The 48,559-nt window shown below is 61.4% G+C and carries 42 protein-coding genes and 2 tRNA genes; 25 read left to right on the top strand and 19 right to left on the bottom strand.

All coding sequences use genetic code 11. The features are described from left to right. Positions 1-92: 92 nt before the first annotated feature. From JaAD80_RS06710 to dkgB, 10 genes are all read right to left on the bottom strand, one after another. Complete coding sequence (locus JaAD80_RS06710) at positions 93-1,268, bottom strand: GGDEF domain-containing protein (protein ID WP_102293496.1); 1,176 nt, start codon at positions 1,266-1,268, stop codon at positions 93-95. 87 nt (positions 1,269-1,355) lie between these two features. After that, positions 1,356-2,531, bottom strand: a complete 1,176-nt coding sequence (locus JaAD80_RS06715; RefSeq protein WP_258002843.1) for a GGDEF domain-containing protein — start codon at positions 2,529-2,531, stop codon at positions 1,356-1,358. Positions 2,532-2,696: 165 nt separating this feature from the next. After that, entirely contained in the window at positions 2,697-4,577 is a 1,881-nt protein-coding gene (locus tag JaAD80_RS06720) for a M61 family metallopeptidase (protein ID WP_258002844.1), read from the bottom strand. A 30-nt stretch (positions 4,578-4,607) separates the two neighbouring features. After that, positions 4,608-5,213: an NTP transferase domain-containing protein gene (locus JaAD80_RS06725; RefSeq protein WP_102293463.1), complete on the bottom strand. Its 606-nt coding sequence runs from the start codon at positions 5,211-5,213 to the stop codon at positions 4,608-4,610. Between the two features lie 13 nt (positions 5,214-5,226). Further along, positions 5,227-7,500, bottom strand: a complete 2,274-nt coding sequence (locus JaAD80_RS06730) for a xanthine dehydrogenase family protein molybdopterin-binding subunit (protein WP_102293464.1) — start codon at positions 7,498-7,500, stop codon at positions 5,227-5,229. Positions 7,501-7,510: 10 nt separating this feature from the next. Then, on the bottom strand, positions 7,511-7,969 hold the full coding sequence (locus JaAD80_RS06735) for a (2Fe-2S)-binding protein (RefSeq protein WP_102293465.1): 459 nt from the start codon (positions 7,967-7,969) through the stop codon (positions 7,511-7,513). 132 nt (positions 7,970-8,101) lie between these two features. Then, positions 8,102-8,824, bottom strand: coding sequence for a DsbC family protein (locus tag JaAD80_RS06740; protein WP_102293466.1), 723 nt, complete (start codon positions 8,822-8,824; stop codon positions 8,102-8,104). A gap of 152 nt (positions 8,825-8,976) precedes the next feature. After that, positions 8,977-10,179 (bottom strand): FAD-dependent monooxygenase, encoded by a 1,203-nt coding sequence (locus JaAD80_RS06745; RefSeq protein ID WP_258002845.1) that lies wholly within the window; start codon positions 10,177-10,179, stop codon positions 8,977-8,979. Between the two features lie 103 nt (positions 10,180-10,282). Then, the gene (locus tag JaAD80_RS06750) at positions 10,283-11,212 is read right to left on the bottom strand and encodes a TIGR03571 family LLM class oxidoreductase (protein WP_102293498.1); all 930 of its coding nucleotides are present in this window, start codon (positions 11,210-11,212) and stop codon (positions 10,283-10,285) included. A gap of 10 nt (positions 11,213-11,222) precedes the next feature. Next, positions 11,223-12,047: a 2,5-didehydrogluconate reductase DkgB gene (gene dkgB, locus JaAD80_RS06755; RefSeq protein ID WP_102293468.1), complete on the bottom strand. Its 825-nt coding sequence runs from the start codon at positions 12,045-12,047 to the stop codon at positions 11,223-11,225. A gap of 186 nt (positions 12,048-12,233) precedes the next feature. Here dkgB and JaAD80_RS06760 point away from each other — a divergent pair. From JaAD80_RS06760 to JaAD80_RS06770, 3 genes are all read left to right on the top strand, one after another. Next, a tRNA-Phe gene (locus tag JaAD80_RS06760) sits at positions 12,234-12,309 on the top strand. Positions 12,310-12,515: 206 nt separating this feature from the next. After that, complete coding sequence (locus JaAD80_RS06765) at positions 12,516-13,214, top strand: hypothetical protein (protein WP_146012278.1); 699 nt, start codon at positions 12,516-12,518, stop codon at positions 13,212-13,214. Positions 13,215-13,239: 25 nt separating this feature from the next. Then, complete coding sequence (locus tag JaAD80_RS06770; RefSeq protein ID WP_102293470.1) at positions 13,240-13,488, top strand: hypothetical protein; 249 nt, start codon at positions 13,240-13,242, stop codon at positions 13,486-13,488. Between the two features lie 76 nt (positions 13,489-13,564). Here JaAD80_RS06770 and JaAD80_RS06775 read toward each other — a convergent pair whose 3' ends face one another. Beyond that, positions 13,565-14,104: a DUF2058 domain-containing protein gene (locus JaAD80_RS06775; RefSeq protein ID WP_102293471.1), complete on the bottom strand. Its 540-nt coding sequence runs from the start codon at positions 14,102-14,104 to the stop codon at positions 13,565-13,567. 263 nt (positions 14,105-14,367) lie between these two features. Here JaAD80_RS06775 and JaAD80_RS06780 point away from each other — a divergent pair, with 263 nt between their 5' ends. From JaAD80_RS06780 to JaAD80_RS06790, 3 genes are all read left to right on the top strand, one after another. After that, positions 14,368-14,673 (top strand): PsiF family protein, encoded by a 306-nt coding sequence (locus tag JaAD80_RS06780; RefSeq protein ID WP_102293472.1) that lies wholly within the window; start codon positions 14,368-14,370, stop codon positions 14,671-14,673. 193 nt (positions 14,674-14,866) lie between these two features. Beyond that, positions 14,867-17,173 (top strand): bifunctional diguanylate cyclase/phosphodiesterase, encoded by a 2,307-nt coding sequence (locus tag JaAD80_RS06785; protein WP_102293473.1) that lies wholly within the window; start codon positions 14,867-14,869, stop codon positions 17,171-17,173. Between the two features lie 93 nt (positions 17,174-17,266). Beyond that, positions 17,267-19,669, top strand: a complete 2,403-nt coding sequence (locus tag JaAD80_RS06790) for a S9 family peptidase (protein ID WP_219726789.1) — start codon at positions 17,267-17,269, stop codon at positions 19,667-19,669. Positions 19,670-19,844: 175 nt separating this feature from the next. On the opposite strand, the gene JaAD80_RS06795 is transcribed toward JaAD80_RS06790, so the two are convergent. Further along, positions 19,845-20,840, bottom strand: a complete 996-nt coding sequence (locus JaAD80_RS06795) for a cytochrome-c peroxidase (RefSeq protein ID WP_102293474.1) — start codon at positions 20,838-20,840, stop codon at positions 19,845-19,847. Positions 20,841-21,047: 207 nt separating this feature from the next. Between JaAD80_RS06795 and JaAD80_RS06800 the strand changes: the two genes are divergently transcribed. After that, positions 21,048-21,476, top strand: a complete 429-nt coding sequence (locus JaAD80_RS06800) for a hypothetical protein (RefSeq protein WP_102293475.1) — start codon at positions 21,048-21,050, stop codon at positions 21,474-21,476. A gap of 41 nt (positions 21,477-21,517) precedes the next feature. On the opposite strand, the gene JaAD80_RS06805 is transcribed toward JaAD80_RS06800, so the two are convergent. Next, positions 21,518-22,288 carry a hypothetical protein gene (locus JaAD80_RS06805; RefSeq protein ID WP_258002846.1) on the bottom strand — a complete coding sequence of 257 codons (771 nt, stop codon included), beginning with the start codon at positions 22,286-22,288 and terminating at the stop codon, positions 21,518-21,520. 116 nt (positions 22,289-22,404) lie between these two features. On the opposite strand from JaAD80_RS06805, the gene JaAD80_RS06810 reads away from it, so the two are divergent. From JaAD80_RS06810 to gdhA, 14 genes are all read left to right on the top strand, one after another. Beyond that, positions 22,405-22,480: transfer RNA gene (locus tag JaAD80_RS06810), tRNA-Phe, on the top strand. 224 nt (positions 22,481-22,704) lie between these two features. Continuing rightward, positions 22,705-22,998 (top strand): hypothetical protein, encoded by a 294-nt coding sequence (locus tag JaAD80_RS06815; RefSeq protein WP_102293477.1) that lies wholly within the window; start codon positions 22,705-22,707, stop codon positions 22,996-22,998. Positions 22,999-23,164: 166 nt separating this feature from the next. Beyond that, a complete protein-coding gene (locus tag JaAD80_RS06820; RefSeq protein ID WP_102293500.1) occupies positions 23,165-24,190 on the top strand; it encodes a glycosyltransferase in 1,026 nt (341 codons plus the stop codon). Next, positions 24,187-25,329 (top strand): FAD-dependent oxidoreductase, encoded by a 1,143-nt coding sequence (locus JaAD80_RS06825; RefSeq protein WP_102293478.1) that lies wholly within the window; start codon positions 24,187-24,189, stop codon positions 25,327-25,329. Before JaAD80_RS06820 ends, JaAD80_RS06825 begins: the two co-directional genes overlap by 4 nt. A gap of 2 nt (positions 25,330-25,331) precedes the next feature. After that, positions 25,332-26,126, top strand: coding sequence for an NAD(P)-dependent oxidoreductase (locus tag JaAD80_RS06830; protein ID WP_102293479.1), 795 nt, complete (start codon positions 25,332-25,334; stop codon positions 26,124-26,126). Then, complete coding sequence (locus JaAD80_RS06835; protein WP_102293480.1) at positions 26,123-26,956, top strand: sugar phosphate isomerase/epimerase; 834 nt, start codon at positions 26,123-26,125, stop codon at positions 26,954-26,956. The genes JaAD80_RS06830 and JaAD80_RS06835 overlap by 4 nt, the downstream gene beginning before the upstream one ends. After that, a complete protein-coding gene (locus JaAD80_RS06840; RefSeq protein WP_102293481.1) occupies positions 26,953-27,309 on the top strand; it encodes a multidrug efflux SMR transporter in 357 nt (118 codons plus the stop codon). The genes JaAD80_RS06835 and JaAD80_RS06840 overlap by 4 nt, the downstream gene beginning before the upstream one ends. A gap of 61 nt (positions 27,310-27,370) precedes the next feature. Beyond that, positions 27,371-28,144, top strand: coding sequence for a glycosyltransferase family 2 protein (locus JaAD80_RS06845; protein WP_102293482.1), 774 nt, complete (start codon positions 27,371-27,373; stop codon positions 28,142-28,144). 2 nt (positions 28,145-28,146) lie between these two features. Further along, a complete protein-coding gene (locus tag JaAD80_RS30155; protein ID WP_146012280.1) occupies positions 28,147-29,901 on the top strand; it encodes a hypothetical protein in 1,755 nt (584 codons plus the stop codon). A 557-nt stretch (positions 29,902-30,458) separates the two neighbouring features. Continuing rightward, positions 30,459-32,909 carry an acyl-CoA dehydrogenase gene (locus JaAD80_RS06850; protein ID WP_146012281.1) on the top strand — a complete coding sequence of 817 codons (2,451 nt, stop codon included), beginning with the start codon at positions 30,459-30,461 and terminating at the stop codon, positions 32,907-32,909. 192 nt (positions 32,910-33,101) lie between these two features. After that, positions 33,102-33,608: a TetR family transcriptional regulator gene (locus JaAD80_RS06860; RefSeq protein ID WP_146012282.1), complete on the top strand. Its 507-nt coding sequence runs from the start codon at positions 33,102-33,104 to the stop codon at positions 33,606-33,608. Positions 33,609-33,697: 89 nt separating this feature from the next. Next, on the top strand, positions 33,698-35,059 hold the full coding sequence (yegQ, locus tag JaAD80_RS06865; protein WP_102293484.1) for a tRNA 5-hydroxyuridine modification protein YegQ: 1,362 nt from the start codon (positions 33,698-33,700) through the stop codon (positions 35,057-35,059). A gap of 182 nt (positions 35,060-35,241) precedes the next feature. Continuing rightward, positions 35,242-36,489: a DUF819 domain-containing protein gene (locus JaAD80_RS06870; RefSeq protein ID WP_102293485.1), complete on the top strand. Its 1,248-nt coding sequence runs from the start codon at positions 35,242-35,244 to the stop codon at positions 36,487-36,489. A gap of 383 nt (positions 36,490-36,872) precedes the next feature. Continuing rightward, positions 36,873-38,216 (top strand): NADP-specific glutamate dehydrogenase, encoded by a 1,344-nt coding sequence (gene gdhA / locus JaAD80_RS06875; protein ID WP_102293486.1) that lies wholly within the window; start codon positions 36,873-36,875, stop codon positions 38,214-38,216. A 122-nt stretch (positions 38,217-38,338) separates the two neighbouring features. On the opposite strand, the gene JaAD80_RS06880 is transcribed toward gdhA, so the two are convergent. Next, entirely contained in the window at positions 38,339-38,896 is a 558-nt protein-coding gene (locus JaAD80_RS06880; RefSeq protein ID WP_102293487.1) for a flavin reductase family protein, read from the bottom strand. 176 nt (positions 38,897-39,072) lie between these two features. On the opposite strand from JaAD80_RS06880, the gene JaAD80_RS06885 reads away from it, so the two are divergent. After that, positions 39,073-39,711, top strand: a complete 639-nt coding sequence (locus JaAD80_RS06885) for a head GIN domain-containing protein (RefSeq protein WP_102293488.1) — start codon at positions 39,073-39,075, stop codon at positions 39,709-39,711. A 51-nt stretch (positions 39,712-39,762) separates the two neighbouring features. After that, the gene (locus tag JaAD80_RS06890) at positions 39,763-40,569 is read left to right on the top strand and encodes an enoyl-CoA hydratase (RefSeq protein WP_102293489.1); all 807 of its coding nucleotides are present in this window, start codon (positions 39,763-39,765) and stop codon (positions 40,567-40,569) included. A 135-nt stretch (positions 40,570-40,704) separates the two neighbouring features. Here the strand turns inward: JaAD80_RS06890 and JaAD80_RS06895 are convergent, their stop codons facing one another. The 5 genes from JaAD80_RS06895 to JaAD80_RS06915 form a co-directional block, all read right to left on the bottom strand. Beyond that, a complete protein-coding gene (locus JaAD80_RS06895; protein ID WP_102293490.1) occupies positions 40,705-41,442 on the bottom strand; it encodes an AIM24 family protein in 738 nt (245 codons plus the stop codon). 3 nt (positions 41,443-41,445) lie between these two features. Then, positions 41,446-42,087: an AIM24 family protein gene (locus tag JaAD80_RS06900; RefSeq protein ID WP_102293491.1), complete on the bottom strand. Its 642-nt coding sequence runs from the start codon at positions 42,085-42,087 to the stop codon at positions 41,446-41,448. Positions 42,088-42,096: 9 nt separating this feature from the next. Beyond that, a complete protein-coding gene (locus JaAD80_RS06905) occupies positions 42,097-42,714 on the bottom strand; it encodes an AIM24 family protein (protein ID WP_219726790.1) in 618 nt (205 codons plus the stop codon). 159 nt (positions 42,715-42,873) lie between these two features. Beyond that, a complete protein-coding gene (locus JaAD80_RS06910) occupies positions 42,874-46,035 on the bottom strand; it encodes a S8 family peptidase (protein WP_102293493.1) in 3,162 nt (1,053 codons plus the stop codon). 1 nt (position 46,036) lies between these two features. After that, the gene (locus tag JaAD80_RS06915) at positions 46,037-46,861 is read right to left on the bottom strand and encodes an NF038120 family PEP-CTERM protein (protein ID WP_102293494.1); all 825 of its coding nucleotides are present in this window, start codon (positions 46,859-46,861) and stop codon (positions 46,037-46,039) included. A gap of 427 nt (positions 46,862-47,288) precedes the next feature. Between JaAD80_RS06915 and JaAD80_RS06920 the strand changes: the two genes are divergently transcribed. Then, on the top strand, positions 47,289-48,200 hold the full coding sequence (locus JaAD80_RS06920) for a histidine kinase (protein ID WP_102293495.1): 912 nt from the start codon (positions 47,289-47,291) through the stop codon (positions 48,198-48,200). Then, positions 48,197-48,559, top strand: a 363-nt coding sequence (locus tag JaAD80_RS06925; RefSeq protein ID WP_146012283.1) for a response regulator transcription factor, incomplete at its 3' end; no start/stop codon positions are given. The genes JaAD80_RS06920 and JaAD80_RS06925, both read left to right, overlap by 4 nt.

Here is a 48,559-nt window from a genome sequence, read left to right on the forward strand (position 1 = left end):
CGCCGTGCGGCGCGTGCCGGCGCCCTTCCCGCCCGCGGCGCAGTTGATGCACAGCCGCGGCAAGACGCTGGACTTCTCTGAGACCTTCCTGTTCAACGACCAGTATCGCTTCCAGCTGCGGACATTGTCCGGACCACAGTAACGCTGAGCACATCACACTCGATGCGGTCGCGGCCATTTTCCTTGGCCAGGTACAGGGCCGCATCGGCACGCGACAACAACTGGTCCAGCTCCTCCAGCACCGATGCCTGGCACGCCACGCCGATACTCACCGTACACGGCGGCAGCCCATGGCCGTTCGGCTCATGCAGCAGGGTGCGGATGCGCTCGGCCACGCCCAGCGCGTTGTGCGGCGCCATGTCCGGCATCAGCACGACGAATTCCTCGCCGCCGAAGCGGGCCACGCAATCGGTGTCGCGCAGCGCGCCGCCGATGATGCGCGCCACGTGCGCCAGTACCTTGTCGCCCATCGCGTGGCCATAACGGTCATTGATCGACTTGAAAAAATCGAGGTCGATGCTGAGCAAGGTCAAAGGCTGGCCCTTGCGGCGCAGATTCGCCTTTTCGCGTTCGTACACATCGCCGAAGCCGCGCCGGTTCAGCACCTGCGTCAGGGGATCGTGCGTGGAGCGGCGCTCGAGTATCGTCTGCAGGCGCCGCGTGGCCACCGTCATGAAGCCCACCGTCAGCAGCAACGCCATGAAATTGGCCACCGCCAGATAAATACTGGCTTGCGTGCCGGCCACCGTCAAGTCCACGCTGGCGCCGCCATGCCACAAGGCCATGCCGCCGCGCAGCAGCACCACGCAAGCCTGCAGCAGCATCAGCGCGCCAAAGAAGAAACTGGAAAAATGGCGCTCGCCGTGCGCAAACACCAGCTGCGCCTGGCGCGCATAGAAAAAAAACACGATGAAGGAAAAAACCGCCACGCGGCGTGAAAAATCGGGCGTCACCAGCAGCCACCAGGCGATGCCCGCCACGCCGAGACCGCAGGCCAGCGCATAGCAGCGCAGGCTGGGGCCCTGCCCATAGAATTTTTCCGTGCCCAGCATCGACAGGCCGATGCCCAGCATCAGGACCGTGTTCGCCCCCAGCAGCGCCACCGCATCGGGCCAGCTATCGCGCATATTGAACAGGAAGGATGCCAGCACCAGCAGCAGCAGGCCCGCCGACCAGTGGCCCAGTCCATGCACCTCGCGCCGGAAACTGCGGTAGACGGAAAACATGACGATGCTCATGGCCCCGCACATCAGGGTAGTCATCAACATGATGGTGCGGGGATCGAGGGTTTCCACTGGCGGAGGCGGCCTAAAAAATCATTACAGCAATTTTAGTTCAGTTATGGAAAATTTAGTTCAGTTAAGGCAAATATGCTGCGGCGCTTGCGGCGAAAGCAATGCGGGCGTGGCGACCTCGACACGGTTGCGTCCCAGCTGCTTGGCGCGGTACAGCGCCCTGTCCGAGCGCTGCAGCATGCTGTCGAGCGATTCGTCCTCCGCCGCCTGGCAGGCGATGCCGATGCTCAGCGTGTAGTGCGGCAAGCTTGCGTCCGGACGCGGCTGGCGCAGCGCCGCCTGGATGCGCTGCGCCAGCAGTTCGGCGCGTGCCTGCTGCGACTCGGGCAGCAGGACGACAAACTCCTCGCCGCCGAAACGCGCCACGGCATCGCTGTCGCGCAAGACGCCGCGGATCACGCTTGCCACGTCGACCAGTACGCGGTCGCCCATGGCATGGCCGTGCCGGTCATTGATGGCCTTGAAAAAATCCAGGTCGATGCTCATCACGGCCAAGGGCTGGCGCGCGCTATGCCGGGCGTGGAAGTCGGCAAAGCCGCGCCGGTTCAGCAGCGCTGTCAGCGGATCGCGGTTGGAGCGCTGCTCGAGCAAGGTCTGCAGGCGGCGCGTGGCCACCGTGATGAAGCCGACGGGCAGCAGCAAGGTCATGAAGGCGAGCAGCGCCAAGTACAGATTGTAATGGGGGCCGCCATGCATCATGTCGCTGCCGGCGCCGCCCAGCAAGGCGTTCACGCCACGGTGCAGCATCGCCAGCGCCTGCACCAGCATCAGCAGGCCAAAAAAACAGGTCGTGGCGTGGCGCTCGCCATGCCGCACGATGACGATAAATTGCGTCAGGTTCAGCGCCAGCATGAGAAAGGAAAACATGGCCACGCGCATGGCGAAGTCGGGCCACAGGTACAGCCAGCACAGCATCACCAGCAACCCAAGCAGCCATGCCCCGTGAAACAGGTGCCAGCTGGGCCGCACGCCATAGAACCGCTGCGTGCCCACCATCAGCAAGCCGACGCCCCACAGGAACATGGAATTGGCCAGTGGCAGCAAGACTTCAGGAATGACGATGCCGCGCAAGCCAAACAGGCCGCTGGCCAGCACCAGGCCCGCCATGCCGATGCCCCATTCGCGCAAGCCTTCCACGTTGCGCGGGAAACTGCGCTGCGCGGCAAACATGACCACGCACATGGCAACCGTCATCAGGGTTGACATCAGGATGATGGAAACAGGATCTAGGTTCACGGCAGAATCGGTACACGGGACAGTGGAGTGGCGCCGCACATGCTTGCCAGCGCCAGGGTTCGTGCGAGAGTGTAGCGTGAAAAACAGGCGGAGAATCGCCGGCAGGGAAAACTTGTGCATGGCACAAGCAGTCCCGCCGGCGGTATTGCTGGCGGTTCTACGCGCTTATTGCGCGCTAGGACGCTTCGGCCCCGTGGCCTTCTTGGGCGCCGGCAGCAGTGCCAGGCTGATGCCGGGAGCGCGGTCGCCCTGCAGTTCGGCCGTGAAGGTCATCAGCTCGTCGCGGCGGAAGGCGTGCACCGCCACCTTGGCGCCGACGGCGTAACGGCCCAGCAAGGTGTCGAGGTTGCTGCCCGTCACGCGCAAGCCATCGATGGCCACCAGCACGTCGCCTGCCGACAGGCCGGCCAGGTGGGCGGCGCCGCCCTGGTGCACCTGCGCCAGCTTGGCATCGTTGCCGTCGCGGCCCAGGTTGACGTCCAGGCTCGGTTTTTGCGCCTTGCGCACATCGCTGTATTTGACGCCGAACGGCGCCAGCAGGCGCGCCAGCGGCACATCATCCGTGCCGCGGATATAGCGCTCGAAGAAGGGCTTCATGCGCGTGCCGGCAATCTCGTCGAACAGGTCTTCGACTTCGGCCGGCGTCACGCCGCGCGCTTTGCCCTTGTAGAAATCGCGGCCATAGCGCTGCCACAAGGCCTGCATCACATCGTCCAGCGATTTTTCGCCGTTCGTCTTGCTGCGCAGGGTCAGGTCGAAGGCCAGCGCGATCAGCGAACCCTTGGTGTAGTAGCTGACGATGGCGTTCGGCGCGTTTTCATCCTGGCGGTAGTACTTGCCCCAGGCGTCGAAGCTGGAATCGGCCACGCTCTGCTTGGTGCGGCCGCTGCCGCGCAAGACGCTGTTGACAGTCTTGCCCAGCAGCTTGAAGTAGGCGTCCTCGTCGATCAGGCCCGCGCGCACCAGCATCAGGTCATCGTAGTAGCTGGTGAAGCCTTCGAATAGCCACAGCAGCGGCGAATAGCTTTCCGCCTGCAGGTTGTAGGGCGCGAAGGCGGCCGGCTTGATGCGCTTGACGTTCCACGTATGGAAGTACTCGTGGCTGCACAGGCCGAGGAATTTCAGGTAGCCGTCGCCGATTTCCGTGCTGGTGGAAGCCGTCGTCGGCAGATCGGCGCGCGCGCAGATCAATGCCGTCGAAGCGCGGTGTTCGAGGCCGCCGTAACCGTCGCCGACGGCCATGGTCATGAACACATAGCGGTCCATCGGCGCCTTTTTTGTCTTCGGCTCGAAGAAGGCGATCTGCGTTTCGCAGATGGCTTTCAGGTCGCGACACAGGCGCTCCAGGTCCAGGTTCGGCACCTTGCCCGTGACGACGATATCGTGCGGCACGCCGTGCGCGGTGAAGGTGGCCAGCGCGAAGTCGCCCATTTCCACCGGGTGGTCGATCAGCTCATCGTAATTGGCTGCCTGGTAGCTGCCGAAGCCATAGCGTTTGGCTTTCAGTTCCGGCAAGGTGGTGGCCACTTTCCAGTTCTTGCAGGCCGCATCCTTCGGCTGCACGATATTGACTTCATGTGCGTCAGCCTCCTGGCCCAGCACGCGCAGGAACACGCTGGTGCCGTTGAAGAAGCCGTGGTTCTGGTCCAGGTGGGCGGCGCGCACGGACAGGTCCCAGGCATACACCTCGTATTCCACCGTCAGGGGTCCCTGGCAGGGCGCGGCCTGCCACGAATGCTTGTCCAGCTTGGCCAATGCCACGGCCTTGCCTTCGGCTTCGGCGCGGATGCTGACGATGTTGCGCGAGAATTCGCGGATCATGTAGCTGCCCGGGATCCAGGCCGGCAGGGCAAACACCTGGCCAATGGCGGCCGGCGCCTTGACGGTCAGCGTCACCTTGAACATGTGGCCCGCCAGATCAAGAGCGGCGATGCTGTAGAGGATGCCGGCGGCCGGTGCGGCTTTCGCCTTGGTTTTCGCAACGGCTTTGCTTGTGGCATTGCCGGAGACTTTTGCGGTGATTTTTTTAATCGGTGCTTTCTTCATGTTTTCCTCGTGTCTGGCATGGATGTTCTACTATCGCCCGGGCGCGCCATGCACCGGCGACAAATCGTCAGGTGTATCAATATCGCGCAAGATGCCGCCGTCGTCCACTCTCACTTCGCATACGGCATGGCTGTTGACGATGCTGCGCGCGCCCTGGTCGCCGTCGAGCGCCAGCAGCAGCGGCAAGTGGAAGGCGCTGAACGCGACAGGATTGCCGCGCCGGCCCTGGAACACGGGCACGGCGATGTGCGCGCCATCGTCTATGGCTTGCGACAAGGCGGCGATTGTAGCCGTTTCCACACTCGGCATGTCGCCCAGAGCGATCAGCCAGCCCGGCGCGCCGCGCACATGCGCGATGGCGCAGGTCAGCGAGGCGGCCATGCCCGTGTCGGCGTCGTGGCAGACGCGCACCTCGCAGCCCAGCGCGCCGAGCGCACGCGCCACCTGCGTGTCGTCGGCGCGCACCACGGCCAGCACGCGCGGCAGGGCCGCCAGCATGTTCGTCGCTGCCGCCACCACCACCGGCAAGCCGGCGTGCGGACCTTCCTTCAAGGGCTGCAGTAATTTGTTCTGCACGCCGGAAGGGTCGAACCTGCGTCCCCTTCCGGCTGCCAGCAAGATGCCGACCGTACTCACAACACCACTGCCGTCATGCGGCGGCCAGGTCGAACGGCAGCTTGCGCAGGCGCTTGCCCGTCAGGGCGAACAGCGCGTTGGCGAAGGCGGGCGCCAATGGCGGCACGCCCGGTTCGCCCATGCCCGTCGGCGCGTCGCCCGACGGCACCAGGTGCACCTCGATCACCGGCATGTCGGGCATGCGCGGCACCGGGTAGTCGCCAAAGTTCTGCTGCTCCACCACGCCATCCTTGAGCGTGATGGCGGCACCCGGAATCGTCATGCCCAGCGCCATCAGCGCGGCGCCCTGCACTTGCGCCTCGATCGTCAGCGGATTGACGGCCAGGTTGCAATGCACGCCGGCCCACACCTGGTGCAGCTTGGGCGCGCCTTCCACCACCGATGCCGTCACCACATAGGCGACCACGGAATTGAACGACTCGTGCATGGCCACGCCCCAGGCCTGCCCCTTTGGCAGCTTCTTCTTCCCATAGCCGGACTTGGCCACGGCCAGATCCAGCGCGGCGATGTGGCGCGTGTGCTTGGCGTCGATCAGCTGCTTGCGGTAGGCAACGGGGTCCATTTTCGCCACGTGCGCCGCCTCGTCGATCAGGGTTTCCATGACAAAGGCCGTGTGCGTCGAGCCGACGGAGCGCCACCACAGCACGGGCACGTTCGCCTTGGCCGTGTGCACGGACAGCTTCATCGGCAAGGTGTACGGCTCGCCCATGCCTTCGACCATGGTGCCATCGACGCCATTTTTCACCATGAAGGCTTCGAATGGCGTACCGGCCATGATGGACTGGCCGACGATCATGTGGTCCCATGCCACGATCTTGCCCTTGGCGTCGAGGCCGATCTGCGCGCGGTGCACATGCGACGGCCGGTAGTAGCCGCCCTTGATGTCATCCTCGCGGCTCCACATCAGTTTCAAGGGGCCGCTCTTGCCCGCCGCCCGGTATGCCTTGGCGACGTTGACGGCTTCGACCACGTAGTCGGACGACGGCACGGCGCGCCGGCCAAAGCCGCCGCCCGCCATCATCGTGTGCAGGGTCACCTGTTCCGGTTTCAGGCCGGAGGTGGCGGCAATCGCCGCCTGGTCGCCCGTCTGGAATTGCGAACCCACCCACATCGTGCATTTGTCGACCTGCAGGTCGATGACGCAGTTGAGCGGCTCCATCGGCGCGTGCGCCAGGTAAGGGAACTCGTAGACGGCGTCGATTTTCTTCGGCGCCTTGGCCAGCGCGGCGACATCGAATGGGCGCGCCACCGTGCCCGGCGTTTTCGCCAGCGCCTTGAAGGCGGCCAGCTGCTTGTCGCTGCTGACCTTTTCCACGGCGCTGCTATCCCACTCGATCACCAGCGCGTCGCGGCCCTGCTTGGCGGGCCAGTAGCCAGTGGCGATCACTGCCACGCCGCTGCCGCCACGGTCGGTCTTCACTTCCAGCACGTCGAGCACGCCAGGAATGGCCTTGGCCTTGCTGGCGTCGAATTTCGCCACCTTGGCGCCAAACACGGGCGGGCGCGCCACCATCGCTACCTTGGCGCCAGGTGGCTTGAAGTCGATGCTGAACTGCTGCTTGCCGGTGGATTTGGCGGCCGCGTCCAGGCGCTTCACGGGCTTGCCGATGATGGAAAAGTCGCGCGGGTCTTTCAGCTTGACCGTGGCGGGCACGCTCTGGCGCATGGCCGCGTCGGCAAACTCGCCATACGTCGCCTTTTGTCCGCCAGGGCCATACAGCACGCCCTTGGCGGCGCGCACCTGGTCGGGATTCACCTTCCATTGCGCGGCGGCGGCGCCCACCAGCATGGCGCGCGCCTTGGCGCCGATTTCGCGGTACTGCGTAAACGAATGGGCGATGCTGCCCGAACCGCCCGTCATCTGCATGCCGTAGGCGGCATCCTTGTATTGCTCGCCGGCCGGCGCCAGGGCGCCATGCACCAGGCTCCAGTCGGCGTCGAGTTCCTCGGCGATCAGCATGGGCAAGCTGGTTTGCACGCCCTGGCCAAATTCCAGCCGGTTCACCTGCACCGTCACCGTGTTATCGGGCGCGATATGCAAGAAGGCGTTCGGCGCGTACACGGGCTTGGCGGGAGCGGCATCGGCCGCCTGCGCCAGCTTGCCTGCGCCGGGCAGGAAAAAGCCCAGCATCAAGCCACCGCCAGCCACCGCGCCGGCTTTCATGAAACCGCGCCGCGACACGCCATCGGCCGCGCCAACGACAGCCACCGGCGCCGATGCCAGCGCCGCGCCCAGGGTCACGCCGCCATGCTGCAATGCTTCCTGATTCAACCATTCGATACGCATGTCGCTCTCCTCAGGCCAGGGTCTTGGCCGCGTCCTTGATGGCCGCGCGGATCCGTTGATAGGTGCCGCAGCGGCAGATGTTGCCGCTCATGGCGCCATCGATGTCGGCATCGCTGGGCGACTTGTTGGTGCGCAGCAGGGCCGTCGCGCTCATCACCTGGCCGCTTTGACAGTAGCCGCATTGCGGCACGTCGTGGCGTACCCAGGCCGCCTGCACGGCCTTGCCCACCTGGTCGTTTTCCATCGCTTCGATGGTGGTGATCTTTTGCGCGCCGACGGAAGAAATCGGCGTGATGCAGGAGCGGATCGGCTGGCCGTCCAGGTGCACCGTGCAGGCGCCGCACAGGGCCGCGCCGCAGCCGAACTTGGTACCCGTCATGTCCAGGTTATCGCGCAGTGCCCACAGGATGGGCGTGGATGGATCGGCGTCGACTTGCGTGTCGCGTCCGTTGATATTCAAGGTAATCATCTGCTGCTTCCCCTTTTTTGGATTGTTATGGCGTCTATGAACAACACTTGATGATACGACAGCGGAAAAAAAAGCAAAAAAAAGCGCGCCTTGCGAGGGCGCGCCGTCCAGCCTTCCTGGCGACAGCCCGGATTACTTAATGGTCGAGAATTTCTGTTCCAGCGTTTTCGCATCGACTGCGCCCGGAATGCGGCTGCCGTCGGCAAAGAAGATGGCTGGCGTGCCGGAGACGCGCAATTGCTGGCCCAATGCGAGGATTTTCTCATGCGGGTTGGCGCAATTGGCCGGCGAGGCGGCTGGCACTTTACCGTTCAGCATCCAGTCGTCCCAGGCCTTGTTGCGGTCTGGCGAGCACCAGATATTGCGCGACTTGGCGATCGAATCGGGCGACAGGATGTTGTACATGAAGGTGTAGACGGTGACGTTGTCGATTTCCTTCAAGGCGTTCTGGCGGAAGCGCTTGCAATAGCCGCAGTTCGGATCTTCGAACACGGCGATCACGCGCTTGCCATTGCCCTTGACGGTTTTCATGGCCGAATCGAGCGGCAGGTCGGAGAACTTGATGCGGTTGACTTCATCCAGGCGCACCTTGGTGAGATCTTGCGAGGTCTTGGCGTCGAAGACGTGGCCAACGAACAGATACTGCGCATTCTTGTCCGTGTACAGGATGTCGCCACCCGTGCGCACTTCGAACAGGCCGCCGTACGGGGTCTCCTTGACCGAGTCCACCTTGGCGCCTTCGCCCAGGCGCGGCTCGATCAGCTTCTTGATATTCGCTTCCGTCGGCGTTTCCGCGCCGGCGCACGACATCATCAGGCCCGAGGCCAGTACCAATGCGATTCTGCTCATTTTCATCACTATCACTTCTCCACTTGTAACGCCCGGCGAAACTGGCAGGGGGCCCGGCGCCGTTATCTCTTTAACAAAACGATCGCCGCAGACGAGCTGCGCGACCTTGAATTTTCACTGCTACCATTATCCGGCGATATCTTAAGATTCGCTGATATTTACGGATGTCCCAATGCGTGCGCAATCATTTTCCGCTTCAGGGCCGGTAATTTATCCAGCAAGTTTAATCCCAAATTGCGAACTACGCGCAGCGGCTCCAGATCGGCGCCGAATAACCGCGCCAGGCCATCGGTGGCCAGCTGCATCAGCAGCACGTCTTCCTTGCGCGCACGCGCATAGCGGGCCAGCACGCGCTCGTCACCGATGCCGCGGTGCGCTTCGCGTTCGCTGATGGTCTTGACCAGCTGCGCCACGTCGGCAAAACCCAGGTTCATGCCGTGGCCGGCCATCGGATGCACCACGTGCGCGGCGTCGCCCACCAGGGCCACGCGCGGCGCCACCATGGCGTGCGGGCGCATCAGGGTCAGCGGAAACGCGCGCACCAGTTCCGGCTGCAAAGGCGTGAGCTTGCCCAGTTTGTCCTCGCAGAAGACTGCCAGGCGCGCGGCCAGGGCGTCGACCGGTTCGGCCATCAAGGTATCGGCCAGCGCATCGGGCGCCGACCAGACCAGCGAGACGCGGTCCCCTGGCAGCGGCAGCAGGGCGACGATGCCTTCGCTGCCCGTGAACCACTGGTGCGCCGCGCCATGGTGCGACTTTGCGCAGGCGAAGTTGCTGACCACGCCGCGCTGGCCATATGAGCGGTAATCGAGGCCGATATCGCACTGGCCCCGCACCCACGACTGGGCGCCGTCCGCGCCCACGACCAGCGCGCAGGTGATGCTGTCGCCACTGTCGAGATGCACGATGGTGGAATCATTCGTCCATTCCAGGCGGCTGGCGCGGCCCTGCACCACGTTGACGTTCTGCGCGAATTTCAGCGCGGCGTCCAGCGCCTGGCCCAGGTTGCGGTCTTCGACGATCCACGCCAGGGTGCCCACGTGGGCGCCATAGGCGTCGAAACCGAGTCCGCCGGCCTGCGCGCCGTCGCCGTTGACCAGCATGGCATCAACGGGCGCCACCCTGTCCGCCTCCAGCGCGCCCCACACCTTCAGGGACGACAGCAGCTGGTGCGCCGTGTGATTGAGCGCATACACGCGCACATCCCAGCTTGGCTCGGCCGGCTTGGCGGCCAAAGCGGCGGCCGGCGGGCTGGCCGGGCATAACAGGGTGACGCTTTGTCCTGCCTGGGCAAACGCCAGCGCCGTGGTTTTCGCGATGGCGCCATTGCCGACGATGCAAACGTCGCTGTGGCTATGCATGAAGCGCCGCATGGTAGGGGGAGTGGGACTGTTCATGCGGCCATTATAGCGTTTGCCCCGCCCTTTTCAGATAGTCCGGAAGTACAGGACAGGCTGCACCAGCTCAAGCTTCCGCATGAAACACGGGCAGCACATATTGCGCGATCTCCTGCAGCGCCTCGGCCAGCGGGCGGCGGTTCTGCCGCAGCTGCAAGCCGATATGCCGCACGCCGGCCGCGCGCATGGCGTGCAGCTCGGCGATCAGGCCATCGCGCCCCGTGCGCCCGCCGAAACGGAAACGCTGCAGCGGCATGGTCGGGTCCTCGTCCAGGTCCAGGTGAATGAAGCTGACGTAGGGCTTGTCGTCCCCGGCCACGGCGCGCCATTGCGCCGAGCGCCGCGCATGGTCGTCCGGCGTGCCCGGGTAGGCAAGCCAGCCATCCATCTGCGCGCCGATCCACGCGGGCGACTGCTGCGCCAGCCCCGCCACCAGCAGCGGCAACGGTGCGGCGGGCTTCGGCAGCAAACGGATGCCCGATGGCAGGCGGTTCTCGCCCCAGTCACGCAGCATGGCCACCTGCTCGCGGAAGGCGGCGCCGCGCTGGTCGAAATCGCGGCCAAACACGGGATACTCGACGGGCCGGTCGCCGCTGGCCACGCCCAATAGCAAACGTTCGCCGCTCAACTGCTGCACGCTGGCCGCCGCCTTTAACGTCAGCACGGGTTCGCGCAGCGGCAGCACCACGGCGGCCGTGCCCAGCAAGATGTTCTCGGTGATGCCGGCCAGGTAGCCCAGGTAAGTAAATACCTCGAAGACCTGGGCCGCATCGCCGAACGAGGGGTCGTACAAAGGCACGTCGCGCAGCCACAGCGCGCGGAAACCCAGGCGGTCGGCCAGCTTGGCCAGCACCGCGTGCTGTTTCAGGTCAGGCTCGCCCGGCAGGCGGCCGGACGCCGCATTCGCCTGGCGCCCCATGGACGACCAGTCATTATCGAGCGGCAGTTCCAGGCCGATGCTGAAACCGCCCTGCCCCAGCTTGTGCATCGCCGTCATGGTCTGCATCTCAATCCCACTGCGGCGCCAGGCCGTCCGGATTTGCCAGGCGCTCGCCGCGTTCCAGGGTCGCCATCTGCGCCATCTCGTCCGGCGACAGGGTGATGCGCTGGAAATGCAGGTTCGCCTCCAGATTGGCGCGCTTGGTCGACGACGGGATCACGGCAAAGCCCTGCTGCAGCGACCAGCTCAGGGCCACCCGCGCCGGCGTCACGCCGTGCCGGGCCGCGATGGCAGCGATCACGGGATCGGCCATCACCTTGCCATATGCGAGCGGCATGTAGGCCGTGATGTGGATGCCCTGGCTGCGCGCGAAGTCAATCACCTTGCGGTTTTGCAGGAAGGGGTGGATCTCGACCTGCTGCGTGGCGATTACCGATGCGCCCACGGTATCGATGGCTTGCCGCAGCTGCGCGTTGGTGAAATTCGACACGCCGATGGCCCTGGTCAGCCCCTGTGCCTTGGCCTGCGCCAGCGCCGTCATGTATTCGGCGACGGGAATGGCGTCATTCGGCGACGGCCAGTGGATCAGGGTCAGGTCCAGCTGCTCCAGTTGCAGCCTGTGCAGGCTGTCTTTTAAACTGGGGATCAGTTTGTCGCGCTGCAGGTTCTCGATCCAGATCTTGGTGGTGACGAACAGTTCTTCGCGCGGCACGGTGCTGGCGGCGATCGCCTGGCCCACTTCGGCTTCGTTGCCGTAGATTTGCGCCGTATCGATATGGCGGTAGCCGACGTCCAGGCCCGTGGTGACGGAATCGATGACGACCTGGCCCTGCAGGCGGAAAGTGCCCAGGCCAATTTCAGGGATGGCGGTGTGTCGGGTGCTGGCGTTCATGCGGTTATCCTCTCAAGTCAGTAACGATGACCACACTATGCGCCCATCTTTTGTTGAGAAAAATACCGCTCATCTCAAATCATATTTGCGCCACAGGCAAATAAATAGCTGCCGCCGCAAGAAATCCGGGGAAAATGGCAGCCAGCTCTTGCATTCGCGTTTTGGTCTGCTATAATTCGCCACCTTGGCCTGGTAGCTCAGTCGGTAGAGCAGAGGATTGAAAATCCTTGTGTCGGTGGTTCGATTCCGCCCCGGGCCACCAAGAATTCGTTTCACATTCAAAAACGCCACCTTCGGGTGGCGTTTTTGTTTGTGGCGCCGTCACATTCGATAGCGCCGTCACATCCCCTCCCAGCGCATCATCCGGCACCATTGCACAAGGCGCCGGCATTCCTGCCACAGGATTTTCCCCACGGGAAACATGTTAAGATTAATTAAAGATTAACGCCCGTATCAAGGAAGATGACCGTGAAACAATGTTTATTTCTGGCCGTTGCCAGTGCCCTTGCCAGTACCGCGATGGCGCAGCCTGCGCAAGTCGCAGCACCGGTAACAACGTCTTCAAGCACCACGCAGCAGGAACCCCGGCGCGCAATCCCACTCAGGCCATGGGAAAAAAGGCTGGCAGCGTCGACGTTTACCATGCAGATGCTGGCAAGCGGCCGCATTGATCCCGACTACCCTGGCTTGCCGCTTGGCCTCGCCGTGACAGCAATACAAAAATTCGTGGCCGACAAAAAGGGGGAATTCGAATCGACGGCTGATTATCAGCGTAGAAAGACCGCTGCCCTGGATGAAAAAATCATCGGCAACTCAAGCTTGAATGACTGGTTTGCCTTGGTGACCCCGGTCAAAAACAACGGACAATCTTCCAATGCCATCAGCTACGAATTCAATGCGAATACGGGAAAAGTAAAGCTCTTTGTCTTGCCTTACTCTTTTGAGCTCAATAACATCGGCGCGCCTGACTACGACCTCAACAAAATGCGATACAAGGGCCTGGATCAATTTGAATTGAGCTACAAACTGAAATCAAAAGGTCCGTACAAAGGCCCTGGCAGCTATCGCGCAAAATACCCCATCGAAGAAACCGACACGGCAAGACTGGGCATTGCAGTCAATCGCATCCCGTTCCTGGATTTTCAGCGTGACAATTTTTCAATCTAACAAGAAACCTGTCATCCAGTTGACGATGGAAAATGCCGTCGCGGAAAAAGAGCTACCCGCCTTGAAGGCGCTGCTCGTGATGAAAGTGGCGGCGCCTTACCTGGTCTATGATTTCTACCGGTCCGAGTTTACTCCGGACAGAACGGACATGAAAACAATACAAAGCATTTACCTTGCCGGCAATATGGCCGGCATTATTTTTTACTCCGGCATCACTGGCGACATCCTGGGTCGATTACCTGCAGGATTTGGCCTGCCTGTCGCACCGAATTAACGCAAAAAAAAGCCAACCCGAAGGTTGGCGTTCTCAAATCACGCAAGGCGGCCGCCTGCGGCCAGCCGCATCGCTCTTACCACATCAAATCATCAGGAATCTGGAACGCCGCATACGGATCATCCTCGTCCACTTCCGTGCTGGCCTGCTTGACGCGCACGACGATGGCGGGGTCGCGTTCGGCGATCTTGTCGGCGATGATGCGCGGCACCAGTTCCACGGCGCCGCCCAGGCAGACGATCACCAGGCGGCCCGCCACCAGGTGGGCCTGCACGGCGGCCGTCACATAGATGCGCTCGATCTTGTTGTTGAAGGTGAAGTTATACGGCACGTCGCCATTGTTGCCCTTGCTCTGGCTGTTCTTTTGCACCATTTGCGCGATCTGCGCGACGATGGCTTTCTGGTTGGCGGCCGCGTCGCGCTGGGCGTTCAGTTCGCGCGCCCGCTCGGCATTCTTGCGCTGCGTCTCGAGCGCGGCCAGGCGCACCTCGTCGACACTTTGCGTGCCGCTCTTGCGCTCGTCCTTCTTTTGCTTGCTCTTGTCCTGGTTGGCCAGCTTGACCTTTTTCTTGTCGACCAGGCCGGCCTTTAAAAACTGCTCTTGCAACGAGACCATAACTACTCCGTATTGAGGGTGCGCCGGCCAGGGCAGCGGCATCGGCCGGTGGAAAGTCGCTAGCATAGCAAAAAACAGGGCGCTTGCCGCCGCGGAATGGCCGCCCGGGCCGGTTTGCGGGCAACTGGGAGCCGGCAGTAACAAAAAGACACACTCGTGTGTAAATTTTGTTGATAAATGTCATATAGTTAGTTACGTTTTGCATATCGGCAGTCAGCGCCGATTGCATGCCCCTTCCATCGCCCGCGTCTAAAGGATTTATCATGAAACAATTCATCGCCCTCTGCATCGCCGCCGCGTTCGCCGGCTCCGCCTTTGCCGCCGCACCGGAAGCGGCGCCTGTCGCCAAGACGGCGCAACAGTCGAAAATGACCACCTGCAATGCGGACGCCGCCGGCAAGAAAGGCGATGAACGCAAGGCCTTCATGAAAGAATGCCTGAGCGCCAAGCCGGCACCGGCCATGACGCAGCAAAACAAGATGAAGATGTGCAACGCCGACGCCAAGGACATGAAAGGCGATGCACGCAAGGCCTTCATGAAGGAATGCCTGAGCGCGCCAAAAAAATAAGCACGGCCATCGGCCCGTGCCGCAGCGCCAGCCCTGACGGCTGGCGTTTTTTTTTTTTTTTTTGGCCAGCGCCAGCGGGCCAGCGTGTCAATCATGCTTAATGATTAAGATGACATGAAGAAAGATAGCGCGTAGTATTTTTCATCATACTGCCCAGTTCGGCAGCACAGCATCCTGGGGAAAGGACGGCAGCGTGGCTGCGTCGAACGATCTCGCGCACTGGCGCGGCCAGATTTTTACGCGCCTGCTGCAGGTAGTGTTGCTGCTGGGCATAGTCACGGCCATTCCCAGCGCCCTGCTGGCCGCGCGCGAAGCTATCTGGTCCATAGTCGCCATCGACTTGCTGGCCATTGCCTGGATCGCCGCGCTCTGGCACTGGCGCGCCGCGTCCTACCAGTGGCGGGTAGGACAATTCCTCGCCATCGCCTTCATTGTTGGCGTGGGCCTGCTGTTGAAGATCGGCCCCATCAGCCAGATCTACATGATGGTCATTCCCGTGCTGGCCGCCTTGCTGCTGGGCATGCAACCGGCACTGTGGGGCCTGGCGCTGACCTCGCTGACCATCTTTGCGCTGGGCCTGCATCCGGATGTGGCGCTGCAACTGCGTGGCGTACCCGATTCGCCCATGCTGCGCGCGCTGATCATTGCCCTGAACTACCTGTTCATCGCGGCCGTGCTGACCCTGTCCTGCGCCTTTCTGCTGCGTCACCTGGAGCACGCGCTGGCAAGCCTCCAAGCGAGCGCGCTGTCGCTCGAGCACAGCGGCGTGGCCCTGTCGGCGCTGAACGCGGAACTGCGCTTGACGGCCACGGCGGTGGCACGCCTGAACGACATGGTGATGATCGCCGAAGTGGCGGAGCATCCCCCCGGCGCGCACGCCGCCCCGTCCACGCGCATCATTTTCGTGAACGACGCCTTCGAGCGCAGCAGCGGCTATGCGCGCGCCGACGTGCTGGGCCGCAGCCTGCTGTTCCAGCAGGGCCCGGATACGGACGCGGGCGAACTGGCGCGCATCGCCGCGGCCATGGCTGGCGCGCAAGCGGTACGGGCGGAATTGCTCAACTACCACCGGGCGGGCACGGCTTACTGGGTCGAGGCGGAACTGGTGCCGTTTACAGACGATACCGGCAGGCAGACGCACTGGGTGGCCGTCGAGCGCGAAATTGGCGAACGCAAGAAATCGGAAGCGGATATCCACCGCCTGGCCTTCTATGACGTGCTGACGGGACTGCCCAACCGGCGCCTGCTGATGGACCGCATCGCGCATCTGCTGGCCGCCGCGCCGCGCGACCCGTCGATCAGCGCGCTGATGTTCATCGACCTCGACCACTTCAAGCACATCAACGACGCGCGCGGCCACGCCACCGGCGACGCGCTGCTGCGCATGGCCGCTGAACGCCTGGCCCAGCTGATGCGCAAGGCCGATACGGTGGCGCGCCTGGGCGGCGACGAATTCGTCGTGCTGCTGACTCACCTGACCGATGACGCGGACAGCGCCGCCCGCACGGCGGCCCAGGTGGCCGAGAAGATCCGCAGTGCCATCGCGCGCGACTTCGATATCGGCGCGCAGTCCTACCACTGCTCGGCCAGCATCGGCGTGACCCTGCTGCCAAAAGCGGGCCAGCAGGCACACGACCTGCTGCGCGAGGCGGATATCGCCATGTACCGCGCCAAGGCGGAAGGGCGCAATGGCATCGCGTTTTTCGAGGCGGCCATGCAGGCCGGCGTCGAGCGCCGCCTGACACTGGAGCGTGCACTGGCGCGCGCCCTCGACGACGGCGAGCTGTGTATGCATGTGCAGCCGCAGGTGGACCGCCATGGCCGGGTCACGGGCGCCGAGCTGCTGATGCGCTGGCCGCAGGCGGACGGCACGCAGGTGTCGCCCCACGTCTTCATCCCCATCGCCGAGGAATCGGGACTGATCGTGCGCCTGGGCCACTGGGCGCTGCACGAAGCATGCCGCGCCGCCACGCGGCTGGCGCAGGCCGGCCAGCCCATCGCCCTGTCCGTCAACGTGAGCCCGGCCCAGTTTCGCCAGCCCGATTTCGCTGCCCGCGTGCAGGCAGCGCTGGCCCAGCACGGCACGCCGGCCACGGCCCTGATACTGGAACTGACGGAAGGCTTGCTGATCGACCAGCGCGACGCCTCGCTGGCGCGCATGCGCGAACTGGCCGCCATGGGCATCCGCTTTTCGATCGACGATTTCGGCACCGGCTATTCCAGCCTGGCCTACCTTACTTCGATGCCGCTGTATGAGCTGAAAATCGACAAGCGCTTCATCGACGACACGCCGCGCGACGCACGCGATACGGCCATCGTGCAAGCCATCCTGGCCATGGCCCGCCACCTGGGCTTGCGCGTGGTGGCCGAAGGCGTGGAAACGGTGGAGCAGGCCAACTTCCTGATCGCCCACGATTGCGACGGCTTGCAAGGCTATCTGTATGCCCACCCCATGCCGCTGGACGCGCTGATCGCCTGGCTGGCCCAGCATCAGGCTTAGCTTTCCGACATTTCCTGCATGAAACTCCTCCGCTAGAATACCAGCCTCATAGCCTTGCACCTTCACCACTCTTTCTTGTTAAAGTGATCTCCGATGCGTCTGGTTCTCCCCCTGTTGGCCCGTCCACTGCTGCTGACCTTGCTTGCAGCCGCCCTGCCCGCCACCCATGCGGCCCCTGCTCCCACCCTGCCTACGCCCATCACCCTGGACCAGGCGATGGCCGATCCCGACTGGATCGGCACACCCGTTGAAGCGGCCTGGTGGGGCTGGAATGGCCAGCTCTACTACAAGCAGAAGCGCCTCGGCTCACCCCTGCGCGACACCTATCAGCTGTCCGGCGCGAACGCCAAGCTCAATAGCGGCAAGAAGGTCGATGACGCGCAGCTGGCCAACCTCGATGGCCAGCAGATGATCGTCAACCGGGCGGGCACGCGTGCCATCCTGCTGCGCAATGGCGACTTGTTCGAGCGCGACCTGAAAAGCGGCGTCCTGGTGCAGATCACGCGCGGCGTGTCGGCCATCAGCGACCCGCAATACTCCAGCGACGGCGGCGCCGTGCAATACCGCAGCGGCACCGACTGGTTCAGCTGGAGCCGCGTTGACCGCCTGAGCGCCCCCGTTGCCCTGCTGCGCGCCGCCAAGGACCCGGACGCCAAGCCGGAAGCGGACGCGCAGCGCGACCTGCAACTGCGCCTGATCGTCAACCTGGCGCGCCAGAAGGAAGACCGCGACACGAGCCGCGACCGCCGCCATGAAGAGCGCCGCCTGGACGCCACGCGCGCGCCGGAACCGATCTACCTGGGCGAGAAGGTGACGATTTCCGGCAGCGCCCTGTCGCCGGACGGCCGCTGGCTGCTGTTCGTCACGCAAGACAAGGCGGCGGAAAAAGGCAAGCTGGGCAAGCTGGCGCGCTACGTCACGGAAACCGGCTACCCGGACGTGGACGACGAGCGCACGCGCGTGGGCCGCAACATGCCCATCGCGCAAAGCCTGAAACTGGCCGACCTGCGCACGGGCAAGGTGCGCGAGATCGCGTTCGACAGCCTGCCCGGCATCGCCACCGATCCGCTGGCCGCCTTGCGCGCCGAGCAAAAGCTCACGCCGCTGAAAGGCAACCGTCCCGTGCGCGTCGACGCCCAGCGCGACGGCATCGTCTGGACCGAGGATGGTTCGCGCGTGGCCGTGCGCGTGCGCGCCATCGACAACAAGGACCGCTGGATCGCCAATGTCGACCTGGCCAATGGCGCCCTGCTGCCCGTGCACCGCATCAGCGACGCGGCCTGGGTCAACCGCCGCGCCGACGAATTCGGCTGGCTGCCCGACAACGCCACCCTGTGGTACCTGTCCGAGGAAAGCGGCTACGCCCACCTCTACACGAAGACGGGTGCCGCACCTGCGCGCGCGCTGACCAGCGGCCAGTGGGAAGTAAGCAATGTCGAGTGGAGCCGCGACGGCAAGAACGCCTACTTTGTCTGCAACCCGCAAGCGCCTGGCACGTATGAAGTGTGCGCCAGCACGGCGAAAGATGGCGGCGCGCGCGAAGTGACCAGCTTGAAGGGCGTGGAAAACTTCGGCCTGTCGCCCGATAACGGCAAGCTGCTGGTGCGCTATTCCACCAGCTACGTGCCGGCGCAACTGGCCACGATCAGCGTGGCGGGCGGCAAGGCGAATATCCTGACGGATACGCGCAGCGACGCCTTCAAGGCGCGCAACTGGATCATGCCGCAACTGGTGCAAGTGCCGTCGACCCACGGCGCGGCGCCGATCTGGGCCAAGCTGTACCGCCCGGCAACACTGGAAGCGGGCAAACAATATCCGATCGTGATGTTCGCCCACGGCGCCGGCTACCTGCAGAACGTGACCGAGCGCTACCCCGTATATTTCCGCGAACAGATGTTCCACAACCTGCTGGTGGAACAGGGTTTCATTGTGCTTGACGTCGACTACCGCGCCTCGCTCGGCTACGGCAGCGCCTGGCGCACGGCCATCTACCGCCAGATGGGCCACCCGGAACTGGAAGACTTCATCGACGGTGCCAAGTGGCTGGCGCAGCAGCATCAGGGCGACATCCGGAACGTGGGCATCTATGGCGGCAGCTATGGCGGTTTCATGAGCCTGATGGCCCTGATGCGCGCGCCCGAGATCTTCAAGTCGGGCGCCGCCCTGCGCCCCGTGACGGACTGGACGACGTACAACCACGAATACACGGCCAACATCCTGAACACGCCAGAACTCGATCCGCAAGCGTATAAAATCTCTTCGCCGATCGAATACGCGGACAAGCTGACGGGCAACCTCTTGATCGCCCACGGCATGATCGACGACAACGTGTTCTACCAGGATTCCGTGCGCCTGTCGCAGCGCTTGATCGAGCTGAAAAAGGATAACTGGGAAATGGCCAGCTACCCGATGGAACGCCACGGCTTCGTGCAGCCGGAAGCGTGGTATGACGAATACCGCCGCATTTATCAGTTGTTTAACCGCACGCTGAAGTAAACGTCCATGCCCGGCGCATTTGCGCAAGCTGTCGGATTACGCGGCTACGCCGTGGCATGTAACAAGCAGGTCGGATTAGCCCGCAAGGGCGTAATCCGGCACCACCACCAGCGCATAAAGTGTCGGATGACGCGCCATGCGGCCGCTAATCCGACACCACACCCACCACACTCACTCAGTCAAACGGCACCGGCCGCGGCGTCGTGTCGCCCGATGGCGGCAGGATCGGCAGCACGATGTGCGGCTGCTTGCCAGTCAGGGTTTTCAGGAAGGCCACCAGTTTCGCGTTTTCATCGGGCGTGAAGGTGCGGCCCAGCTGCAGGCGGCCCATCACGTCGACGGCTTGCGTCAACGTCGCGGCCTCGCCGTCGTGAAAATACGGATAGGTCAGCTCCACATTGCGCAGGGTCGGCACCTTGAAGTTGAAACGGTCCGCATCCTTGCCCGTCACGGCCGCGCGCCCTTCCGTCGTCATGGCCGTCTTGTACGGCTCGACGACGCCCATCTTCTGGAAGGTATTGCCGCCCGCGGCGGGACCGTTATGACAGGCGATACAGCCGCTCGTCTTGAACAGCTGGTAGCCGGCCAGCTCGTCTTTCGTCAGCGCGCTTTTCTTGCCCATCAACCATTGATCGAAACGCGCACCGGGCGTCACCAGCACCTCTTCGAAGGCGGCGATGGCGCGCGTGACTTGCTCGATGCTCAGCTTGTCCTGGCCAAACACTTGCCTGAATTCCTGGCGGTAGGCGGGAATCGACGCCAGCACATCGATGGCCAGCTCGTGCGTAAAAGCCATCTCGCCGGGATTGGCGATGGGACCGCCCGCCTGCTCCTGCAAATCCTTGGCACGGCCATCCCAGAATTGCGCCACGTTCATGCCGGCATTGAGCACCGTAGGCGAATTGATGGGCCCGCGCTGCCAGTTGTGGCCGATCGAGGTCTTGATGTTATCCGTGCCGCCCATGCTCAGGTTATGGCAGCTATTGCAGGAAATAAAGCCCGAGCGCGACAGGCGCGGATCGAAAAACAATTTCTTGCCCAGTTCCACCATCGCCGGATGGGCGACCTTGGCGGCGGCGATGGGCTGGATCGGCTCCCGGTCGGCGGCATGCACGATGGCGCCAAAGGCCAGGCTGGTGATGAAGAGCAAGGGTGAGAGGGTACGGCGCATGGTCTACTCCTGAAAACATTCCCGAATCGGCGGCGCGCACCGGCGCGGGAATGCGGCGCGCCGGTCCGGTTGCCACCCGTACATCACTGATTGGATGTTGATTTATATTAACTTTGACTGCTTGATAATATAAATGACCAGGATCAAGGTTCTCGCCGAGTGCGAATCGCGCTTGCCATTTACGCAAGCGTGGCACATGATGAAGGCATGCACACACCCAATTACCCCGCCCTGCTGCGCGCCGCCTGCGCCACCTTCCTCTTGCTGGCCGCCAGCGCCTGCGGCAGCGCGCCCAAGCAGGATGCGCCCCCGGCGCCGGGCAATGCGGGCTTGCTGGCGCAGATCGAGGCGGAAGTGGGCGCCGCCGCCTGCGACTCCACCCAGCAGTGCCAAACCATCGCCATCGGCGCCAAGGCGTGCGGCGGCCCGGAGCGCTATCTGGCCTGGTCCAGCAAAGACATTGACGGCAAGAAACTCAAGGCCCTGGCCCAGGCGCATGCCGAAGCGAGCCGCAAACAGCAGCAGTCAGACGGCATGATGTCCACCTGCGCCATCGTCACGGACCCGGGCGCCAGCTGCGAGGCGGGGCGCTGCGTGCTGCAAAAGAGCGGCCTGGGCGGCAACGCCGCCATGTAAAAAAGCCGCTGGTTCAGCGGCTTGAGTGATCGTGGAAAAAATCAGGGCTGCAACTGCAAGGTCTTGACGATCTTGCTTTCCACCTTCTCTCCCGCGCCCGAGGTGGCGCTCTTGCTCTCCTTGCGCAGCAACAGCAAGTGATCGCCACTCACGCCATACTGGCGCGTTTCGTCCATTTTTTGCGTAAAGCTGACCACCACAAAGGCCCGCCCGCTGACGTCGAAATGGAAACGGCTGGCCAGCGGCGTACCGTCCGCAGCGATCCACACCTCGATGCCGCCGTCGAACTTTTTCACATACTTGCGATCTTTCTCGGGAACCTTGTCGAGCGATAAGGTAAAGCTGAGCAAACGCGCCGGCTTGCCTTTATAGCTATCCATCTTTTCACCGCCGAACACGGCTTCGTCGATCTCGCGCGACAGGGCATCCGCCGCCGACACCATGGAACGCAGCTCCGTCGCCTTCATTTCTCCCAGCGCAAAGCCGGTCGGCGTCTTGACCTTCGGGTCTTTCACCTTGGCGCGCTGCTCGGCTTCCACCTTCGCCAGCAAATCCTTGCCATAGAGCACCTGCAAGCCCACCGGTCCGCCTTCGACGGCCACCGTGGCCGTGCCGCTATCTTCTTCCGCCTCCTTGCCCTCGCCTTCGCGGCGCCAGGTTTTCGATTCAACCTGCCCCTTGATCGGCGTTTGCCCCTGCAGCCGCGCCAGCGCCGCATTCAAATCGGCCAGGCCATCGGCCCGCGCCGCCCCGCACACCACGCTGAACAAGCCGCCCAGCACCAGCCATTGCACGCCATTCCGTCGCCGCATCGTCGCATCCTCATGTCACTAGCGATGCCAAAGCACCATGTTTTGGCCATCTGTTGCATTTGAACACAGCTAGCTCTGGTCAGGTGGAAAGTCTTTCTGCTATAATTCTCCGCCTTGGCCTGGTAGCTCAGTCGGTAGAGCAGAGGATTGAAAATCCTTGTGTCGGTGGTTCGATTCCGCCCCGGGCCACCAAGAATTCGTTTCACGTTCAAAAACGCCACCTTCGGGTGGCGTTTTTTCTTATGTACTCGCACCAGCCCCCGCGAACACCTGCGGAACGCTGAGTGGGTTTGCGGACTTAGCAAGTCTGGCTAGTCAGCTGCCGCTGGCCACATGCCGCTCTCTCCGGGCCATGCTGCTGTCCTGGTCGCAGATGTGCTGATCAAGCTGAAATTTTTTGGTGAAGGTCCCTGATCATGCTGACCTTGCCAGTATCAATGCTGGGGTTTCTCAGCAGCGCTTTCCCGGAGTTACTCACGCTGTTTTGGGATAGCCAGGGCCGCAAGCAAGAGGTTGCCTTCCTCGATCATCAGATGAAGCAGCAGCGCCTGAGGCACGCGCTGGTTCGATGCATTGCAGGCCTCGGTGCGCCCGGCCATCACCTATGCATTGGTCTTTGCGGTGGTGAAAGCCTCGGCCTTGCCCACCTTGCTACAACCGAAGGGATCACCGTGGCGCCTGCCGTGCAGGCCACCTGGGACGTGGGGTGACGAATGCGTCACATCACAAAAATAGGCTTGAACCGGATCAACTGGCAAAGATTAAGTGGCAGAGCCCCCAACAGGGTGACGTAAGCCCCCACACGGTTTAAAATGATAAGATTTTGTAGATAAATGCAATAAGATCGCAAAGATGCGTGTTGTGGGGACCACAAGAATGGCTTTTTTCCCGGTATTTCTGTCTATTGTGTATGTTGTACGCAATCAAGGCCATCAGCTAGAGAGCATTATTCACATTGCCTCTGAAAAACTGTCATCACTCGTCACCGATTACGAGTTGATTATCGTGGACAACGCATCCGATGATGAAAGCGTTCTTGTACTAAGAAATCTCACAGGCCAATCGGGCTATCCAAATTTGCAGGTCTATGCTCTGACCAAGGAAGTTGATGGTGACACGGCATCATGGGTGGGACTCGAGAACGCACTTGGCGATTTTGTTGCGGTAATAGATCCGCTTCTTGACGATATCGGATTTTTGCCTGACATGCTTGATAAAGCAGTTACGGGAACTGATGTTGTTTTTGTAAACAATCTGCAGAAACCGCGCCAAAGTTTCGCTTACCAAGCGGCCTATGCAAGCTTCAATTTTCTATATAAATCGTTCAATGGAATACGTCTGGCCAAAGAGGCGCCTCAGTACAGGCTACTGAGTAAGCGCGTCGTGAACTTTATCTTGCAGCACCCCCAGCCAGCCCTCACTTATCGGCACTTGCCGGCAACTGGTGGCTTTGCGCGCATCAACATGGAGTACAGCGCCAAACCACTTGCAAAGCATACCAAAAAATTGGGCGAAAGCATTGATCGGGGGATGCGCCTTCTCGTCTCGACGACGCAAGCTCCCATGCGCCTTGTGACCTCGTTGTCCTTGTTCGGGGCAGTTGCCAATTTGATTTATTCAGTCTATGTTGTTGCCATCGGAATTTTTAAAGCTCAGGTGGCGCCAGGCTGGGTAAGTATGTCGTTGCAACAATCAGGCATGTTTTTCCTGATATCTCTCGTGCTTTTAGTGCTTGGCGAGTACATATTGCACATGGCCAGCCTCAGTAATGAGGGGCCGCTCTATCACGTTGGCCAAGAGTTCACCAGCGCACGCATGACCCGTCGAGAGAAGCTGAACATTGAGGATGTCTCGTCGTCGGCAAAGATTATTTCAAGCAATTCTGATCAGGTTGTTACATGACCATGCAAGGCGTCACTGCAGATGCTGTCATCATTGGCGGTGGCTTTTACGGGTCTGCAATCGCGATCTACCTTGCCAAGACCCGTGGATTGCGCCGGGTGATCCTCCTGGAGCGGGAGCAGGAACTGCTGCTCCGTGCCTCGTATAACAACCAGGCACGCGTACACAATGGATACCATTACCCCAGAAGCTTTACCACAGCCTTTCGTAGCCAAGTCAATTTGCCCCGGTTTGTACGAGATTGGCCGCAAGCCGTAAAGCAGGACTTTGTAAAGCTCTACGCCATTGCAAGACGCAATTCTAAAGTAACATCCAAGCAATTTGAGCGATTTTGCCATGAAATCGGAGCGAAGATCAAACCCGCTGAAACTGGTTTAAAGCGGCTTTTTGAACCCCGACTGATTGAAGATGTTTTTCTCGTCGAGGAGTATGTGTTCGACTCGACGCGACTTGCCGAGTGGGCTGTTAAAGAGTTAAAGGATGCGGGTGTCGAAGTCCATTATTCAACCCGTGCGTTAGCGATTTCACGTTCACCAGCCGACAGTAGCTTGACCGTCGCACTCCAGCCGAAGTCAGGAGACGCTTTCTCCATAAGCTGTCGATACGTCTTCAATTGCACCTACAGCGGACTCAATCAGTTTTCAGGCGACTTTCCAGGTACGCAAACAGGTCTTAAGCAGGAGGTGACTGAAATGGCGCTTATGCAAGCGCCCGACGTGCTCAAGGAAATTGGGGTCACGGTCATGGACGGGCCATTTTTCTCAATGATGCCGTTTCCGGCTCGCGACCTGCACACGCTGTCGCACGTTCGTTACACCCCACACTTCAGCTGGAAAGACGAACTGGGTATTGACCCATACAGGACGCTTGACCAGTACGACCGGGCTACTCGCGTAGATCGCATGATCCGTGATGTGGGCCGTTATCTACCCGCTGCACTTGAAGCAAAGTATGTCGATTCACTTTTTGAGATCAAAACCGTTTTGGTCAAGAACGAAGGGGATGATGGTCGTCCGATTCTTTTTGAAAAACATGCAGAGCTGCCTGGTTGCTATTCGGTATTAGGCGGCAAGATTGACAATATTTACGATGTTCTTGAAAAACTCGAAACAGAAAAGTTCAAGAGTTCGCTGGAGTAATGATGAATAATGCGCTAATTGGATTCTCTGGTTTTGTTGGAAGCACACTTCTCAAGCAAGCACATTTTTCTGAGCTTTACCGCTCGACCAATATCCATGAAATTGAAAATCATGAATTCGACGTGGTGGTGTGTGCAGGTGCGCCGGCACAGAAGTGGATTGTCAATCGTAATCCGGTAGATGATAGAAAAAACATTGACTCTCTGATCGACCACCTTCGAACGATAAAGTGCAAGACATTCATATTGATCAGCACTGTCGATGTATTCAAGGAACCGATTGGCGTTGATGAATCGACGCCGATTGAAGAGTCAGGCTTGCATGCCTATGGACTTCATCGCCGGGGCCTTGAAAAGTTTGTCGAGCAGCATTTCTCCAATTACCTGATTGTTCGGTTGCCAGGTTTGGTGGGTCCTGGTTTGCGCAAGAACGTGATTTTTGACTTGCTCAATACCAACAATCTTCATGCGATTGAGAGCCGGGGAATTTTCCAATTCTATCCCATGGTGAACCTTTGGTTCGACATCCAGAGGGCGCAGGAGGCTGGTCTATCACTGGTGCACCTGACTGCTGAACCAATCAGCGTTGCAGATGTTTCGCTTCAGGGCTTTGGGAGGCAATTCACACAGTCGCTGGCAAATCCGCCGGCTCGTTACGATATGCAAACGCAGCATGCGCATATTTTCGGCTCGTCTGGGCAGTATCAATACAGTTCCTATGAGACGATACAAGCGATTAGAGCCTATGCCCAATCCGAACCCATTACCCTGAAGAGCGAAACCGGAATGGCATTATGAGACTAGCGATATCCAACATTGCATGGGACATTCAAGAAGATCCTGCCGTCGCAAATCTTCTTGGCAAGTTCGCGGTTGATGCCATTGATATAGCGCCTGGCAAGTACTTTCCAGACCCTGCCAACGCCAAGGATGAGGACATCGCAAACGTCAGGCAATGGTGGGCTGATCACGGCATTGAAATCACGGGTATGCAAGCCTTGCTCTTTGGAACGACGGGGCTAAATGTCTTTGGTGATGGCAAGAGCCAGGAAGCGATGCAGGAGCATCTAAGAGCGGTGTGTCGCATCGGGGCAGGCCTTGGTGCTACCCGTCTGGTATTTGGCTCGCCCAAAAATCGCGACCGTTCTGGCTTGAGCGATGTTCAGACCCTCGATCAGGCGGTGAGTTTTTTTCGGCGTCTGGGCGATGCCGCCAAGGAATATGGCGTCTTTGTCTGCCTAGAACCAAACCCCACTCGATATGGCGCAAACTTCATGACGACCAGCGAAGAGACGGCCCATGTCGTCGCAGCCGTCGGTCACGGTTCAATCCGGATGCAGTTAGATACTGGGAGCTTGACCATCAATGGAGAGTCTCCCGAATCTGTGCTGGAGTACAGTGCCAGATTGATCGGGCACGTCCACGCAAGTGAGCCGGATCTGCTGCCTTTGGGCGATGGCGGAACGGATCATCAGCTGATACACAAGGCCCTGCAGCAACGCCTTCCAGGCCACGTGGTCTCGATTGAGATGGTTGCCACCAAGGAGGAACCACACCTCCACTCGATTGAACGGGCGCTTACTTGCGCCGTGGCAGGCTATCGGACTGAATACGGGGTAGCCGGATGAAATGGTTGATTTTGGTGCTTGGTATCGCCGCAAATGCCTCTGCCAGTGTGCTGGTCAAGATGGCCATGATGCCCCCGAGGAGGTTCCCCTCCCTGACCGATCCCTTGGCCGCCTTGAGCAACTGGCCTTTCTGGCTAGGCTTAGGCCTATATGGAGGAGCGTTCATACTGTACGCCGCTGCACTGGCAAGGTTGCCATTGAATGTTGCCCATCCGGTATTGACGTCAGGGGCGGTAGCAACCGTCGCACTCTTTTCCTATTTGATCTTCCGTGAGCCCTTTCACTGGACGACTGGTGCCGGCATTCTCCTCGTGATTGCGGGCGTGGCACTCATCACAGCTCGGGCGGCATAAGAAATGAATAAAAAAAAAAGACATTACTCCAGCGGAGCGGGCAAAGTGGCAAGTGCCCGCGATGGAGACACTGCTATGGCAGGGTAAGCAACATCCTTTCTGCATCGTAATTCCCGTGATTAACGAGGGCGAGCGAATCAAGAGCCTGCTCAAACGGATGGAGGCTGAGCAGATTTCGTCGATTGCAGACATCATCATTATCGATGGTGGCAGCACGGACGACTCCTTAAAAATTGAAGACCTAAAGCAAATAGGAGTCAGGGGCCTTTTGCTTAAAAAGGGCCCGGGAAAGTTGAGCGCACAACTTAGGTGCGCCTATGCCGTAGCCCTTGATCAGGGCTACGAAGGCATTGTTACCATCGACGGAAACGACAAGGATGACCCCGAACCAATACCGAGATTTATCAAGGCGCTAGAGAACGGGATTGATTTTGTTCAGGCATCGCGCTTTCTGCCTGGAGGGGTAGCTGTGAATACGCCAAAGTCACGACACTTTGCGATCCGGTATATCCATGCCCCGTGCTTAAGACTGTCATCCGGTTTTAAATGGACAGATACCACCCAAGGGTTTAGGGCTTACAGTCGCAGAATGTTGCTGGACCCAAGAATTTCGCTATTCCGGGATGTTTTTTCCACCTATGAGCTGCTCGCTTACTTATCATATCGAGCACCTAAGCTCGGATATGCTTGCAGAGAGCTACCAACGGCAAGGCGATATCCCATTGGTGAAATTCCAACGAAAATCAGCGCTATAAAAGGTAATTTTCTTGTGCTTAAGGTCTTATTGCAAACGTGCATGGGATACTACAATCCACTTCAAGGAAAAGAGTTGTAAATATGAGTTTTCAGAAAAATAGGTGCACTTGGGGTTTGTATTCGATTTTATTCCTGGCCGGTGTTTTATTGTTATTCTTTAGAAATCCAGACCCTGTCATAAACCCGGTTATATATGCCGAAGATGGAATTTGGGCGGCTCTCGGTCTGCGTGAGGGTTGGATAACAGCTTTTATTTCCTCGCGAACAGATTATTTTGTATTTCTAAATACGCTTCTTTTATACATATCGAGCATCATTTCGATCGCGACCAGTGGTGGGATGATCGAGCGTTTGCCTTATGCGATTGCTTTCGTTTCTTATTCCTTTTATTCCGCTTTTGCTCTGCTGGCGTTTGCCACCATCAAAAAAGTTTCGTCTGGTTTTTTTGGGCTATTCGCTTTTCTTTTACTATTAATGCTACCCCTAGGAGATACCCAGAATGAAATCATAGGGCGAATTTTGCAGGTTGGCTTCTTTATGCCGGCCCTGGCATTAATGCTTTTTTTCTGGCGCGATCGCTGTGGAAGCACCATTGTCAGACGCGCGATCGATCTGGCAATTTTTGTCTCTGCCGGAACCAATCCAATTGTTTTTGTTCTGGTTTTTGCCTATTTCCTACATATTCTTTTTTTGAATAATTTTAATTTTATTTCGACGTTAAAGAACAATGTATTACTCATATCTTTACTGTCGGCTTTAGCGGTTGCAATACTTCCTAGGCTGGGTGGCCACGGCGGCGTTCCCGGAGACTTAGTTGCCAGCAACGTCATTGAAGCAGTTACAGCACGATCGATTTTATTCCCCTTCGTTTTCCCTTGGTATGGGCAGCTCTCAAATGTCCTCAGCTTGTCAATTTTTGCAGTATTTGCTTTGGTAGTTTTTATTGCCATTAGAGTTTCTGAGAATATCGAAGCCAAGAGACTCACGTATGCGGTAATCGTGACTACGAGTATATACGCATTTCTAACTTTACTTATGCGACCTGGCTTGACAGGCCTTCTGAATAATTACCAGACAAGCTTTCCTGACCGATACTTCATGGGTATCAATGTACTGGTTTCCATTTTGATAGTTCTTGTTTTCATTCAACTTATCAATCATGTTAAAACCAGAATATTAGGTGCAATTTTTGGAATTTCAGTGGTTCTTGTCTATATATACGGGAATTCTGCAATATTCGAATTCAATGAAAGTAAAATGCCAATTCGAAACTACTTAAGCTTTAAAGATCAAATATGCCTCAGCGAGCAGGTCTCCAGCTCTTACAAGATACAAATATATCCGGAGCTTCCGGCGTGGGTCATGCTTATTCCCGCACAATATATCAGCAAGGTTGATTGCAAATTTCGCTCTTATGAGGGATCAGGTCTTCCGCGACCTGGTGATGAGTACAAGAAAATTCCGACCGCTGCACTGGAAAAAAATAAAAATATTCCCATTAATTTTTTTAAATTTGCGACATACAAACCTTTATCCAGAATTGAAATAATGTTTGGCACTAACGTGCGTACAAATCCAGGAGATGCTCAGCTCATACTAAAGAATAGTAATGGAAGGGTTGAAAAGATTGTTTTTTCATTGGAGAACCTCCAAGATAACCACTACCGATTCTTTGATATACCTGATGGCGTGTATGCTTCCGGCGAAATAGTATCCCTTACTGGCCAAGGGGTGAGCGTCTGGGAAAGTCATAATCAAGATGGAAAAGTCTTGTCATGCTTAAAATTTAAGTTCACAGATGGTGGGAGTGCATTAACACCTGGCTGCCCAAGGTAATAGAACGATAGATTAAGCAATCCTGGTAGTAAATCTTCGGATTTTCTCTGCTCTTCTATTGCACAACTCTGCGGCCGATGAAATTAGGCACTCGTTTTCGTAGGCCTCAATCTCGCACGGATGGCAGATTGCCTCGCCAGGCAGGCGGATCAACTTTGAGCCGATGTCAGGGATTCGCCAGCGCTCAAGGGTGCTGTTGACAGACTCCAGCACTTGGCAAGTTGCTATTGATCGAAGTGGGTAGCACTCATAAATGAACTCCTTGTATGGTGCTTGGGAGTCCATGAACGCTTTGTTTTGGGAGGGTATGGTGGTGCTACTGCACTCACATTACCTGTCGCTGCGCCCCCTTCTCCCCCCAGCGGTTGCCGCTGGCGGCGATGAAGGCGCCAAGGCGATACGGTGATTGTCGTTCCTCCACGCTAATCCACCTCACGCCACATACGACAACGCCAAGCCATCCGGTTGGCGTTGTGCGTATGCGCAGTACCGCACAGTAACAGCCGCCATATCGGCCTACCCTGTTCCTATTACAGAGGGAGACAGGGAGATATCGCATGCTGACGATCATACTGCTGGTGGCCCTGCTGGGCCTGCTTATATTGTTCGTGGTCGGCCCCGTGCGCCGCGCTCTCATCACGCCGCGCCTGCTGGCCCTGTTCAAGCGCATCTTGCCAAGCATGTCCGACACGGAGCGCGATGCGCTCGAGGCAGGCACCACGTGGTGGGATGCGGAACTGTTTTCCGGCAAGCCCGACTGGGCCAAGCTACTGGCGTATGCGCCGCCGACCTTAAGCGCCGAGGAGCGCCATTTTCTCGATCACGACGTCGAACGCCTGTGCGAACTGGTCAACGACTGGGATACGCAGCAGTTGCTGGACTTGCCGCCGCCAGCCTGGGCCTACATGAAAAGCCAGGGTTTCCTGGGCATGATCATTCCCAAACAATATGGCGGCAAGCAATTTTCCGCTTACATGCATTCGCAAGTGGTGATGAAGCTGTCGACGCGCTGCTCGGCGCTGGCCGTCAGCGTGATGGTGCCCAATTCGCTGGGGCCGGCCGAACTGCTGCTGCATTACGGCACCGAAGCGCAAAAAGACTACTATCTGCCGCGATTGGCGGCCGGCACCGAGATTCCCTGCTTTGCGCTGACCAGCCCGTATGCGGGTTCCGATGCGGCCGCCATTCCTGACTTGGGCGTGGTGTGCATGGGCATGCATGAAGGCAAATCGACCCTGGGTTTGCGCATCACCTGGAACAAGCGCTACATCACGCTGGCGCCTGTTGCGACCCTGCTGGGCCTGGCATTCCAGACCAGCGATCCCGAGCATCTGCTGTCGGATGACGACACGCCCGGCATCACCTGCGCCCTGATCCCCGCCAGCCACGATGGCGTGGTGATCGGACGCCGCCACCATCCGCTGAACGCCGTGTTCCAGAACGGCCCCACTTCCGGCAAGGATGTATTCATCCCCATGGAATGGGTCATCGGCGGCCAGGCGCAAGTCGGCAAAGGCTGGCGCATGCTGATGGAATGCCTGGCCGCCGGACGCGCCATTTCGCTGCCCTCGTCCAGCGTGGGCATGGGCAAGATGGCCGTGCGCGGCACCAGCGCGTATGCGGCCGTGCGGCGCCAGTTCAACATGCCGATTGGCAAGTTCGAGGGCGTGCAGGAAGCGCTGGCGCGCATGGGCGCCAACCTGTACCTGATGGATGCGGCGCGCACCTTGTCGGCGGTGGGCGTGGACCTGGGCGAAAAGCCGGCCGTCATTTCCGCCATCGTCAAATACCACGTCACGGAGCGGGGCCGCGCGCTCGTCAACGACGGCATGGATATTTTGGGCGGCAAGGGCATTTGCAGCGGGCCCAACAATTTCCTCGCCACTGCCTATCAGCAGATTCCCATTGCGATTACGGTCGAGGGCGCCAACATCCTCACGCGCAGCCTGATCATCTTCGGTCAGGGCGCCATCCGCGCCCATCCGTATGTGTTGCGGGAAATGGCGGCCGTCAAGGAAAGCGATGGCCGCAAAGCCTTGCACGATTTCGACTCGGCCTTCTTTGGCCACGTCGGCTTTGTGCTGGGCAACCTGGCACGGGGACTGTGGTACGGACTGGGCGGTGCGCGCCTGGCCGCCGTGCCTCAGGCTGGCGCGCCGGAACTGGCAGCCTACTACCGCGCCCTCACGCGGCTGTCGACGGCCTTTGCCGTCATGACGGATATGTCGATGTTCGTGCTCGGAGGCGAACTCAAGCGGCGCGAACGGCTGTCGGCACGGTTGGGCGACGTGGTCTCGCAACTGTATCTGTGCTCGTCCGTGCTGAAGCGCTACGAGGATGACGGGCGGCCGCCTGCCGACCTGCCGTATGTGCACTGGTCGCTGCAGGATGCGCTGGTGAAGGCACAGCAGGGCTTGGCTGGCGTGCTGGAAAATTTTCCCGCGCGGGGGCTGGCGGTACTGCTGCGCACCGTGCTGTTCCCGTTCGGCTTGCCGCATCGTCCGCCTTCGGACCAGCTCGGCAGCGACGTGACGCACGCCATGCAGACGGCCGGCGCCGACCGCGAACGCCTGCTGGCCGATTGCTACGTGGAAAGCGAAGGCAGCCAGGGCGGCGATCCGCTGGCCAGCGCCGAACGGGCCTTGATGTTGCTGCCGCAAGTGGTGGCCATCGAGAAACGCCTGAAAGACGCCAACGCGGATCTCAAGCACATGCCGCAGAGCTTGAGCGCCATGCAAACATGGTTGTCCGCCGCCAAGGCGGCAGGCGCCATCAGCTGCCCGGAGCACAATACCTTGCTGGAATTTGCGCGCCTGGTCGACGGCTTGATACAGGTCGACGATTTTGCGCCCACGGCGGCGCAGGCAATGCCGGATGCCTATCCGCGCGATGATGCCGGCGTGGTCGAGGCCAGCGGCAAGCCCAGCACGAGCGGCACCAGCGCCACATACACGACGATGACGGAGAGCCAGACGGCGCCGGGCCAGTACGCCCTGACGCCAAAATAAATGCTGGAAAACAGCAGCGGGCACAGCACGGACGCCAGGCTGACGGACGAGGCCAGCACGCCCTGGAACTGGCCTTGCCGGTCCTCGGCCACTTGCCGCGTCGCCAGCGACTGCAAAGCTGGCGCGCCGATGCCGCCCAAGGCGAACACGGGCATGATGGCGAAGATCATCCAGCTGTGCGTGGCAAAAGCCATGACCACCAGGGCCACGCAGGCGCACGCGATTCCGCGCAAGGAAGACATGTTCTTCGACCGCGAGGAAGAGGGCCGCACACTGCTGCGCGCCGCCTTGCGCCAGCGCGACCCCGCCATTTCCCCCGTCGAGACCCTGCGCCTGCTCGCGCATCGCCTGGTGGCCGACGACAGTCCCTACATCTCCTTTTCCGCCGCCGGCCAGGGTTTTATTGCCACCGTTGAAGAAAGCGCCGCCCTCAAGGCCCGCGCCAGGGCCATCCGCGACGAGCTCGTGGAAGTGGTGGCGCAGACGCTGACGGAATCGACGGGACGGGAAAGTGGCGACCCGCTGGCCCACCTGGCGGCCAGCCTGCTGCTGGCGACCTGGAGCGTGGCCCTGATCGAGGCGCACCGGGCGTTCCGCCAGCATGGAGACGCGCAGCGGGCCAGGGCCGGTTTTCTCGCCCTGGTGGACCAGGGGCACACCGGATTGAACGCCGCCCTGACGGGTACGCCTTACGCCTGAGCACTTCGGCTGCGAATGCCAATCCCTTGACCCAGGGCAATGCAATGGCGCGCCAGCCGGCCTAGAATCGCCGGCTTTGCCCATCCTCCATGCGCCACGCTCCCGAACTCCTCCTGCCTGCCGGCTCGCTTGCCAAGATGCATGCCGCCTTCGATTTTGGCGCCGACGCCGTCTACGCGGGCCAGCCGCGCTACAGCTTGCGCGTGCGCAATAATGACTTTTCGACCTTGCAAGCCTTGCAGGAAGGCATAGATGGCGCGCATGCGCGCGGCAAGCAGTTCTTTGTCGCCAGCAACATCTTTGCCCACAACGCCAAGCTGAAAACCTATTTGCGCGACATGGAACCGGTGATCGCCATGCGCCCCGATGCGCTGATCATGGCCGATCCTGGCCTGATCATGATGGTGCGCGACAAGTGGCCGGACGTCCCCGTGCACCTGTCCGTGCAGGCGAACGCCGTCAACTGGGCCGACGTGAAGTTCTGGCACCGCATGGGCCTGACGCGCGTGATCCTGTCGCGCGAACTGTCGCTCGACGAGATCGAGGAAATCCGCCAGCGCTGCCCGGAAATGGAACTGGAAGTGTTTGTTCACGGCGCCCTGTGCATCGCCTATTCGGGCCGCTGCCTGCTGTCCGGCTATTTCAACCACCGCGACCCGAACCAGGGCACGTGCACGAATTCCTGCCGCTGGGACTACAAGGTGAAAAACGCGTCCGAAGACGCCAGCGGCGACCTGGGCGGCATGCAGGTGGTGCCGCTGGAATTTCACCAGGCGCTGGCCGACGCGGACAACAATGCCTTTTCCGCCCTGCACCAGCAGCCGCGCCACCCGCTGGCCGACCAGCCCTATCTGATTGAAGAAGCCCAGCGCCCTGGCCAGCTGATGCCCATCCTCGAAGACGAGCACGGCACCTACATCATGAACTCGAAGGACTTGCGCGCTGTCGAGCACATCGAACGCCTGGTGAAAATCGGCGTCGATTCGCTGAAGGTCGAAGGCCGCACCAAGTCGCTGTACTACGCGGCGCGCACGGCGCAAGTCTACCGCCAGGCCATCGATGACGCCGTGGCGGGCCGTCCCTTCGACATGGATCTCCTGGGCCAGCTGCAAGGCCTGGCCAACCGCGGCTACACGGATGGCTTTTACCAGCGCCACCACACGCAGGCGCACCAGAACTACATGCGCGGCGCCTCCGAGGCGGACCGCAGCCAGTACGTGGGCGACGTGCTCGAAGTGGTGGACGGCTGGGCCAGGGTGGAGGTGAAAAACCGCTTTGCCGTGGGCGACCGCATCGAGGCCGTGCATCCGGGCGGCAACCGCGACATCACCATCGCGCGCATGCTGGCCGACGATGGCAGCGAGATCCAGGTGGCGCCCGGCAGCGGCCACTTCGTGCGCATCGCCCTCGACGGCGCGCTGGACAAGGCCTTGCTCGCGCGTTATTTGTAACCGCCAGTCTGGCGACGGCAGTGGCAAACCTATCCACAAGTGTTTGATTTGACAAGAAAAACCCAGCTGGCACTACCTAAATAATTTGTTTAGGCTTCAACATTGCTATACGATACGGCCACCCTGCGCCCGGGGGCCTGATCGGCACCCGGGCATTCCTGACACGTTCACCGGAATCCCCGATGCCACCTGCCACTACCGCCCTGATCACCAATGACGCCGTCGTCCTCGGCCTGCTTGCCATGACCCTGGGAGGCGTCTTCTGGACCGCTTCCCGCACCGACGGTTTCTGGAAAAAGTTTTACACGTATATCCCTTCGCTGCTGATGTGCTATCTGATCCCGGCGCTGCTCAACACGTTTGGCATCATCGATGGCAACGCCTCCGGCCTGTACGCCGTGGCGCGCGACTATCTGCTGCCCAGCGCGCTGGTGCTGCTGTGCGTGGCCATCGATTTCGGCGGCATCATCCGCCTCGGCCCGAAGGCCATCATCATGTTCCTCACGGGAACTCTTGGCGTCATGCTGGGCGCCCTCGTCTCGTTCGAAGCCATGCGCTTGATCCATCCGGAAACGGTGGCGGGCGACACGTGGCGCGGCATGACGACTGTCGCCGGCTCGTGGATCGGCGGCGGCGCCAACCAGGCGGCCATGAAGGAAGTGTTTGAAGTGGACGCCACCCTGTTTGGCCAGTTCGTCGCCGTCGACGTGCTGGTGGCCAATGTCTGGACAGCCGTGCTGCTGTTCCTGGCCGGCCGCGCGGGCGCATTCGACCGCTGGACCGGCGCGGACTTATCCGCCATCAACGCGCTCAAGGACAGCATCGAAAGCTACCGCGCCCAGCATGCGCGCATCGCCAACCTGACGGACATCATGATCATCCTCGGCGTGGGCCTGGGCGTGACGGGCCTGTCGCACTTCCTGGCCGGCCCCATCATCAGCTGGATCAACACCTTGCCGGCCGAATGGCGCTTGCAGGATTACAGCCTGACGTCGAACTTCTTCTGGATCGTCGTGCTGGCCACCACCTTCGGCCTGCTGCTGAGTTTTACCAGGGCGCGCAGCCTGGAAGGCGCGGGCGCCTCGACCATCGGCTCGGCCATGCTGTACGTGCTGGTGGCCACCATCGGCATGCACATGGACTTGAAAGCCCTGTTCGACAAGCCTTTCCTGTTCCTGCTGGGCCTGATCTGGATCGCCGTGCATGGCGGCCTGATGCTGCTCGTCGCCAAGCTGATCCGCGCGCCCCTGTTCTTCATGGCCGTGGGCTCGCAGGCGAACATCGGCGGCGCCGCCTCGGCTCCCGTCATCGCCAGCGCCTTCCACCCTTCGCTGGCCCCCGTCGGTGTCCTGCTGGCCGTGCTCGGCTACGCGCTGGGCACCTACGGCGCCTACATCACGGGCCTGATCCTGCGCGGCATGGCGGGGTGATCGACTGACTGGCGTTCGCCAGCATGTTGCATGACGCACCACAACGCCAGCCTTCGCGCTGGCGTTGTCGTTTCTGCACGGGACATGTCGTCGAGCGCAGCGCACGGCAGCGCGCCACGCCCAATCGCGGCAGTGACCGGCGGTATCCCAGCATGGCGACGCCGGCGCGCCGTGGCGTACGCCAGCCTTGCCGCCCTGCTGAAACGGCAGCGTCACTTGGTTAGTTTTCCGGCCAGACCAGTTGCCTGTCGGGCGACGGCAGAGCCTCGCAAAAAATCCCCGCCATGTAGCAGAAACCCCTCAAAACCAAATTTCCGCACCATTTTCGTGCAAAATCTGCGATGATAGTTGCCCAAATAACCGATTACCTCCATGGAATTCTGATGAAATACGCATCTGCTCACGAGTATGTCCAGCATGTCGCCGCACGCAATCCAGGTCAGCCCGAGTTTCTGCAAGCCGTCACCGAAGTCATGGAGAGCTTGTGGCCGTTCCTGGAGCAGCACCCGAAATACGCGGAACAAGGCTTGCTGGAACGCTTGATCGAGCCGGAGCGCGTGGTCATGTTCCGCGTCTCATGGGTCGATGACCATGGGCAGGTGCAAGTCAACCGCGGCTACCGCATCCAGCACAGCATGGCCATCGGGCCGTACAAGGGCGGCATCCGCTTCCACCCCTCCGTCACCCTGTCCGTGCTGAAATTCCTCGCCTTCGAGCAAACGTTCAAGAATGCCCTGACGACCTTGCCGATGGGCGGCGGCAAGGGCGGCTCCGACTTTGATCCGAAGGGCAAGAGCCCGGGCGAAGTCATGCGTTTCTGCCAGGCGTTTGTCAGCGAACTGTTCCGCCATGTGGGCTCGGATACGGACGTGCCGGCCGGCGACATCGGCGTGGGCGGGCGTGAAGTGGGCTATATGGCCGGCATGATGAAAAAGCTCAGCAACCGCGCCGATTGCGTGTTTACGGGCAAGGGCGCCAGCTTCGGCGGCTCGCTGATGCGTCCGGAAGCGACGGGCTACGGCACCGTGTATTTTGCGCAGGAAATGCTGAAAACGCGCGGCCGCTCGTTTGAAGGCATGCGCGTGTCCGTCTCCGGCTCGGGCAACGTGGCGCAGTATGCAGTGGAAAAGGCCATGGCCATGGGCGCGAAAGTCATCACTGTTTCGGATTCCAGCGGCACCATCATCGACGAGGCAGGTTTTACGCCGGAAAAACTGGCCATCCTGATGGAAATCAAGAACCACCTGTATGGCCGGGTCAGCGACTACGCCGAACGCACGGGCGTGCGCTTCGAGGCGGGCGTGTCGCCATGGCATGTGCCGGTCGACATCGCCCTGCCCTGCGCCACGCAAAATGAATTGAATATCGACGATGCGCGCACCTTGATCGCCAATGGCGTGCAGTGCGTGGCCGAAGGCGCCAACATGCCGACCACCATCGAAGCGGCCAAGGCGTTCGAAGCGGCCGGCGTGCTGTATGCGCCAGGCAAGGCCAGCAATGCGGGCGGCGTGGCCACCTCGGGCCTGGAAATGAGCCAGAACGCGGCGCGCATGTCGTGGCCGCGCGAAGAAGTCGACGCGCGCCTGCTGCAGATCATGCAAGGCATCCACGCGGCGTGCAAACAGTACGGCACGCGCGCGGACGGTTCCGTCAGCTATGTGGATGGGGCGAATATCGCCGGTTTCGTCAAGGTGGCCGATGCGATGCTGGCGCAGGGCGTGATCTGAGCGCAGCTTGGATGTGGCGTAGGTCGGATTAGGCGCATGGCGCCGTAATCCGACACCACCACCAGCCTTGCCAACAATGGCGTCGGATTACGCGCTTGCGCGCTAATCCGACCTACGCCGACCTACGACATTTCAGGCTTCATCAGGCTCTTGCGGCTGATGGTGCGGCCCGAGACCATGAACTCGCCATTGCCCCGGTAATGCAGGGTTTCCGGCAGCTTCGGCGAGGTGGCCACGTGGGCTTTCACGCATTCGAAGATGAAGAAGCCGCCCTTCGGGTTGCCCGCCACCTGCGCCAGCTTGCATTCGAAGTTGGCGTAGCACTCGGCGATCAGGGGCGCGCCCACCTGTTCGGCCGGCTGCGCCGTCAAGCCGAAGGCGGCGAATTTGTCCGTGTCTTCGCCGCTGCAATTGCCGATTGCCACCACCTGGTCGACCATGTCGGCCGTCGGCAGGTTGATCACGCATTCCATGCTGCGCTTGATCATTTCATAGCTGTGGTTAGCGTCGGAAATGAAGCAGCCCAGCAACGATGGCGTAAATTCCATCAGCATGTGCCAGGCCATGGTCATGACGTCGCTCTCGCCCTTCCAGCTTGAACTGACCAGCACCACCGGTCCCGGTTCGAGAAAGCGGCGGATATCGGCGACGGGATAATCTTCTTTGTGGTAATTTTTCATCTGGTCTCCTGGACGCGGTACGCGCTAGCATAGCCGAATGGCGGCGTGGCGGTCGCGCGGGTGGCGCTGGCCGTGTGTCCTTTCCACGTCCCGATTCGTGCAGCTCGTCGCAATTTTCACCCCACGGGAGATGTTGCACCATAGAATACACTTATCAACTACTCAAGGAAACCGCCATGCGCCACCTGTTCCTGTTGTCCGCCCTGTCCGCCGCCTCGCTTGCTTGCCTCGCCCCCCTTGCGCATGCCGACGAGCAGGCGCGCACGGTCGGCGCCTTCAATGCCATCGATATCCGCGGCCCCATCAGCCTCGAAGTGGAATCGGGCAAGGAGCAGAGCCTGCTGCTGCGCGGCGACCAGAAGTTCCTCGGCAACGTCGTCACGGAAGTGGTCGACGGCGAGCTGAAGATCTCGCTGAAGGACAAGAGCATCAAGAAGACTGAAGGCGATGCGCGCATCGTCATCACCATGCCCACCCTGCGCAAGCTGATCGCCGAAGGTGCGGGAGAAAAAATCCTGAGCAAGCTCAACGGCCCCAGGGTCGACATCAGCTACAAGGGCGCGGGCCGCCTGGCCGCCGATGGCAATGTCGACTGGCTGCGCCTGAAGGCGCAAGGCGTGGGCGACGTCGACACGAAAGCCTTGCTGGCGAAAAACGTCGACGTCAATTTCGACGGCATTGGCAACGTCAAGGTGTATTCCTCGGGCGAGCTGAACGCCGTGGTGCGCGGCATGGGCGAACTGACCTATTACGGCAAGCCGAAAATCGTGCACAAGTCGATCGCCGGCATCGGCAGCGTCAACGCCGCCAAGTAAGCTTTTCCCGCAAGATCCATAAAAAAAGGCCCTCAGGCCACTGGAGACCGCATGACCGCCACACCCGATACCCAGGATACCGCCGCGCCGCTGGTGCTGCGCGAGGAGCACGATGGCCTCGTCACCCTGCGCCTGAACCGTCCCCTGCAATTCAATGCCCTGTCGGAAGCCATGCTGGCAGCCCTGCAGGCGCAATTCGACGCCATCGCCGAAGAGCCGCATGTGCGCTGCGTGGTGCTGGCGGCCGAAGGCAAGGCTTTTTGCGCCGGCCACGACCTGCGCCAGATGCAGGCCACGCGCCAGCTTGCGTATTATCAAACCCTGTTCGCGCAATGCTCGCGCGTGATGCAAGCCATCCAGGCGCTGCCCGTGCCCGTGATCGCCCGCGTGCATGGCATCGCCACGGCGGCCGGCTGCCAGCTGGTGGCCAGCTGCGACCTGGCCGTGGCGGGCGCATCCGCCCGCTTTGCCGTCTCCGGCATCAACGTGGGCCTGTTCTGCGCCACGCCATCGGTGGCCCTGTCGCGCAATGTGTCCACCAAGCGGGCTTTCGACATGCTGGTCACGGGCCGCTTCATCGACGCCGACACGGCCGCCGACTGGGGTCTGGTCAACGAAACGGTGGCCGACGCCAGGCTCGACGACGCCGTGGCGCGCCTGGCGCAGCACATCATGGCAAAGAGCCCGACAGCCATTCGCTATGGCAAGCAGATGTTTTACCGGCAGCGCCAGCTGCCGCTGGCCGACGCCTACGCGTATGCGGGCGACGTGATGGCGCGCAACATGATGGAAGAGGATGCGGAGGAAGGCGTGACCGCCTTTTTGGAGAAACGGCCGCCCAGCTGGGCGCGGCCTTGAGTATCTGACTGAACCTGCTGCGCGTCGGCACAGGCAGCCTGCGATGCTCACCGTACTTCAGTACGGTTGCGCGTCTCGGCTGCCTGTCCCTTCCGCTCGCTAAGGTTCGGTCAGGTACTCTTGGACTTCCTAGTCTTAACGACTGTCCTTCATCTGCTGCTGCACCGAAAGACTCAGCTTGCCCAGGTCTTCCTTGCCCAGCAGCGGCAATTGCGACAGCAGCTGCATCAGGGTGGAACTGCCCGACACGTCCAGCTCGGATGACTGCACCAGCACCGTGCCGGCGCCCGTGAAGTCGATCTGCTTTTCCTCGCCCGACAGGGTAAAGCCCGTCAGTGCGCCGGCCGCCGAGGCCCAGCCCTGCACGTGGGCGTAATCGTAGTGGTACGAGGGGCTGGGGCAATCGGCCCAGCCCAGCACGGCCTGCTCGTCAACCCGGCATGGCAGTTCCAGGAAATGCACGGGGCCGTTCGACGAGGCGATGACCTTGCCCGTGCCGATCATGGTCAGATAGCCGGGCAAGGTCGATTCCTGGCAGATCACATCCTTGGTAAAACCCAGCAGGTTTTTCGCGCGGATGGTCATGTTGGCGTTGTCCAGGTCGTAGCATGCCAGGTCGTTGCCGTTGTCGCCCAAAATCAATTGTCCCTGCCCTTGCGCGACGACAAAGTGGTGCACGTACTTGGGCGCGTTGAAGGCATTGCGCACGATCAGGTCGAGCACGCTGCTGCCCATGGCTTCGAAGCGCAGCTCGCCATAAAAGGCGATCATCTTGCCCTTGCGAATGAAGATCTGTTCCTTGACGTCGATGACATACGAAAAACGGTTCAGGTTATCGTTCTTCGGCAAGGTATCGGGGTTGTAAATCGTCATGGCTTACCTTTCGCTCGCTTGGATGTAGACCGTGCCCTGGCCCATGAACTTCACCTGGTAGGACTCGCCCGAGGCCTGGCCGACAAAAGTCTTCCAGTTCAAGTCCGTGACGATGCTTGAGCTCAGCTGGCCCGTATGGCCGATATACGCTTGCGGGTCGACAAACACGGGCACGTCCGGCGTGACAGGCAAGCCGATGGCGTTGCCGTCGGACAGGATCGCCACTTCGCCCGTGCCTTGCAAGGTGGTGGTAAACAAGCCCTGGCCCGAGGCCATGCCGCGCACCACGCCCTGCACGCCGCCCTGGTTGCCGAGGAACATGGTGCCGGCCGCCAGACGCGCGTCGAAGGCCAGCAGGGAATCGCTTTCCACGTAAAACGTGTCGCCGCGCACGGGCACGATGGTGACGAACAGGCCCGCGTGCGCATAAAACACGCTGCCCGTGCCGCGCGCCGACATCAGGGAATAGCCTTCATTCGTGACGGCGCGCATGGCCAGGCTTTGCACGCCCTGGCCAGCCAGGAACGAGCGGCTGAAGGCCACGTCGCCCTGGTACGAGACCATGGAACCCTTGCGCGCGAACACTTCTTCATTGCCGAGTTTTACCTCAAGCATCTTTTCATTGATTTGCTGATAAACGGGCATCGCGCGCTCCTAGCGTTCGGCGGGCTGGATGAACACCACGCCCTGGCCTGTGAATTTGTGCTGGTACGATTCGCCTGAGCTTTCGCCGATCATCGTGCGCCAGTTGACGTCGAAGACGAATTCCTGGCGGATGTCGCCCTTGAAGCCGACGAAGGCGTCCGGATCGACGCGCAGCGGATGCGCCGGCGTCACTTCCAGCATGATCAGGTTGCCGCGCGAAATGACGGCGATATTGCCCTGGCCTTCGACGGTGGTGGAAAACAGGCCCTGGCCCGAGCTGGCGCCGCGCAAGCCGGCAAAGCTGGTGCCCGTCTTCAGGCTGGTATCGTAGGCCAGCAGGCTGCTGCTTTCGATGGTCAGCTTTTCACCGGTCAAGGGAATGACGGTGATCTCGGCCGCGTTGTGCGCGAAAAAGACGGTGCCGCTGCCGGACGCCTGCATCAGCTGCATGCCTTCGTTGGTCACCTTGCGCTTGAGCGCGCCAAAGATGCCCTCGCCACCGAGCAGGGATTTTTCAAATTTGATGCTGCCCGTATAGGCGACCATGGCGCCGGCAATCGCCAGCACTTTTTCATCCTGCAGGCGCACTTCCAGCAGGCGGTCGGTATTGGTGCGGAAACTGGTCACGCGCGACTCCCCAAGTATGCCAGGGTACAAATCCATGGCTGAACGACAAGATACCGTTGCCTTTGCCGCCGCGCAAGTGCTATTCCTGGCGAACACGCCTGCGCAGGCAAAAAAAAAAGCGTGCCCGAAGGCACGCCCCTGTTGCGGCTGGCGGGAAGATTAACGCGCCAGCACCGGCTTGTCGCCGCGCGCGTCCTGTGCCAGCGGCACGGGATCATCGGTATTGACCTCGACCACGGTCACGCCCTGGATCACGCCAGCGATCTGGTAGCCAACGGCGCCCAGGTGGCGCTTGCCCTCGGCCAGGTTGGACCAGCCCAGCGAGACGGAAGCCGTGCCGCCCATGAAGGCGGTGCCAGGCATCAGCGCCTTGAAGCCGCCATTCGACAGGCCCGGGGCCAGCACCCACGACGACAGGGTGTAGTTGGCCTGGCCGTTTTGCGGCGCATAGCCGATCACGCACACCTTGTAGGTACCGGCGGCGGGCAGGCGCAGTTCCACTTGCTCATTGGAACTTTGATTGCCGCTGCTGCCGACCAGCACATTGGCGGCGTTGTAGACCTCCATGTCCATGTCGGTCTGCGCGCCGCCCGTCGTTTCCGCGTCATACGTGGCAAAGCGCGCCGCCAGGGTGCCTGCCGGCACCACCACGTTGTGCACGTTCACGCCCGGGGCGCCACCAGCCTTGCAGCTGGCCGACGCCGTGCTGTTGTTGGCCTGGCCGATCGTGCGCGAGTCGCGCACGGCTTCGATCAGCCCCGACTTGACGCCGACCAGAGGTCCCGCAAAGCCCGTGCCCAGGGTCACGACCTTGCTGCCCGTGGCCGCTTCGCTCTTTACCAGCGGCGTCGAGACGAGGATGCTGCCGCGCGCCGTCAGCGGGCTGCGCACCGTATGCGTGCCGTCCGTCCAGCTCAAGGCGCCATACACCCAGGTATCGAGCGGCGCCGTGGTGCGCGTCAGCTTGACCTGGAACTGCGCCTTGGCGCCCGGCGCCAGGTTCAGGCTGGCCGGCGTCACCGCCACCGTGTAGCCTGGCAGGCTGGCCGAAGCCGTGTAGACGGCGCTGCCGCTGCCCACATTCGTCACCGTGCGCGTCAGGGTCTGCGTGCCCAGCACATTGGCCGCCGTCAGCGACGGCAGGTTCAGGTTATAGGCGGCGATGCTGCCGGTGACGGCGCAATTGGACGAATACTGCGTGCGGATGTTCAGGCCGCACAGGAAGCGCGAATAATCGAGCTCGGACAGGTCGTACACAAGGCCGGGATCGGCCGCGCTGTTGGGCGCGATATGGCCCGCCCCCTGGCCCCAGGGCAGCTGGCCCGAGTTCTTCGCCGTCGCATCCCACGAGACGGAGCCGTTCAAGCCGTCCGGATAGGTGTTGAACGCCGTCGTCATCAGGGCCGACTTGATGGCAGCCGGCGACCAGTCAGGATGCTGCTGGTGCAGCAGTGCCGCCACGCCCGCCACGTGCGGGCTGGCCATCGAGGTGCCGGAATAGAACGCCCACTCCGCCGCCGGCGCCAAGCCGCCCGCCGCCACGGCATCGCGCTCGGCCTGCGTCAGGTCGGCCGTGACGCCGGCCAGCACGTTGGTGCCGGGTGCCGACAGGTCGGGTTTCAGGATGTTCGCATTGGCCACGTTCGGCCCGCGCGAGGAACGGTCGCTGACGATCGGCGCCTGCACCGTCGTGTCGGCGATGGTATGGATGTCGCCCAGCGCCGCCGTGCCGTCCGGGTTGGCCGCCATGAAGGCTTTCAGGGCGTCGCCCTGGGCCTGCGCCAGGTGCACGGTCGACAGCACGTGTGCCTGGTTGATGATGGTGTTGGCGCCGCCGGCCACGTTGGCGATGATCACGCCCGCCGCGCCCGCCGTTTTGGCATTGGCGCTCTTGTTGACCAGCACGTTGCCGCCGCGGTCGCACACCAGCACCTTGCCCGCCACTTTCGCCGGATCGAGGTAAGCCTGGGTGACATCGGCCGCGCCGTAGCAGCGCAGCAGGTTGACGTCCGTCGGCGACACGCCGGCCAGGCCCGCATCGCGCGAGCGGATCAGCGGCAGCGCCGGCGTGTTCGCATTGCTCGACGCGCCTTCCAGCTTGCTGCCGTTGCTGAGGATGACATTGCCCGCGTACAGGCGGTTATGGGTGGAATTGGCCACCGTCGCCAGCCATGGGCTGATGTGCGAGACGGGGGCCGGCACATCGGGCGCCGGCGTGGACGGGCCGGAGTTGCCGCCGGAGGTGGCGACGAAGACGCCCGCATTGGCGGCGCCCAGGAACGCCTGTTCCGTCGCTTCGTCGAAGGCGCCACCGCCCGCATTCGGGCCGATGGAGAAGTTGATGACGTTCACGCCGTCTTTGACGGCCTGGTCGATGGCAGCCACGCTGTCGGCCGTGGCGCAGCCATTGCGGCCCGTCGAGGCGGCCGTCCAGCAGACTTTATAGGCGGCGATGCGCGCGCGCGGCGCCATGCCCGACGCCTTGCCCAGCGAGACGCCGTTCGAGGTGGCCTGCGCGCCATTGTTGCCGCCGGCCGTCGATGCCGTATGCGTGCCGTGGCCGCCGTGGCCCGTCAGGCCCGCGACGGAGTCGCGCGGCGAACGGAATTCCGTCCAGTGCAGGGCCGCGCTGGAGGCGCGGTAATAGCGCGCGCCGATCAGCTTGTTGTTGCAGTTGTCGGCGCTGAAACCTTCGCCGGTCTGGCACGAACCCTGCCAGCTGGCCGGCGGCGCGCCGTACACGACGTTGTTGCCGCTGTGGCTAGGCACGCCGTTCTCGTCGAGGCGGTCGGCAAAGGCCGTGTTTTCCGGCCAGATGCCGCTGTCGACGATACCGATGATGACGTCTTCACCGGCATGCGTCTTGCCGCCCAGTTGCTCCCAGATGCCGCCCGGCTTGTCCAGGCCCAGGAAGCTGGGGGTGTAGCTGGTGTCGAGTTGCAGTATGGAATCGGCGCTGATGCTGAGCACGCCGCTGTTTTTCTTCAGGGCCCGCACCTCTTCGTCCGTCAGCAAGGCGGAAAAGCCGTTGAAGACGACGTTGTACTGGTGCGTGATTTCGGCCGCGCTGACGGTGCCGGCCACGGCGGCCTGCCTGGTATCGAGGTAGCTGAGGTAGGCCTGCACATCGGCGGCGCCCACATCGATGCGCGCGCCAGGCGCCGGTTTGGTGGCGGGCAAGCCAGCGACCTGGCCCGTGTAGCTGGCGGCCGGCTTGTCGGCCAGTTGCACGATGTAGGAGCGGCGTTCCTGCGCCTGCGCCGATTGGGCCAGGCTGGCGGCCAGCAGGAGGATGGCAAGGGAGACGGGACGAAGTTTCATCTTACGCTCCTTGCACGTTGGCGTTGGCGACGGCCTTGCCGCTGGCGCGGCGGCGCGACAGCATGCCGATGGCACCCAGGCCGGCCAGCATCAGCATGTAGGTCGATGGCTCCGGCACGGCGCTGACATTGATGTTGTCGAGCGCGAACTGGCCCTGGTTAAAGGCGGGGAAATCGAGGGAATTGCTGCACGCGCCCGTGTCGTTGAAGATACACGCGTTGAAGGTCAGGCCCGTGAAGACATAGCTGCTGAAGCCGCCCAGCAGGGAGGCGTTCTGGAAATAGTAATTGCCATCGCTGCCCTGGCCAGGGAAATCCAGCGCGGTGCTGACCACCTGGCCGTTGAGCAAGGTGCCGCTCAGCTGCAGCTTGCCCCAATTCTGGTCCGGCAGGCCGGACACGGGCGAGATGAAGGAATAATCGAAGCCGGCCAGGGTGAACGCCTGGTGGTCGGCGCGCGAGAAATTCACGCCGCCATCGTTGAGGATGGCCAGGTAGTTGCCGGTGCCGCCCTGCGGGCAGGCGGCGATATCGCACGAGGCACCCGCGCGGCCATCGAGGATGGCGCCCACGCCGCTGACGCCGCCGCCGGCGGCGGTGGTCGGATCGGCCAGGAACTGCAGGTTATAGCTCGCGGTGTTGAGCGTCTGGCCGCTCTCGTACACGTCCGGCAGCAGATTGTCGAAGCTGATGACGTCCGCCATGGCAGGCGCCGAGGACAGCAGGGCGAGCGTGGCGATGGCGGAGAACAGCGTTTTGTGGCCGCTGGTAGCGGGGACATGGACGGCGGCGGGGGATACCCGCGCGGCTTGCGATAGTTGATTCATTCTATTCCCTTGATTGTTGTGGATAGAGAGGTCGGCAGGTCGAACGCCCGCTTGCGGCTTTTTCACAAAAGTGTCAATGAATATAGCAAATTGCACAAAATAAATAACATATTTTTAATATCATTTATTTATTTTTCGTCTAACTTCCCGAAACTTTGTTTTGTTTCAGCTATGGCATCTGATAAATCTCAACGTTACATTCGCACAACAATTTCCCTACTCGCCATAGGTGCGCAGCAGCGCGTGCGCGCGACTTCGGCTATGCTTGAAAACCGTGGCCGGCGCCAGCGTCACATCGCGGTACACCTGTTCCATCCTGGAACACCTGCCTGTCCCTTCCCCTGCTGGCGCGTGCGCGCCCCGCCCGCCTGACGATGGCATGAAGCTTGCACTATGACCATATCGACTGTGCTCAGGGGGCGGCATCATGGAACACCATCAACTTGGCGGCGCGGCCCGCGGCGGCGTGCGGCCGGGTCCGCGCATCATCGTATGCAGCACCTTGGCACTGGCATTTTTCCTGCTGGCGGCCCGCTTCGACCTGTCCGAACGCCTGGGCCGCGCGCTGCTGCGCCAGGAACACTGGCAACTCGATGAGCTGGCCCTGAGCCTGCTGCTGCTGGTCCTCGCGCTGGCGGGCTTTGCCGTGTGGCGCGGGCGCCAGGTGGCCGCCCTGCTGGCGCAAAACCGCGCGCTGACCCAGCGCTTGCTGCGCGCGCAGGAGGCGGAACGCTGTGCGCTGGCGCGCGAATTGCACGATGAAGTGGGCCAGAACTGCACCGCCATCCGCGCCGCCGCCAGCTACATCCTGCGCGCGCGCGACGGCGACCAGGCCAATGTGCAGGCCTGCGCGGCCAGCATCGCCCGTGCATCGGAAGCGCTGCACGCGATGGTGCGCAGCATGCTGCACCGGCTGCGCCCGCCCGTGCTCGACAGCCTGGGACTGGCGCCGGCCCTGCAGGCACTGTGCGACAGCTGGGCGCAGCAGCACGGCATCGCTTGCCGTTTCGCGCCGCACTGCATACCCGCCATGCTCGACGACAGCACGGCCATCGCCATCTACCGCCTGGTGCAGGAAGGCTTGACGAATGTGGCGCGCCACGCGCAGGCCGACCGCGCCACGGTGGAGCTGCGCGCCGATGCCGGCGGCACCTTGCACCTGGCCATCGAAGACAATGGCCGCGGCTTGCGCCAGGACACGCCGGAACACGGCGGCTTCGGCATGCTGGGCATGCGCGAGCGCGTGGCCGGCTTGCGCGGGCATATCCACTGGATCAATGCGCTGGGCCGCGGCCTGCGCATCGAAGTGGCGATGCCGCTGGCGGCGGGCGCGGCATGAACCGGCACGCAGCCATGCTGCCCATCCGCGTGATGCTGGTGGACGACCACCCCGTGGTGCGCGCCGGCTACCGCCGCCTGCTGGAACAGGGTGGCGATATCGCTGTCGTGGCCGAGGCCGGCACGGGCGAAGCGGCGTATGCGCTGCACCTGCAGCAGGCGCCCGACGTCTGCGTGACGGACTTGTCCATGCCCGGCATCGGCGGCCTGGAGTTGCTGCGCAAGCTGCTCGCCCGCGACGCCGGCGCCCGCGTGCTGGTGTTCAGCATGCACGACACGCCGCAGCTGATCGCGCGCGCCCTTGACGGCGGCGCCTGCGGCTTCGTCAGCAAGCAGGCCGATCCGGAACACCTGGTCGAC

The sequence above is a fragment of the Janthinobacterium sp. AD80 genome, from assembly GCF_002878455.1.
Taxonomy (GTDB): Bacteria; Pseudomonadota; Gammaproteobacteria; order Burkholderiales; family Burkholderiaceae_D; genus Janthinobacterium.

Excerpts from the sequence above, each read along its gene's own strand:
- JaAD80_RS06710 (WP_102293496.1), bottom strand. The coding sequence starts at position 1,268 with ATGTTGATGACTACCCTGATGTGCGGGGCCATGAGCATCGTCATGTTT.
- JaAD80_RS06720 (WP_258002844.1), bottom strand. The coding sequence starts at position 4,577 with ATGAAGAAAGCACCGATTAAAAAAATCACCGCAAAAGTCTCCGGCAAT.
- JaAD80_RS06730 (WP_102293464.1), bottom strand. The coding sequence starts at position 7,500 with ATGCGTATCGAATGGTTGAATCAGGAAGCATTGCAGCATGGCGGCGTG.
- JaAD80_RS06735 (WP_102293465.1), bottom strand. The coding sequence starts at position 7,969 with ATGATTACCTTGAATATCAACGGACGCGACACGCAAGTCGACGCCGAT.
- JaAD80_RS06740 (WP_102293466.1), bottom strand. The coding sequence starts at position 8,824 with ATGAAAATGAGCAGAATCGCATTGGTACTGGCCTCGGGCCTGATGATG.
- JaAD80_RS06745 (WP_258002845.1), bottom strand. The coding sequence starts at position 10,179 with ATGCATAGCCACAGCGACGTTTGCATCGTCGGCAATGGCGCCATCGCG.
- JaAD80_RS06750 (WP_102293498.1), bottom strand. The coding sequence starts at position 11,212 with ATGACGGCGATGCACAAGCTGGGGCAGGGCGGTTTCAGCATCGGCCTG.
- dkgB (WP_102293468.1), bottom strand. The coding sequence starts at position 12,047 with ATGAACGCCAGCACCCGACACACCGCCATCCCTGAAATTGGCCTGGGC.
- JaAD80_RS06770 (WP_102293470.1), top strand. The coding sequence starts at position 13,240 with ATGGAAAATGCCGTCGCGGAAAAAGAGCTACCCGCCTTGAAGGCGCTG.
- JaAD80_RS06775 (WP_102293471.1), bottom strand. The coding sequence starts at position 14,104 with ATGGTCTCGTTGCAAGAGCAGTTTTTAAAGGCCGGCCTGGTCGACAAG.
- JaAD80_RS06780 (WP_102293472.1), top strand. The coding sequence starts at position 14,368 with ATGAAACAATTCATCGCCCTCTGCATCGCCGCCGCGTTCGCCGGCTCC.
- JaAD80_RS06790 (WP_219726789.1), top strand. The coding sequence starts at position 17,267 with ATGCGTCTGGTTCTCCCCCTGTTGGCCCGTCCACTGCTGCTGACCTTG.
- JaAD80_RS06795 (WP_102293474.1), bottom strand. The coding sequence starts at position 20,840 with ATGCGCCGTACCCTCTCACCCTTGCTCTTCATCACCAGCCTGGCCTTT.
- JaAD80_RS06800 (WP_102293475.1), top strand. The coding sequence starts at position 21,048 with ATGCACACACCCAATTACCCCGCCCTGCTGCGCGCCGCCTGCGCCACC.
- JaAD80_RS06805 (WP_258002846.1), bottom strand. The coding sequence starts at position 22,288 with ATGCGGCGACGGAATGGCGTGCAATGGCTGGTGCTGGGCGGCTTGTTC.
- JaAD80_RS06815 (WP_102293477.1), top strand. The coding sequence starts at position 22,705 with ATGCTGACCTTGCCAGTATCAATGCTGGGGTTTCTCAGCAGCGCTTTC.
- JaAD80_RS06820 (WP_102293500.1), top strand. The coding sequence starts at position 23,165 with ATGGCTTTTTTCCCGGTATTTCTGTCTATTGTGTATGTTGTACGCAAT.
- JaAD80_RS06825 (WP_102293478.1), top strand. The coding sequence starts at position 24,187 with ATGACCATGCAAGGCGTCACTGCAGATGCTGTCATCATTGGCGGTGGC.
- JaAD80_RS06830 (WP_102293479.1), top strand. The coding sequence starts at position 25,332 with ATGAATAATGCGCTAATTGGATTCTCTGGTTTTGTTGGAAGCACACTT.
- JaAD80_RS06835 (WP_102293480.1), top strand. The coding sequence starts at position 26,123 with ATGAGACTAGCGATATCCAACATTGCATGGGACATTCAAGAAGATCCT.
- JaAD80_RS06840 (WP_102293481.1), top strand. The coding sequence starts at position 26,953 with ATGAAATGGTTGATTTTGGTGCTTGGTATCGCCGCAAATGCCTCTGCC.
- JaAD80_RS06845 (WP_102293482.1), top strand. The coding sequence starts at position 27,371 with ATGGAGACACTGCTATGGCAGGGTAAGCAACATCCTTTCTGCATCGTA.
- JaAD80_RS30155 (WP_146012280.1), top strand. The coding sequence starts at position 28,147 with ATGAGTTTTCAGAAAAATAGGTGCACTTGGGGTTTGTATTCGATTTTA.
- JaAD80_RS06850 (WP_146012281.1), top strand. The coding sequence starts at position 30,459 with ATGCTGACGATCATACTGCTGGTGGCCCTGCTGGGCCTGCTTATATTG.
- JaAD80_RS06860 (WP_146012282.1), top strand. The coding sequence starts at position 33,102 with ATGACCACCAGGGCCACGCAGGCGCACGCGATTCCGCGCAAGGAAGAC.
- yegQ (WP_102293484.1), top strand. The coding sequence starts at position 33,698 with ATGCGCCACGCTCCCGAACTCCTCCTGCCTGCCGGCTCGCTTGCCAAG.
- JaAD80_RS06870 (WP_102293485.1), top strand. The coding sequence starts at position 35,242 with ATGCCACCTGCCACTACCGCCCTGATCACCAATGACGCCGTCGTCCTC.
- gdhA (WP_102293486.1), top strand. The coding sequence starts at position 36,873 with ATGAAATACGCATCTGCTCACGAGTATGTCCAGCATGTCGCCGCACGC.
- JaAD80_RS06880 (WP_102293487.1), bottom strand. The coding sequence starts at position 38,896 with ATGAAAAATTACCACAAAGAAGATTATCCCGTCGCCGATATCCGCCGC.
- JaAD80_RS06885 (WP_102293488.1), top strand. The coding sequence starts at position 39,073 with ATGCGCCACCTGTTCCTGTTGTCCGCCCTGTCCGCCGCCTCGCTTGCT.
- JaAD80_RS06890 (WP_102293489.1), top strand. The coding sequence starts at position 39,763 with ATGACCGCCACACCCGATACCCAGGATACCGCCGCGCCGCTGGTGCTG.
- JaAD80_RS06895 (WP_102293490.1), bottom strand. The coding sequence starts at position 41,442 with ATGACGATTTACAACCCCGATACCTTGCCGAAGAACGATAACCTGAAC.
- JaAD80_RS06900 (WP_102293491.1), bottom strand. The coding sequence starts at position 42,087 with ATGCCCGTTTATCAGCAAATCAATGAAAAGATGCTTGAGGTAAAACTC.
- JaAD80_RS06910 (WP_102293493.1), bottom strand. The coding sequence starts at position 46,035 with ATGAAACTTCGTCCCGTCTCCCTTGCCATCCTCCTGCTGGCCGCCAGC.
- JaAD80_RS06915 (WP_102293494.1), bottom strand. The coding sequence starts at position 46,861 with ATGAATCAACTATCGCAAGCCGCGCGGGTATCCCCCGCCGCCGTCCAT.
- JaAD80_RS06920 (WP_102293495.1), top strand. The coding sequence starts at position 47,289 with ATGGAACACCATCAACTTGGCGGCGCGGCCCGCGGCGGCGTGCGGCCG.